49 protein-coding genes and 1 riboswitch (1 of these 50 only partly in view) are annotated in these 57,546 nt (G+C 70.1%); of the genes, 35 read left to right on the top strand and 14 right to left on the bottom strand.

Annotation, left to right across the window (positions count from 1 at the left end; all coding sequences use genetic code 11):
- Positions 1–828, top strand: partial view of a citrate synthase gene (locus ACIBAE_RS21715; RefSeq protein ID WP_399287965.1) — the 3' portion only. The gene continues 336 nt to the left of window position 1, outside the view; only the last 828 of its 1,164 coding nucleotides appear in the window; its start codon lies off the left edge, out of view; the stop codon is at positions 826–828.
- Positions 829–881: 53 nt separating this feature from the next.
- Here the strand turns inward: ACIBAE_RS21715 and ACIBAE_RS21710 are convergent, their stop codons facing one another.
- Entirely contained in the window at positions 882–3,332 is a 2,451-nt protein-coding gene (locus tag ACIBAE_RS21710) for a DNA topoisomerase (ATP-hydrolyzing) subunit A (RefSeq protein WP_399287962.1), read from the bottom strand.
- Positions 3,333–3,523: 191 nt separating this feature from the next.
- Between ACIBAE_RS21710 and ACIBAE_RS21705 the strand changes: the two genes are divergently transcribed.
- From ACIBAE_RS21705 to ACIBAE_RS21690, 4 genes are all read left to right on the top strand, one after another.
- Positions 3,524–4,894 (top strand): M16 family metallopeptidase, encoded by a 1,371-nt coding sequence (locus tag ACIBAE_RS21705; protein WP_399288166.1) that lies wholly within the window; start codon positions 3,524–3,526, stop codon positions 4,892–4,894.
- Between the two features lie 17 nt (positions 4,895–4,911).
- Complete coding sequence (locus ACIBAE_RS21700; RefSeq protein ID WP_399288164.1) at positions 4,912–6,294, top strand: M16 family metallopeptidase; 1,383 nt, start codon at positions 4,912–4,914, stop codon at positions 6,292–6,294.
- A 233-nt stretch (positions 6,295–6,527) separates the two neighbouring features.
- Positions 6,528–6,698: riboswitch (cyclic di-AMP (ydaO/yuaA leader) on the top strand.
- Positions 6,699–6,711: 13 nt separating this feature from the next.
- Positions 6,712–7,473 (top strand): M23 family metallopeptidase, encoded by a 762-nt coding sequence (locus ACIBAE_RS21695; protein WP_399287960.1) that lies wholly within the window; start codon positions 6,712–6,714, stop codon positions 7,471–7,473.
- A gap of 176 nt (positions 7,474–7,649) precedes the next feature.
- Positions 7,650–8,339 carry a GntR family transcriptional regulator gene (locus ACIBAE_RS21690; RefSeq protein WP_399287958.1) on the top strand — a complete coding sequence of 230 codons (690 nt, stop codon included), beginning with the start codon at positions 7,650–7,652 and terminating at the stop codon, positions 8,337–8,339.
- A 152-nt stretch (positions 8,340–8,491) separates the two neighbouring features.
- Here the strand turns inward: ACIBAE_RS21690 and ACIBAE_RS21685 are convergent, their stop codons facing one another.
- Positions 8,492–8,773 carry an HPr family phosphocarrier protein gene (locus ACIBAE_RS21685; protein ID WP_399287955.1) on the bottom strand — a complete coding sequence of 94 codons (282 nt, stop codon included), beginning with the start codon at positions 8,771–8,773 and terminating at the stop codon, positions 8,492–8,494.
- 102 nt (positions 8,774–8,875) lie between these two features.
- Between ACIBAE_RS21685 and ACIBAE_RS21680 the strand changes: the two genes are divergently transcribed.
- The 4 genes from ACIBAE_RS21680 to ACIBAE_RS21665 all read left to right on the top strand — a co-directional run bounded on the left by ACIBAE_RS21680 (position 8,876) and on the right by ACIBAE_RS21665 (position 14,409).
- Positions 8,876–11,737 carry a GNAT family N-acetyltransferase gene (locus ACIBAE_RS21680; RefSeq protein WP_399287951.1) on the top strand — a complete coding sequence of 954 codons (2,862 nt, stop codon included), beginning with the start codon at positions 8,876–8,878 and terminating at the stop codon, positions 11,735–11,737.
- 60 nt (positions 11,738–11,797) lie between these two features.
- On the top strand, positions 11,798–12,394 hold the full coding sequence (locus tag ACIBAE_RS21675; protein WP_399287949.1) for a DUF5998 family protein: 597 nt from the start codon (positions 11,798–11,800) through the stop codon (positions 12,392–12,394).
- Positions 12,394–13,590 carry an alkaline phosphatase family protein gene (locus tag ACIBAE_RS21670; protein WP_399287948.1) on the top strand — a complete coding sequence of 399 codons (1,197 nt, stop codon included), beginning with the start codon at positions 12,394–12,396 and terminating at the stop codon, positions 13,588–13,590. The genes ACIBAE_RS21675 and ACIBAE_RS21670 overlap by 1 nt, the downstream gene beginning before the upstream one ends.
- A 111-nt stretch (positions 13,591–13,701) precedes the next feature.
- Positions 13,702–14,409, top strand: a complete 708-nt coding sequence (locus ACIBAE_RS21665) for a thymidine kinase (protein WP_399287945.1) — start codon at positions 13,702–13,704, stop codon at positions 14,407–14,409.
- Here ACIBAE_RS21665 and ACIBAE_RS21660 read toward each other — a convergent pair.
- Positions 14,381–15,160: a VOC family protein gene (locus ACIBAE_RS21660; RefSeq protein ID WP_399287942.1), complete on the bottom strand. Its 780-nt coding sequence runs from the start codon at positions 15,158–15,160 to the stop codon at positions 14,381–14,383. The genes ACIBAE_RS21665 and ACIBAE_RS21660 overlap by 29 nt on opposite strands.
- 220 nt (positions 15,161–15,380) lie before the next feature.
- On the opposite strand from ACIBAE_RS21660, the gene ACIBAE_RS21655 reads away from it, so the two are divergent.
- Positions 15,381–16,205 (top strand): sulfurtransferase, encoded by an 825-nt coding sequence (locus ACIBAE_RS21655; protein ID WP_399287940.1) that lies wholly within the window; start codon positions 15,381–15,383, stop codon positions 16,203–16,205.
- Between the two features lie 92 nt (positions 16,206–16,297).
- Here the strand turns inward: ACIBAE_RS21655 and sepH are convergent, their stop codons facing one another.
- Positions 16,298–17,326, bottom strand: a complete 1,029-nt coding sequence (gene sepH / locus ACIBAE_RS21650) for a septation protein SepH (protein ID WP_399287937.1) — start codon at positions 17,324–17,326, stop codon at positions 16,298–16,300.
- 490 nt (positions 17,327–17,816) lie between these two features.
- Between sepH and ACIBAE_RS21645 the strand changes: the two genes are divergently transcribed.
- A complete protein-coding gene (locus ACIBAE_RS21645) occupies positions 17,817–18,740 on the top strand; it encodes a hypothetical protein (protein ID WP_399287935.1) in 924 nt (307 codons plus the stop codon).
- A gap of 45 nt (positions 18,741–18,785) precedes the next feature.
- On the opposite strand, the gene ACIBAE_RS21640 is transcribed toward ACIBAE_RS21645, so the two are convergent.
- Positions 18,786–20,051 (bottom strand): D-arabinono-1,4-lactone oxidase, encoded by a 1,266-nt coding sequence (locus ACIBAE_RS21640; protein WP_399287933.1) that lies wholly within the window; start codon positions 20,049–20,051, stop codon positions 18,786–18,788.
- Positions 20,005–21,402, bottom strand: coding sequence for an MFS transporter (locus ACIBAE_RS21635; RefSeq protein ID WP_399287931.1), 1,398 nt, complete (start codon positions 21,400–21,402; stop codon positions 20,005–20,007). The genes ACIBAE_RS21640 and ACIBAE_RS21635 overlap by 47 nt, the downstream gene beginning before the upstream one ends.
- A gap of 106 nt (positions 21,403–21,508) precedes the next feature.
- On the opposite strand from ACIBAE_RS21635, the gene ACIBAE_RS21630 reads away from it, so the two are divergent.
- Together ACIBAE_RS21630 and ACIBAE_RS21625 are read left to right on the top strand one after the other, a co-directional pair.
- On the top strand, positions 21,509–22,636 hold the full coding sequence (locus tag ACIBAE_RS21630; RefSeq protein WP_399287928.1) for a ferrochelatase: 1,128 nt from the start codon (positions 21,509–21,511) through the stop codon (positions 22,634–22,636).
- 50 nt (positions 22,637–22,686) lie between these two features.
- Complete coding sequence (locus tag ACIBAE_RS21625; RefSeq protein ID WP_399288162.1) at positions 22,687–23,523, top strand: inositol monophosphatase family protein; 837 nt, start codon at positions 22,687–22,689, stop codon at positions 23,521–23,523.
- A gap of 171 nt (positions 23,524–23,694) precedes the next feature.
- On the opposite strand, the gene ACIBAE_RS21620 is transcribed toward ACIBAE_RS21625, so the two are convergent.
- The gene (locus ACIBAE_RS21620; protein ID WP_399287925.1) at positions 23,695–23,868 is read right to left on the bottom strand and encodes a hypothetical protein; all 174 of its coding nucleotides are present in this window, start codon (positions 23,866–23,868) and stop codon (positions 23,695–23,697) included.
- A 379-nt stretch (positions 23,869–24,247) separates the two neighbouring features.
- On the opposite strand from ACIBAE_RS21620, the gene ACIBAE_RS21615 reads away from it, so the two are divergent.
- From ACIBAE_RS21615 to ACIBAE_RS21600, 4 genes are all read left to right on the top strand, one after another.
- Positions 24,248–24,901: a response regulator transcription factor gene (locus tag ACIBAE_RS21615; protein WP_399287923.1), complete on the top strand. Its 654-nt coding sequence runs from the start codon at positions 24,248–24,250 to the stop codon at positions 24,899–24,901.
- A gap of 5 nt (positions 24,902–24,906) precedes the next feature.
- Positions 24,907–26,139, top strand: coding sequence for a sensor histidine kinase (locus ACIBAE_RS21610; protein WP_399287920.1), 1,233 nt, complete (start codon positions 24,907–24,909; stop codon positions 26,137–26,139).
- 404 nt (positions 26,140–26,543) lie between these two features.
- A complete protein-coding gene (locus tag ACIBAE_RS21605; protein WP_114662768.1) occupies positions 26,544–26,840 on the top strand; it encodes a DUF4193 domain-containing protein in 297 nt (98 codons plus the stop codon).
- A 13-nt stretch (positions 26,841–26,853) separates the two neighbouring features.
- The gene (locus tag ACIBAE_RS21600; RefSeq protein WP_399287917.1) at positions 26,854–27,768 is read left to right on the top strand and encodes a hypothetical protein; all 915 of its coding nucleotides are present in this window, start codon (positions 26,854–26,856) and stop codon (positions 27,766–27,768) included.
- 96 nt (positions 27,769–27,864) lie between these two features.
- On the opposite strand, the gene ACIBAE_RS21595 is transcribed toward ACIBAE_RS21600, so the two are convergent.
- The gene (locus ACIBAE_RS21595) at positions 27,865–28,329 is read right to left on the bottom strand and encodes a DUF3093 domain-containing protein (RefSeq protein ID WP_399287915.1); all 465 of its coding nucleotides are present in this window, start codon (positions 28,327–28,329) and stop codon (positions 27,865–27,867) included.
- 58 nt (positions 28,330–28,387) lie between these two features.
- On the opposite strand from ACIBAE_RS21595, the gene ACIBAE_RS21590 reads away from it, so the two are divergent.
- The 7 genes from ACIBAE_RS21590 to ACIBAE_RS21560 all read left to right on the top strand — a co-directional run bounded on the left by ACIBAE_RS21590 (position 28,388) and on the right by ACIBAE_RS21560 (position 35,341).
- Positions 28,388–29,008 carry a PaaI family thioesterase gene (locus ACIBAE_RS21590; protein ID WP_399287913.1) on the top strand — a complete coding sequence of 207 codons (621 nt, stop codon included), beginning with the start codon at positions 28,388–28,390 and terminating at the stop codon, positions 29,006–29,008.
- Positions 29,005–29,520 carry a dUTP diphosphatase gene (gene dut / locus ACIBAE_RS21585; protein WP_399287910.1) on the top strand — a complete coding sequence of 172 codons (516 nt, stop codon included), beginning with the start codon at positions 29,005–29,007 and terminating at the stop codon, positions 29,518–29,520. The genes ACIBAE_RS21590 and dut overlap by 4 nt, the downstream gene beginning before the upstream one ends.
- Position 29,521: 1 nt before the next feature.
- Positions 29,522–30,304, top strand: a complete 783-nt coding sequence (locus tag ACIBAE_RS21580) for a DUF3710 domain-containing protein (RefSeq protein ID WP_399287907.1) — start codon at positions 29,522–29,524, stop codon at positions 30,302–30,304.
- Between the two features lie 440 nt (positions 30,305–30,744).
- The gene (locus ACIBAE_RS21575) at positions 30,745–33,303 is read left to right on the top strand and encodes an ATP-binding protein (protein ID WP_399287905.1); all 2,559 of its coding nucleotides are present in this window, start codon (positions 30,745–30,747) and stop codon (positions 33,301–33,303) included.
- Positions 33,304–33,344: 41 nt separating this feature from the next.
- On the top strand, positions 33,345–34,034 hold the full coding sequence (locus ACIBAE_RS21570; RefSeq protein ID WP_399287902.1) for a response regulator: 690 nt from the start codon (positions 33,345–33,347) through the stop codon (positions 34,032–34,034).
- 83 nt (positions 34,035–34,117) lie between these two features.
- Positions 34,118–34,504 carry an OB-fold nucleic acid binding domain-containing protein gene (locus tag ACIBAE_RS21565; RefSeq protein ID WP_399287899.1) on the top strand — a complete coding sequence of 129 codons (387 nt, stop codon included), beginning with the start codon at positions 34,118–34,120 and terminating at the stop codon, positions 34,502–34,504.
- A gap of 3 nt (positions 34,505–34,507) precedes the next feature.
- The gene (locus ACIBAE_RS21560) at positions 34,508–35,341 is read left to right on the top strand and encodes a DUF3159 domain-containing protein (protein WP_399287897.1); all 834 of its coding nucleotides are present in this window, start codon (positions 34,508–34,510) and stop codon (positions 35,339–35,341) included.
- A gap of 143 nt (positions 35,342–35,484) precedes the next feature.
- Here ACIBAE_RS21560 and ACIBAE_RS21555 read toward each other — a convergent pair whose 3' ends face one another.
- Both ACIBAE_RS21555 and ACIBAE_RS21550 read right to left on the bottom strand, forming a co-directional pair.
- Positions 35,485–36,168 (bottom strand): potassium channel family protein, encoded by a 684-nt coding sequence (locus ACIBAE_RS21555; protein WP_399287894.1) that lies wholly within the window; start codon positions 36,166–36,168, stop codon positions 35,485–35,487.
- Positions 36,168–36,836 (bottom strand): potassium channel family protein, encoded by a 669-nt coding sequence (locus ACIBAE_RS21550; protein ID WP_399287892.1) that lies wholly within the window; start codon positions 36,834–36,836, stop codon positions 36,168–36,170. Before ACIBAE_RS21550 ends, ACIBAE_RS21555 begins: the two co-directional genes overlap by 1 nt.
- Positions 36,837–37,073: 237 nt before the next feature.
- Here ACIBAE_RS21550 and ACIBAE_RS21545 point away from each other — a divergent pair, with 237 nt between their 5' ends.
- Positions 37,074–39,158, top strand: coding sequence for an APC family permease (locus ACIBAE_RS21545; protein ID WP_399287889.1), 2,085 nt, complete (start codon positions 37,074–37,076; stop codon positions 39,156–39,158).
- Between the two features lie 95 nt (positions 39,159–39,253).
- Positions 39,254–40,582, top strand: coding sequence for a class I SAM-dependent RNA methyltransferase (locus ACIBAE_RS21540; protein WP_399287887.1), 1,329 nt, complete (start codon positions 39,254–39,256; stop codon positions 40,580–40,582).
- 226 nt (positions 40,583–40,808) lie between these two features.
- Here the strand turns inward: ACIBAE_RS21540 and ACIBAE_RS21535 are convergent, their stop codons facing one another.
- The 3 genes from ACIBAE_RS21535 to ACIBAE_RS21525 all read right to left on the bottom strand — a co-directional run bounded on the left by ACIBAE_RS21535 (position 40,809) and on the right by ACIBAE_RS21525 (position 43,364).
- Positions 40,809–42,197, bottom strand: a complete 1,389-nt coding sequence (locus tag ACIBAE_RS21535; protein WP_399287885.1) for a hypothetical protein — start codon at positions 42,195–42,197, stop codon at positions 40,809–40,811.
- Positions 42,198–42,468: 271 nt separating this feature from the next.
- Positions 42,469–42,951, bottom strand: a complete 483-nt coding sequence (locus ACIBAE_RS21530) for a hypothetical protein (RefSeq protein WP_399287882.1) — start codon at positions 42,949–42,951, stop codon at positions 42,469–42,471.
- Between the two features lie 83 nt (positions 42,952–43,034).
- Complete coding sequence (locus ACIBAE_RS21525; RefSeq protein ID WP_399287879.1) at positions 43,035–43,364, bottom strand: PadR family transcriptional regulator; 330 nt, start codon at positions 43,362–43,364, stop codon at positions 43,035–43,037.
- Between the two features lie 144 nt (positions 43,365–43,508).
- Between ACIBAE_RS21525 and ACIBAE_RS21520 the strand changes: the two genes are divergently transcribed.
- Entirely contained in the window at positions 43,509–43,718 is a 210-nt protein-coding gene (locus ACIBAE_RS21520) for a hypothetical protein (protein WP_399287876.1), read from the top strand.
- Positions 43,719–44,205: 487 nt separating this feature from the next.
- Here ACIBAE_RS21520 and ACIBAE_RS21515 read toward each other — a convergent pair whose 3' ends face one another.
- Positions 44,206–44,331, bottom strand: a complete 126-nt coding sequence (locus ACIBAE_RS21515; protein WP_399287873.1) for a hypothetical protein — start codon at positions 44,329–44,331, stop codon at positions 44,206–44,208.
- A gap of 325 nt (positions 44,332–44,656) precedes the next feature.
- On the opposite strand from ACIBAE_RS21515, the gene ACIBAE_RS21510 reads away from it, so the two are divergent.
- The 8 genes from ACIBAE_RS21510 to ACIBAE_RS21475 all read left to right on the top strand — a co-directional run bounded on the left by ACIBAE_RS21510 (position 44,657) and on the right by ACIBAE_RS21475 (position 56,674).
- Positions 44,657–46,717, top strand: a complete 2,061-nt coding sequence (locus ACIBAE_RS21510) for a GNAT family N-acetyltransferase (protein WP_399287871.1) — start codon at positions 44,657–44,659, stop codon at positions 46,715–46,717.
- Positions 46,714–47,193, top strand: coding sequence for an ASCH domain-containing protein (locus ACIBAE_RS21505; RefSeq protein ID WP_346011158.1), 480 nt, complete (start codon positions 46,714–46,716; stop codon positions 47,191–47,193). The genes ACIBAE_RS21510 and ACIBAE_RS21505 overlap by 4 nt, the downstream gene beginning before the upstream one ends.
- 99 nt (positions 47,194–47,292) lie before the next feature.
- Complete coding sequence (locus ACIBAE_RS21500) at positions 47,293–47,622, top strand: trypco2 family protein (protein WP_069169202.1); 330 nt, start codon at positions 47,293–47,295, stop codon at positions 47,620–47,622.
- 209 nt (positions 47,623–47,831) lie between these two features.
- Positions 47,832–50,618 carry a hypothetical protein gene (locus ACIBAE_RS21495; RefSeq protein WP_399287866.1) on the top strand — a complete coding sequence of 929 codons (2,787 nt, stop codon included), beginning with the start codon at positions 47,832–47,834 and terminating at the stop codon, positions 50,616–50,618.
- A gap of 16 nt (positions 50,619–50,634) precedes the next feature.
- The gene (locus tag ACIBAE_RS21490) at positions 50,635–50,937 is read left to right on the top strand and encodes a hypothetical protein (RefSeq protein ID WP_399287863.1); all 303 of its coding nucleotides are present in this window, start codon (positions 50,635–50,637) and stop codon (positions 50,935–50,937) included.
- 9 nt (positions 50,938–50,946) lie between these two features.
- Entirely contained in the window at positions 50,947–52,206 is a 1,260-nt protein-coding gene (locus tag ACIBAE_RS21485; protein WP_399287860.1) for a hypothetical protein, read from the top strand.
- A gap of 618 nt (positions 52,207–52,824) precedes the next feature.
- A complete protein-coding gene (locus tag ACIBAE_RS21480; protein WP_399287857.1) occupies positions 52,825–54,882 on the top strand; it encodes an ATP-dependent nuclease in 2,058 nt (685 codons plus the stop codon).
- On the top strand, positions 54,770–56,674 hold the full coding sequence (locus ACIBAE_RS21475) for a UvrD-helicase domain-containing protein (RefSeq protein ID WP_399287854.1): 1,905 nt from the start codon (positions 54,770–54,772) through the stop codon (positions 56,672–56,674). The genes ACIBAE_RS21480 and ACIBAE_RS21475 overlap by 113 nt, the downstream gene beginning before the upstream one ends.
- Positions 56,675–57,546: the final 872 nt, after the last annotated feature.

The raw sequence follows: 57,546 nt of genomic DNA, 5'->3' as shown, positions 1-57,546 counted from the left end.
TCCCTCTTCGGCGCCTCGGCCGGGCTGAGCCCGCTGTACGACATCGGCGCCGACCGCCGCCTCGCGGACGCCCTCGCCGCCTGCGCGGCCGTACCGACCCTGCTGACCGCGCTGTACCGCCTCGGCCAGGGCCTGGAACCGATCGCGCCGCGTGACGACCTGCCCCATGCCGCCAACTACCTGTACATGCTGACCGGCACGGAACCCGATCCCGACCGGGCGCGGGCGGTCGAGCGGTATCTCATCTCCACCGTCGACCACGGCTTCAACGCGTCGACCTTCACCGCCCGCGTGATCGCCTCGACCGGCGCCGATCTGGCCGCCTGCCTGGTCGGCGCGGTGGGGGCGCTCTCCGGACCACTGCACGGCGGGGCGCCGAGCCGGGCCCTCGACACGCTCGACGCGATCGGCACCGTGGACCGCATCGACCCCTGGGTCAGGGAACGGGTCATGGCGGGGGAGCGGATCATGGGCTTCGGGCACCCCGTCTACCGCACCGAGGACCCGCGCTCCCGCATGCTCCGGGAGATCGCCGAAGGATTCGGCGGCCCGCTGGTGGACTTCGCCGTCCAGGTCGAGTCACGCGTCGAGGCGATCCTCGCCGAGCTGAAGCCCGGCCGCGAGCTGCACACCAACGTGGAGTTCTACGCGGGCGTGGTCATGGAGCTCTGCGGGCTGCCGCGCGAGATGTTCACCCCGACCTTCGCGGCGGCCCGGGTGGTGGGCTGGAGCGCCAACATCCTGGAGCAGGCGGCCGACTCCAAGATCATCCGCCCGGCGGCCCGCTACACCGGACCGCCTCCGCCCCAGCCGGTGCCGGCCGCCTGAGAGCCTGTCGGGTGACCTCTGAGTGGCACGGCACCGGCGGGAGCGCGGGCGGGTCAGTGCGCCGGGCCGGCCAGGGTCTCGACCGGTGACGTGAACGGCGTACCCGAACCGTCCCGGCGCGGGTCGGGCTCCGGCAGCTCCACCGGTGTGCCGTCCTTGCGCGCCGCGCGCGCGGGGCTCGCCCCCGCCCAGGCCAGGACCAGCATGTCCTCACCCTTCAGGAAGCGCTGGCAGCGCACCCCGCCGGTGGCCCTGCCCTTGCGCGGATACTGGTCGAACGGTGTGAGCTTCGCCGTACGCACCGAGTCGTCCAGCGTGCCGTGCGAGCCGCTGACCGTGAACACCACGGCGTCCACCGCCGGATCCACCGCCGTGAAGGAGATCACCGCGGCGCCCTCGGTCACCTTGATGCCCGTCATGCCGCCCGCGGCCCGGCCCTGCGGCCGTACCTGCGCCGCCTGATAACGCAGCAGTTGGGCGTCGGAGGTGATGAAGACCAGGTCCTCCTCGCCGGTCCGCAACTCCGCGCCGCCGACGATCCGGTCGCCGTCCCTGAGCGAGATGACCTCCAACTCGTCCTTGTTGGACGGGTAGTCGGGGACGACCCGCTTGACGACGCCCTGGAGCGTGCCCAGCGCGAGCCCGGGCGAGGACTCGTCGAGCGTGGTCAGGCAGACCAGCGTCTCATCGCCTTCCAGCGCCAGGAATTCGGTGGCCGGCGCCCCGCCCGACAGATTCGGCGCCGAGGCCGTGTCCGGCAGTTGCGGCAGATCGATCACCGCGACCCGCAGGAGGCGTCCGGCCGAGGTGACAGCGCCGATATCGCCGCGCGCCGTCGCCGGCACCGCCGAGACGATCACGTCGTGCTTGACGCGCCTGCCGTCGCCGCCCTCCAGCGGCGCCCCGTTGGCCGTGCGGGCCAGCAGTCCGGTCGAGGAGAGCAGCACCCGGCACGGATCGTCCGCGACCTCCAGCGGCACCGATGCCACCGCGGAGCCCGCGGACTCCAGCAGCACCGTGCGACGCGGGGTGCCGAACTTCTTCGCCACCGCGGCCAGTTCGCCGGAGACCAGCTTGCGCAGCTCCGAGTCCGAGTCCAGGATGCCGGTCAGCTCGTCGATCTCGCCGTTGAGCCGGTCACGCTCGCTCTCCAGCTCGATCCGGTCGAAGCGGGTGAGCCGGCGCAGCGGCGTGTCCAGGATGTACTGCGTCTGGATCTCGCTCAGCGAGAAGCGCTCGATCAGCCGCTCCTTGGCCTGCGCGGAGTTGTCGCTCGACCTGATCAGCTGGATGACCTCGTCGATGTCGAGGAGCGCGACGAGCAGCCCCTCGACGAGATGCAGCCGGTCACGGCGCTTGGTCCGCCGGAACTCACTGCGCCGGCGCACCACCGTGAACCGGTGGTCCAGATAGACCTCCAGCAGCTCCTTCAGACCGAGCGTGAGCGGCTGGCCGTCCACCAGCGCCACATTGTTGATGCCGAAGGACTCCTCCATCGGCGTCAGCTTGTAGAGCTGCTCCAGCACCGCTTCCGGCACGAAGCCGTTCTTGATCTCGATGACGAGCCGCAGGCCGTGCGAGCGGTCCGTGAGGTCCTTCACGTCCGCGATGCCCTGGAGCTTCTTGGCGGAGACCAGGTCCTTGATCTTCGCGATCACCTTCTCCGGGCCGACCGTGAACGGCAGCTCCGTGACGACCAGGCCCTTGCGGCGGGGGGTGACGTCCTCGATCGTCGCCGTGGCCCGGATCTTGAAGGTGCCACGGCCCTTCTCGTACGCGTCCTTGATGCCGGTCAGCCCGACGATCCGGCCACCGGTGGGCAGATCGGGACCCGGCACGAAACGCATCAGCGTCTCCAGGTCGGCGGACGGGTGCCTGATCAGGTGGCGGGCGGCCGCCACGACCTCGCCCAGGTTGTGCGGCGGCATGTTCGTCGCCATGCCGACCGCGATCCCGGAGGCCCCGTTGACGAGCAGATTCGGATACGCGGCCGGAAGCGTGACCGGTTCCCGCTCCTGGCCGTCGTAATTCGGCTCGAAATCGACGGTGTCCTCGTCGATCGACTCCGTCATCAGTGACGTGGCGTCGGCCATCCGGCACTCGGTGTAACGCATCGCGGCCGGCGGATCGTCGTTACCGAGCGAGCCGAAGTTGCCGTGGCCGTCGACCAGGGGCAGCCGCATCGAGAACGGCTGCGCCATCCTGACCAGCGCGTCGTAGATCGACGCGTCGCCGTGCGGGTGCAGCTTGCCCATCACCTCGCCGACGACGCGCGCGCACTTCACATAGCCGCGGTCGGGGCGCAGGCCCATCTCGTTCATCTGGTACACGATGCGGCGGTGCACCGGCTTCATACCGTCACGGGCGTCCGGCAGGGCCCGGGAGTAGATCACCGAGTACGCGTACTCGAGGAAGGAGCCCTGCATTTCATCGACCACGTCGATGTCGAGGATCTTCTCCTCGAAGTCCTCCGGCGGCGGGGTCTTCGTGCTGCGGCGGGCCATCGCGGCTGCGGCTCCTTCACAGATGTCTGAGCGGCGGTTTCTTCAACTGACGCGGACCATTGTGGACCGAGCCACTGACAGCGCCGACCTCGACCCGTCGTTGAGCGCGCGCGGCACGGGAACTTCGCCAGGCGTCAGCGCGCTTGCATACAGTGGCAGGACTTCTCCATATCGCGATCGAAGGGACGTACATGCCCATGGGTCACACGGCCACAGCGCAGGCCGGTTCCGGCGGCCTGACAGCGACTGAGCACCGGCTGGCCAACGGCCTGCGCGTGGTGCTCTCCGAGGACCATCTGACCCCGGTCGCCGCGGTCTGCCTCTGGTACGACGTCGGCTCGCGCCACGAAGTCAAGGGCCGTACGGGACTCGCCCACCTCTTCGAGCACCTGATGTTCCAGGGCTCGGCGCAGGTGAGCGGGAACGGCCACTTCGAACTGGTGCAGGGGGCCGGCGGCTCCCTGAACGGCACCACCAGCTTCGAGCGCACCAACTATTTCGAGACGATGCCCACCCACCAGGTGGAGCTGGCGCTGTGGCTGGAAGCCGACCGGATGGGCTCCCTGCTCGCCGCGCTCGACGACGAGTCCATGGAGAACCAGCGGGACGTCGTCAAGAACGAGCGGCGACAGCGGTACGACAATGTGCCCTACGGCACGGCCTTCGAACGGCTGACCGCTCTCGCCTACCCCGAGGGCCACCCGTACCACCACACCCCGATCGGCTCGATGGCCGACCTGGACGCCGCCACCCTGGAGGACGCCCGCGCGTTCTTCCGGACGAACTACGCGCCGAACAACGCGGTGCTGTCGGTCGTCGGCGACATCGACCCCGAGCAGACGCTCGCCTGGGTCGAGAAGTACTTCGGGTCCATCCCGTCCCACGACGGCAAGCAGCCGCCGCGCGACGGATCGCTCCCCGACGTCATCGGCGGGGAACTCCGCGAGGTGATCCACGAGGAGGTCCCGGCGCGCGCGCTGATGGCCGCCTACCGGCTGCCGCACGACGGCACCCGTGAGTGCGACGCCGCCGACCTGGCCCTCACCGTCCTCGGCGGCGGCGAGTCGTCCCGGCTCCACAACCGTCTGGTGCGCCGCGACCGGACCGCGGTCGCCGCGGGCTTCGGGCTGCTGCGCCTGGCGGGCGCCCCCTCGCTCGGCTGGCTGGACGTCAAGACGTCCGGTGGTGTCGAGGTTCCGGAGATCGAGGCCGCGGTCGACGAGGAGCTGGCCCGCCTCGCCACCGAGGGCCCGACCGAGGAGGAGATGGAGCGCGCCCACGCCCAGCTGGAGCGCGAGTGGCTGGACCGGCTCGGTACCGTCGCGGGCCGCGCCGACGAACTGTGCAGGTACGCCGTGCTGTTCGGCGACCCGCAGCTGGCGCTGACCGCGGTGACACGGGTGCTGGACATCACCGCGGACGAGGTGCGGGCCGTCGCCGCGGCGCGGCTGCGCCCGGACAACAGGGCGGTGCTGGTGTACGAACCGCTCACCGCCGATGAGAGCGCCGCCGACGAGGGCGCCGCCGCCGAGACCGACGAGCACGAGGGGGCGGACCAGTGACCGACGCTGCCGTGACCATGGACTTCCACCCGCAGCCGACGGCCGGCGAAGCCAGGCCCTGGGCCTTCCCGGCTCCCGAGCGCGGCACCCTCGGCAACGGGCTGACCGTACTGCGCAGTCACCGCCCCGGACAGCAGGTGGTGGCGGTCGAGATCAACCTCGACGCCCCGCTGGACGCCGAGCCCGAAGGGCTCGACGGCATCGCCACGATCATGGCGCGGGCGCTCTCCGAGGGCACCGACAAGCACAGCGCCGAGGAGTTCGCCGCCGAGCTGGAGCGCTGCGGCGCCACGCTCGACGCGCACGCGGACCACCCGGGCGTACGGATCTCCCTGGAGGTCCCCGTCTCCCGGCTGCCCAAGGCGCTCGGCCTGCTCGCCGAGGCGCTGCGCGCCCCCGCCTTCGCGGACAGCGAGGTCGAGCGGCTCGTCCGCAACCGCCTCGACGAGATCCCGCACGAGACCGCCAACCCGGGCCGGCGCGCCGCCAAGCAGCTCTCCAAGGAGCTGTTCCCGGCCTCCCTGCGCATGTCCCGGCCGCGCCAGGGCACCGAGGAGACGGTGGAGCGGATCGACGCGGCGGGCGTCCGCGCCTTCTACGAGGCGCACGTGCGCCCGGCCACGGCCACCGCCGTGGTCGTCGGTGACCTCACCGGGGTCGACCTGGACGAGGTGCTCGCCGACACCCTCGGCGCCTGGACCGGCGACACCGCCGCGCCCCGCCCCGCGCCGCCCATCACCGCCGACGACACCGGCCGTGTGGTGATCGTGGACCGCCCCGGGGCCGTACAGACCCAGCTGCTGATCGGCCGCATCGGCGCCGACCGGCACGACCGCGTCTGGCCGGCCCAGGTGCTGGGCACGTACTGCCTGGGCGGCACCCTCACCTCCCGGCTCGACCGGGTGCTGCGTGAGGAGAAGGGCTACACCTACGGCGTACGGGCCTTCGGCCAGGTCCTGCGCTCCTCGGCGCCCACCGCGCCGGGCGGGGCGACCGGCGCCGCGATGCTCGCCATCAGCGGCTCGGTGGACACCGCGTCCACCGGCCCGGCGCTGGAGGACCTCTGGAAGGTGCTGCGCACGCTCGCCGCCGAGGGGCTCACCGACGCGGAGCGCGACGTGGCCGTCCAGAATCTGGTCGGGGTGGCGCCGTTGAAGTACGAGACCGCCGCCTCCGTCGCGGGCACACTGGCCGACCAGGTCGAGCAGCATCTCCCTGACGACTTCCAGGCGCAGATGTACGCGCGGCTGGCCGAGACCGGCACCGTCGAGGCGACCGCCGCGGCTGTCAACGCCTTTCCGGTGGACCGGCTCGTCACCGTGCTCGTCGGGGACGCCGCGCGGATCAAGGAGCCGGTGACGGCTCTCGGTATCGGTGAAGTGACTGTGATCGCGGGCTGATCCGGCGCTGATCCGGGGCCGCTCTTCGGCCTGTCCGGTGCATCAGGAGACTCCGGCGATGGCCTGTCGCCGGAGTCTCCTGGCATACACCCCATATGCACCATTTGGCGTGCTGGTTCCGTGTCTGCCCTGTGGTGTGCGCTACAAAACGCCCTGCCCGTTTGGTGATCGAATGATGATCCGCCTAGCGTCGGTCCGGCTGTCCGCCAGTACCCCGCCGCAGCCGCGGCACCGGGCAGCCATCGCCGAGTCCCCGTCAGGCGCGAGCCCGGGGAGCCGGGGACCCACACGCAGTCCCCGGGGTGAATCGGACGCCTTCGCGCTCACCCGCGCGAAAGGGGCCCGTAGGAGACCTTCCTGCTCCGAACCCGTCAGCTGACCCGGTAGGCGAGAAGGAAGGAAAGGACCAGCCACTTCATGGCGTTCACCCGTGTCACCGGTAAACACCGCGCCCGCCGCCGCACGACACGTCGCGGCGCGGGTCTCGCCGGCGCCGCGACACTCACCGCCACCGGTGTCATCGGCGCCCTCGCGTCCCCGGCGCTCGCCGCCGGCGCGGACGCTCCGGGCGCTGTCCGGCACACCGGGCTGGGCCAGGCCTTCGCCATGAGCGACACCCTCGCCGACCGGATCGACGCGCAGGCCGACGCCCAGCGCCACGCGGCCGAGCGGGCCGCGAAGGCGGCGGCGCGGCGCGAGGCGCAGGCCCGCGCCCGGGAGCTCCGCGCCGCCGGGGAACGCGCCGCCCGCGCCGCCGAGCGCGAACGCCTCGGCTCCTTCCGGCTCCCCGTCGCCGGCTCGTACGTCACCACCGGCTACCGGTCCGGCGGCTCGTTCTGGTCCTCCGGCAGCCACTCGGGCGTCGACTTCCGGGCCGCGTCCGGCAGTTCGGTCGTCGCTGTCGGCGCGGGCACCGTCGTCGAGGCCGGCTGGGGCGGCTCGTACGGCAACAACATCGTTCTGCGGATGGACGACGGCACGTACACGCAGTACGGCCACCTCTCCTCCATCAGCGTCTTCGTCGGCCGGTCCGTCACCCCGGGCCTGCCGATCGGGCTGTCCGGCGCGACCGGCAACGCCACCGGTCCGCACCTCCACTTCGAGGCCAGGACGGGCCAGGAGTACGGCTCCGACATCGACCCCGTCGCGTATCTGCGCGCCCACGGAGTGCGCGTCTGACCGTTCGGACCTCGGAAGGCCCCGGTTCCCCGCCGGGGCCTTCCGTGTGCGCCGCGCTGGCCAAAAGATATCCATCGATTCCGGGCACCCATCGGAAATTCGCGTTGATTGCAATAGAGTCACGGATCAGGTGGCCATCGGCAGTGTTTCGCGCGGATTAAGGCGGAGGTTCGGACATGCGCATTCCCGCGCACTCGGTTTGCACGGCGGTCCGTGACGACATCGTCTCCGGCGTATTCGAACGGGGTAGCCGGCTCACCGAGGAGCAACTGGCGCGGCGCTACGGCGTCTCCCGCGTCCCGGTCCGCGAAGCGCTGCGCACCCTGGAGGCGGAGGGCTTCGTGACCACCCGCCGCCATGTCGGCGCGTGCGTGGCCGAGCCCACCGAGCAGGAGGCGGCCGACCTCCTCGACGTGCGTCTGCTGCTGGAGCCGCTGGGCGCGGCCCGCGCGGCCCAGCGCCGTACGGAAGCCCATCTGAAGGTGCTCCGCGGCCTGGTCAGGCTGGGGCAGGAGCGGGCCCGCCGGGGGCAGGGCGAGGACCTGCGCTCGCTCGGCGCCTGGTTCCACGAGACGCTCGCCCAGGCGTCCGGCAGCCCCGCGCTCACCGCCCCGCTCACCCAGCTGCGACACAAGATCGCCTGGATGTACACCGTGGAACAGCCCGCCCACCCCGTGGAGTCCTGGGCGGAGCACGGCGCGATCGTGGACGCGGTGGCACGGGGCGACGCGGAGCGCGCGCGGGCGCTCACGGCGCTGCACGCGGAGCGCACCGTGGCCGTGCACCGGTTGCGGCGGGCGGAGCGCGGCCGGGAAAAGGCGAAGGTTCCGCAACGTGCCGTAAACACCGCGAGTGCCCGCTCTTAACAATCGCGCCGTATACAAAGAAGAGAAATGAGCGGGACTTGTTTTGTGCTGCCCGCACATGGCGTGAAGCCTGTCGATCGAAAAGGAGTTCCCGGTGCGCTGAATTCAGCGCACCGGGAACTCCTTTTCTGGAATTCTGCGTACGAACCGGGTCAGACGGTCTCGGGAAGCTCGTCGAGCCCCTCGGCGACCAGCTTCGCCAGCCGGTCCAGGGCGGCCTCGGCGCCGTCCGCCTCGGAAGCCAGCACGACCTCCTCGCCGCCCTGTGCGCCCAGGCCGAGCACCGCGAGCATGGAGGCGGCGTTCACCGGATTGCCCTCGGCCTTGGCGATCGTCACGGGGACGCCGGTGGCCGTGGTGGCACGGACGAAGATGGAGGCGGGGCGGGCGTGCAGGCCCTCGGCCCAACCGACATTGACGCGACGCTCTGCCATGGTGTTGCCCTTCAAGTCTTCAAAGATGTTGTCTAGACCAGTGTGCCACGTGTCCCGGCGCATCCTCCGTCGTGGCTCCTCCGTGCGCCGTAGGCTTTGGTCATGGAGACGCCGTCGGACCATGCCTACCCCTCTCACTGGGAAGCAGACGTGGTGCTGCGGGACGGAGGCACCGCCCGGATCCGGCCCATCACCACCGACGACGCGGAGCGGCTGGTCAGCTTCTACGAACAGGTCTCCGACGAATCCAAGTACTACCGTTTCTTCGCCCCCTACCCCCGGCTCTCCGACAAGGACGTGCACCGCTTCACCCACCACGACTACGTGGACCGGGTGGGGCTCGCGGTGACGGTGGGCGGCGAGTTCATCGCGACCGTCCGCTACGACCGCATCGACGAGCGGGGCATGCCGGCCTCCGCGCCGGCCGACGAGGCCGAGGTCGCGTTCCTCGTCCAGGACGCCCACCAGGGCCGCGGCGTCGCCTCCGCCCTCCTCGAACACATCGCCGCCGTCGCCCGCGAGCGGGGCATCCGGCGCTTCGCCGCCGAGGTGCTGCCCGCCAACAACAAGATGATCAAGGTGTTCCGGGACGCCGGCTACACCCAGAAGCGCAGCTTCGAGGACGGCTCCGTCCACCTCACCCTGGACCTCGAACCCACCGTCGAATCCCTCGCCGTGCAGCGCGGCCGCGAGCAGCGCGCCGAAGCACGCTCCGTGCAGCGGCTCCTCACCCCGCGCTCGGTCGCCGTCGTCGGCACCGGCCGTGCGCCCGGCGGAGTCGGCCGCACCGTCCTCGCCAACCTGCGCGCCGGAGGCTTCACCGGCCTGATGTACGCGGTGAACCACGCCTTCGCCCCGGACCTCCGCGAGATCGACGGCGTTCCCGCCTTCCGGTCCGTCGCGGAGATCGGCGTCCCCATCGACCTCGCCGTCCTCGCCATCCCGGCGGAGCGGGTGCCGGAAGCGGTCGCCGAGTGCGGCGAACACGGCGTCCAGGGCCTGGTGGTCGTCTCGGCCGGGTACGCGGAGACCGGCGCCGAAGGGCGGGAGCGCCAGCGGGAACTGGTCCGCCAGGCCCGCTCGTACGGCATGCGCATCATCGGACCCAACGCCTTCGGGCTCATCAACACCGCCGACGCCGTCCGGCTGAACGCCTCCCTCGCCCCCGCACCGCCAGGACAGGGCCGTATCGGCCTCTTCACCCAGTCGGGCGCGATCGGCATCGCCCTGCTCTCCGGACTCCACCGGCGCGGCGCGGGCCTCTCGTCCTTCATCTCGGCGGGCAACCGCGCGGACGTCTCCGGGAACGACTTCCTCCAGTACTGGTACGACGACCCGGACACCGACGTCGTGCTCCTCTACCTCGAATCGATCGGCAACCCGAGGAAGTTCACCCGGCTCGCCCGGCGCACGGCGGCGGTCAAACCGGTCGTCGTCGTCAAGGGCGCGCGCCACAGCGGCAGCGCGCCGCCCGGCCACGCGGTCCCGGTCAGCCGCATCCCGGACGCGACCGTCTCGGCGCTCCTGCGGCAGGCGGGCGTCATCCGCGTCGACACGGTCACCGAACTGGTCGACGCGGGCGTGCTGCTCGCGTCCCAGCCCCTGCCGGCCGGCCCCCGCGTCGCGATCCTCGGCAACTCCGAGTCCCTCGGCCTCCTCACGTACGACGCCTGCCTCGCCGAGGGCCTCGACCCGCTCCGGCCCCGCGACCTCACGACCTCGGCGACCCCCGCCGACTTCCACGCCGCCCTCGCGGCCGCCCTGTCGGACCCGGCAGCCGACGCGGTGGTGGTGACCGCCATCCCCCGGGTCGGCGAGACCGGCACGTCCGACCCCGCGGGCGACACCCTGGCCGCGGCCCTGCGCGGCGCGGCGGCCTCCGGACCGGCCAAACCGGTCATGGTGGTCCACGTCGAGATCGGCGGCCTGGCGGAGGCACTGGCGGTGGTGGAGAACACCGCCGCCGGCGCCGGATCAGGCGATGACCACGCGTCCGCCGGTGCGGGCCCGGGGCCCGGTGATGCCGGGACCCCGCGCCCGGGCGATCCCGGCACCCTCGGGTGGATTCCCGCCTACCCCGCCGCCGAGCGGGCCGTCCGGGCGCTCGCCGAGGCCGTCACGTACGCACGGTGGCGGCGGCAGGCGGCCGAGCCCGGCAGAGGGCCCACGCACACCGAGTACGCCGAATACCCCGAGCACCCCGAGGACGACGACATCGACGAGGCGGGCGCCGCCAAGCTGATCGACGGACTGCTCGGCGCGGCGCCCGAACCGCGCAGCGTGCCCCTCGCCCCCACCGACGCACACGCGCTCCTCGCCCGCTACGGCATCTCGGTACGCCCGACCCTGCCCGCCCCCGGACCCGACGAGGCCGCCGTCGCGGCGGCCTCACTCGGATATCCCGTCGCGCTCAAGACGACCGCGCCCCACCTCCGGCACCGCGCCGACCTCGGCGGCGTACGCCTCGATCTCGCCGACGAGGCGCAACTGCGCCTCGCGTACCGCGAGCTGACCGAAAATCTCGGTGCCCCCGCCGAGCTGCGGCCCGTCGTCCAGGCCATGGCGCCGCGCGGGGTGGACACCGTCGTACGGGCGGCCCTCGACGCCGGAGCCGGAGCCGTCCTCTCCTTCGGGCTCGCGGGCGCCGCCTCCGAGCTGCTCGGTGACCTCGCCCACCGGCTCGTCCCCGCCACCGACCGCGACGCCGCCGAGCTGATCCGGTCGATCCGGGCGGCCCCCCTCCTCTTCGGCTGGCGCGGCTCCGCGACCGTCGACACCCCCGCCCTGGAGGACCTGCTGCTGCGGGTGTCCCGGCTGGTCGACAACCATCCCGAGATCGTCTCGGTCGACCTGGAGCCCGTGGTCGTCGCCACCCGCGGTCTCTCCGTCCTCGGCGCGAGCGTCCGCCTCGCGCCGCCCCCCGCCCGCGACGATCTCGGACCGCGCCGCCTCCCCAGTTACTGAGCCGGTGGGTACCCCACGGAGCGTCCTCGGCAGCCATCCGGCCACCGTAGGATGGAGCCCATGGCGAAGAGCGGTACGACGACCCAGGGGCTGCGCACGGCGATCGAGCGCAGCGGCTACTACCCGGCTCTCGTGGCCGAAGCGGTGGAAGCCGCTGTCGGTGGCGAGCAGATCGCGTCGTACCTGGTGCACCAGGAAACAACCTTCGACGCCAACGAGGTCCGCCGGCACGTCACCGTCCTCGTTCTGACGGCCCACCGCTTCATCGTCAGTCACACCGACGAGCAGGCCGCCGACTCCAGCTCCCCGACCCCGTACGCGACGACCTCCACCGAGTCGGTCAAGCTCGACCGGATCTCCTCGGTCGTGCTCAGCCGCGTCGTCGCCAACCCGGAGTCGTACACCCCCGGGACCCTGCCGCGTGAGGTCGTCCTCACCATCGGCTGGGGCGCCGTCTCCCGGATCGATCTGGAGCCCGCCGCCTGCGGCGATCCCAACTGTGAGGCGGACCACGGCTACACCGGCAGCTCGACGGCCGACGATCTGAGCCTGCGGGTCAGCGAGGCCGGTGACGGCCCGGACGCCGTCCGTCAGACGCTCGCGTTCGCCCAGGCCCTCTCCGAAGCGACCGCGGCCACCGCGGCGACCGGCCGCTGATGGCCGCCGAACCGCTCTGGCCGGACCCCGTCCCGCTCGCCCTCGACACCGCGCCGCTGCCCGAGTACGGCAGCGGTTCGCTCGCCGACCTGCTGCCCACCCTCGCGGCCGGCCAGGGCGTACCGGATCTGACCCCGGCCATCGCGGAGCTGACCCCCGCCGACCGGAACTGCGTCTTCCTGATCGACGGCCTCGGCTGGGAACAGATCAAGGCCCACCCGGACGAAGCGCCGTACCTGACCTCGCTGCTCGGCACCTCGCGCGGCAACACCGGCCGCCCGCTGACCGCCGGCTTCCCCGCCACCACCGCGACCTCCCTCGCCTCGGTCGGTACGGGGCTGCCGCCCTCGGCGCACGGCCTGCCCGGCTACACCGTCCGCGACCCCGCGACCGGCGCGCTGATGAACCAGCTCCGCTGGAAGCCCTGGACCGACCCGCACGTCTGGCAGCCGTACCCCACGGTCTTCCAGCTCGCCGACGCGGCGGGCGTCCACACGGCCCAGGTGTCCGCCCCGACCTTCCAGCACACCCCGCTCACCAAGGTCGCGCTCAGCGGCGGCACGTTCCACGGCCGGCTCACCGGCGAGGACCGGATGGACCTGGCCGCCCGGCAACTCGGCGCGGGCGACCGGTCGCTGGTCTACACGTACTACAGCGAGGTCGACGGCAAGGGCCACCGCTTCGGCGTCGACTCCGACGCCTGGCGCGGCCAGCTCATGTACGTCGACCGGCTCGTGCAGCGTCTCGCCGAACAGCTCCCGCCCCGCTCCGCGCTCTATGTGACCGCCGACCACGGCATGATCGACATCCCGTTCGACGAGGAGTCGCGCATCGACTTCGACGAGGACTGGGAGCTGCGCGCGGGTGTCGCCCTGCTCGGCGGCGAGGGCCGGGCCCGTCATGTCTACGCCGTACCGGGTGCGCGGACCGACGTCCTCACCGTCTGGCGTGAGGTGCTCGGCGAGCGCTTCTGGGTGGCGAGCCGGGACGAGGCGATCGCGGCCGGCTGGTTCGGTCCACCCGGGACGATGGACGAGCGGGTGTACGGACGGATCGGCGACGTCGTCGCCGCCGCCCACGACGACGTGGTGATCACCGCCTCCGTCCAGGAGCCGCACGAGTCGGCGATGGTCGGGATGCACGGCTCGATGACCCCCGTCGAGCAGCTCGTCCCGCTGCTCGAAGTACGCTCGTAGGTCCCGAGCGACCCTGAGGCCCGACCGTTCTCCGTACCCGGCGCGGCAGCGCCATGACACCGCGCAGCCACGACGCCGCACAGCCACGACTCGAAAGGCCGTCACCCCCTCATGCCAGAGCTGGTGTTCTTCTCCGGAACGATGGACTGCGGAAAGAGCACCCTCGCTCTGCAGATCGAGCACAACCGCTCCGCGCGCGGACTCCAGGGCATGATCTTCACCCGTGACGACCGGGCCGGCAAGGGCAAGCTCTCCTCCCGCCTCGGCCTGGTCACCGACGCCGTCGAGGCCGCCGGGGACTTCGACTTCTACGCGTATCTCGTCGACCGGCTCTCCCAGGGCGGCCGCTGCGACTACGTCATCGCCGACGAGGCGCAGTTCCTCGCCCCGGGCCAGGTCGACCAGCTCGCCCGGGTCGTGGACGACCTGGACCTGGACGTCTTCGCCTTCGGTATCACCACGGACTTCCGCTCCAAGCTCTTCCCCGGTTCCCAGCGCCTGGTGGAGCTGGCCGACCGGGTCGAGGTCCTCCAGGTCGAGGCGCTCTGCTGGTGCGGTGCCCGGGCCACGCACAACGCCCGGACGGTCGGCGGCGCCATGGTGGTCGAGGGCGCGCAGGTCGTGGTCGGGGACGTACACCACTCCGGGGACGAGATCGGTTACGAGGTGCTGTGCCGGCGCCATCACCGGCGGCGTATGACGGCCGCCTCCGCCCGTGCGGCCGTGCTGTCGCCGGACGTGCTCCCCGTCGAGGTCGGTGACCGTGCGGGAGCCGGTGACCGTGCCGGGGTCAGTGAGCGGCCGACCGTACGACCGTGAAGACCGCGCCCTCCGGGTCCGCGACCACGGCCAGCCGGCCGTGCGGGCTCTCCCGGGGCAGCTGGACCACCTGCCCGCCCAGCTCGGTCACCTGCCGCGCGGCCGCGTCCGTGTCGTCCACCTCGAAGTACGTCATCCAGTGCGGCCCCCGGTCGCGGGGCAGCGCCCCGCCCACCCCGTGCAGGGCGGCGACCGGGCGGCCCGCCAGGCTCAGGGTCAGGAAGTCGAACTCGGCGGGGTCGACCGCTTCCTCCATGGCATAGCCGAACAGCGACTCGTAGAACTTGCTCACGTAGGACGTCTCGCGCGTGATCAGCTCGTTCCAGACCGGCGTGCCATGGGCTCCGGCCACCGCCGTGCCGGTGTGCGCCTCGGCCTGCCAGATCCCGAAGACCGCGCCCGTCGGGTCCGAGGCTATGGCCATCCGGCCGGCCTCCGCCGCGTCCAGCGGTCCGACGCCGACCGTGCCGCCACGGCTCCTGATCGTCTCCGCGGTCGCGTCCGCGTCGTCCGACGCCAGATAGGTCATCCATGCGATCGGCAGATCCCGGTCGGGGGGCAGCTGGCCGATGCCCGCGATCTCCTTGCCGTCGAGCAGACCGCGGACGTACGGCCCGAGCTGCTGCGGTCCGGGCTGGAACTCCCAGCCGAACAGGGCTCCGTAGAACTCCTGGGTCGCGCCAAGGCCGTGCACCATCAGACTCACCCAGCAGGGCGTGCCGGGCGTGCGCCGGATCGCTGCCTCGGTCATCGTCACTTCTCCTCGGACCATTCGTGGTGGTCGTGCGGGACGGGGAGCCCGGTCGTACGGGTGACGGCCGTGCGCCCGAGCAGATGCTCGCACCCGGTGGCGGGCGACACGCCCCGGACAGGCCGCTTTTGGCGGGATCCGGATTCGGTGTTTACCGCCTGTTTCCGCGCGGAGCCGGCGTGGCTACGGGCGGGGCGTGCCGTACGCGAAGATGACGTCCATGACAGCCATCATCACAGCGGCCGAACTCGCGGGCGAGTCGGCCGGGACACGTCCGCCCGTGCTGCTCGACGTCCGCTGGCAGCTGGGCGGACCGCCGGGACGCCCGGACTACGCGGCCGGGCATCTGCCGGGCGCCGTCTACGTCGATCTCGATACCGAACTGGCGGGTCCGCCCGGCGCGGGCGGCCGGCACCCGCTGCCCGACGTGGCGGCCTTCGGCGCCGTGATGCGCCGCGCCGGGGTCTCCCGGGGGACACCGGTGGTGGTGTACGACGGCGGACAGGGCTGGGCCGCGGCCCGCGCCTGGTGGCTGCTGCGCTGGACGGGTCATCCGGACGTGCGGGTCCTGGACGGCGGTCTCGCCGGCTGGACCGGACCGCTCTCCGGCGAGATCCCGGCCCCCGTGGCGGGCGATTTCCGTCCGGTCCCGGGCGCGCTCCCCTTGCTGGACGCGGACGGTGCGGCGGCCCTGGCCCGGGACGGACTGCTGCTGGACGCCCGTGCGGCGGAGCGTTATCGGGGCGATGTCGAGCCGATCGACCGGATCGGGGGGCACATTCCCGGTGCGGTCTCGGCCCCCACCACGGAAAACATGGCCGAAAACGGTGCCTTTCTCCCGGCCCCCGCTCTCGCGGCCCGCTTCGGGGCGCTGGGCGCCACCGGCACCGAGGTGGGCGTCTACTGCGGCTCGGGGGTCTCCGGCGCCCATGAGGTGCTGGCCCTGGAGATCGCGGGCATCCCGGCGGCGCTGTACGCGGGCTCCTGGTCCGAGTGGTCCGCCGACGAGAACCGCCCGGTCGCCAAGGGTCCGGATCCCCGGTGAGGACACCTGAGGTAGACGCGTGAAGGGCCCGTGCGCACCTGGCGCACGGGCCCTTCCGCTCCGCCCCCGCAGGTCAGTTGGTGTCCTGCCGGTCAATCCTGTTTCTTGCGGCGCGTACCGAACACGATCTCGTCCCAGCTCGGCACCGCCGCCCGCCGGCCCGGACGCACCCCGTCGGCCTCGGCCTGGCGGTCCGTGGTGCCGGTGAGCCGGTCGCGGTGGCCCGCCACCGAGCGGGGCATCAGGACATCCGCGTACGCGGAACCAGCGCCCGCCGAGGCGGCCGGAGCGATCGGCTCCTCCGCGTCCGGCTCCTCCTCCGCGTCGCTGACCTGCGGCTCCGGTGGTGCGGGCACCACCATGTCGCCCCGGAAGCTCGGTACCGCCTCCAGCAGGCTGGTCAGGGAGTCCCGCTCGCTGTTCTCGTCCGGCTCCGGCGCGGCGGGCCGCTCCATGGGCCGGTCGAGAGAACGGTCCAGCGGCCGGTCGCGCGGCAGCCGCGCGATCCTCGGGACGAACGGGAAGCTCGGCTCGTGCGAGGCGACCGTGTCGTCGGTGTCGCCGATCAGCGCGCGGGCCTCGTCGTCGACGGCCTGGACAAGCCGCCGCGGCGGGTCGTACGTCCAGCTCGCCGAGTGCGGCTCACCGGCGACCAGGTAGACGAGCAGCACCTCCCAGGTGCCGTCGTCACGCCGCCAGGAGTCCCACTGCACGGTCTCCTTCTCGGCGCCGCGCAGCGTCAGCCGTTCCTGGACCGCCTCGCCGAGCTGGGGTCCGGCGTTCTCCCCGGGGCGGCGTACGGCGGTCTTCCTGGCCCGCTCGGCCATGAAGGCGCGCTCCGCGAGCACCGGCCCCTCGAAGCGGCGGACCCGGTCGACGGGGATTCCGGCGAACTGGGCGACCTCTTCGGCGGAGGCGCCTGCCCTTATCCGCGCCTGGATGTCACGCGGTCTGAGGTGGCTCTCCACCTCGATCTCGATCTGGCCGAGGCGGGCGCGGTCGTTGCGCACGGCGGCGCGCAGCCGCTCGTCGATCGGAAGCGTGTATTCCGTACTGTCCGCAGCTTTGAGCACCAGTCGTGTGCCGTCGTTGGAGACGGCCACGACACGCAGTTCGGGCATGGGGACCTCCCGGGTGGTGCCTGCCGACGTCACGTGCGTCGCTGCTTCCGCTAGTCGAGTGTGGCCTGCCCGGGTGCAGCCTGCCACAACCTTGCCGTGCCGCCCGGCGTGTCGGGCGTGAGCCCTGGATCGCCGTTATGGCACGGTTACCTGTTTGCGACGGAGAGTGACGAACCTGGTCACTCCGTGCTGCGGGCGCCCGTACGGTGCCGCGGCTCCGCCGGATCGAGTGCCACGTTCGGCCCCCTCTCCGTAGGTCCCGGACACCCCGTCAGGGAGTCCGGCCCCAGGGCTCGCCACAGTACTCCATTCGGGCCATGTGGGTGGACCGGCGCGCCGCCCAAGTTCTCCCTGGGCAGGGGAGTTGGTATCCGCGGAGGGTTCTGGACGGGTGTCGTGCTTCACAGAATCCACAAAATCGGAACTATCGGCTTCGCTCGGCGGTCCCTCTCTGTGCAGGGTGGGACAGATGGGTAAGCAGGGGCCGGAGATGGATCAGAAGCGTGACAGCGGTACGGAACAGGAAGAAAGCGGGGCGAAGGGGCGGGGGAAGGGACCGGGGCAGCGGCTCGAACTGAGCGTGCCGCAGGTGGCGGGCAGCGCGCTCGCGGCCGTCACGGCGGCGGTGCTCGCCTCCCAGCTCGGGGTGTACGGCACGATCATCGGTGCGGGCGTGGTCAGCGTGGTCGCCACCGCCGGCGGGTCGGTCTTCCAGCACCTGTTCCGGCGTACCGGCGAGCAGCTGCGTGAGGTCACGGTCCAGTCGAGGCCGGCCGGCTCCCCGGCGTCGTCCCATCAGGTACCTGCTCACCGGCCGACCGCCCTCCGGCCGACGGCCGTACGGGAGGGTCCTGCGGACGGGCCCCCGGAGGGGGAGTTCGGCGAGGCCACCACGCACGGCACCCGGATGCGGGGCTGGAAGCGCCCGGTGCTCGCGGCGGGCGTCGTCTTCGGCGTGACGATGATCGGCATCACCGGATTCGAACTGATCTCTGGTCAGGATCTCAGTGGCGGCAAGGGCACGACCGTCGGCTCCGTCGTACGCGGCGGCGACCGCTCCGCGTCTCCCGGCGGGCCCGCGGGTACCCCGGACCCCGGCGGTGAGCAGGGCGGAACGCCGGAGAGCGGGACGCCGGCCGGCGGCGGTGGCGCCGGCGTCACGGACCCGAGCTCCTCGCCCGACGCCGGACCGGGCGCGGGCCCGGGCGGTGCCGGTCCGTCGCACGTCCCCTCCCCGGCCCCCTCGCACTCCGAAGGCGGCCAGGCCCCGTCGGCGCCCGGTCCGGCGCCCTCCCCGTCGACCGGGACCGGCGATCCGGGGACAGGCTCCGCGGACGGCGGCGTCAGCGGCGTCGGTGGTGCCGAGGCCGGCGCGGCCGGTCAGGGAACCGGGCCCGTCGCACCGGGGCGGTGAGCCGGTCGTCCGTGGGGCGGGTATCCGTGGGTGATCCATCGGCGGTCAGTCCCCGAGGACCCGCCGCAGATAGTCGTTGCCGAACAGCCGGTCCGGGTCGAGCCGGTCCCGTACCGCCGTGAACGCGCCGAACCGCGGGTACACCCCGGACAGATACGCCGCGTCCCGGGTGTGGATCTTGCCCCAGTGCGGCCGGCCGCCGTGCGCGGTCATGATCCGCTCCACCGCCGTGAAGTACGCGCGGTGCGGCGTTCCCCGGTAGAGATGCACCGCGATGTACGCGCTGTCCCGGCCCGAGGCGGTCGAGAGCGCGATGTCGTCGGCGGGGGCCGTCCGTATCTCCACCGGAAAACTCACCCGGAGCGGTGAGCGATCGACCATCGCCTTGACCTCGCGCAGCGCCCCGACGGCGGCCTCCCGTTCCAGCGCGTACTCCATCTCCACGAAGCGCACCCGGCGCGGGGACGTGAAGACCTTGTAGGCGATGTCCGTGTACGTACGGCCGGCGAGGGCGCGGCTGGAGACCCTGGCGACGGCGGGGATGGTCGCGGGAACGGCCCGGCCGAGTGAACAGGCCACCTGGAAAACGCCGTTGGAGAGGAGTTCGTCGTCGATCCAGCCACGGAGCCGACCCGGCGGGGCCACCGGCCCCGTGCTGCGGTTGTTGCGCTTGGTGGTGCAGTTGCCGGTGTGCGGGAACCAGTAAAATTCGAAGTGCTCGTTCTCCGCGACGTGTTCGTCGAACTCGGCCGTCACCCGGTCGAAGGCCATCGGCTCCTCACAGGCCGTCAGCAGGAACAGCGGCTCCACGGCGAAGGTGACCGTGGTGATCACACCCAGCGCGCCGAGCCCGATCCGGGCGGCGGCGAAGACCTCCGGATTCTCCCCGGCCGAGCAGCGCAGCAGCGACCCGTCCGCCGTGACGAGTTCCAGGGCGCGGATCTGGGCGGCGATCGAGGCCGAGTCGCGGCCGGTGCCGTGGGTGCCGGTGGAGACCGCCCCGGCGACGGTCTGCTCCATGATGTCGCCCATGTTGGTGAGCGACAGGCCCGCCCCGGCGAGCGCCGCGTTCAGCCGTTTCAGCGGGGTACCGGCCGCCACGGTGACGGTTCTGGCGGCCCGGTCGATCTCCCGGATGCCGGTGAGCCGGTCGGGCCGTATCAGCACACCGTCCGTGGCGGCGGTGGCGGTGAAGGAGTGGCCCGTACCGACGGGCTTGACCCTCAGACCGTCCCGCGCCGCCCGGCGAACCGTTTCCGCCACCTCATCGACGGAGGCCGGGAAGGCGACGCGGGCGGGGCGGGCGGACACGTTCCCCGCCCAGTTGCGCCACGCCCGCGGGGTCGCGCTGTGGGTTCTGCTGTTGAGGGTCCTGCTGTTGTGGCTCCTGCTCATCCGCGCCGCGCCCTCCTTGACCGATGACTGGCTGTGCGATGACCGACGGGGCGACGGCCGGCCGGCCGGTGACCGGCCGAGCGGTGACCGGCTCGTCCAGTCGGCGATGTCCCAGGAACGCCACCACGGCCGCGGCCGCGCCCGCCGCGACGGGCACCAGGTACCCCGCCTCGGCGCCGGCCGCGTCGACCACCCAGCCGGCGGCCGACGAGCCGAGCGCCACGCCGACCGCGAGCCCGGTACTGGTCCAGGTCATGCCCTCGGTCAGCTTGGTGCGCGGTACGTGCGCTTCGACGAGGGCCATCGTGGTCACCATCGTCGGTGCGACGGAGAGGCCCGCGACAAAGAGCGCCACGGCCAGGAACGCCAGGTTTCCGGCCAGTAGGAGGGGGATCATACTCACGGACATCCCGAGCACTCCCACCAGCCACCGCCGGGAGGCCGGTCCCGTGAGCCGCAGCAGCCCGAACACCACCCCGGCGACGCCGGATCCCAGCGCGTAGACCGCCAGCACCAGACTCGCCGCTGCCTTGTGACCCAGCTGCTCGGCGAAGGCCACGGTCACCACGTCGACCGAGCCGAATATCGCCCCCGTGGCCACGAACGTCGCCACCAGCACCCGCAGCCCGGGGGAGCGCAGAGCCGACTCCCCGGTGTGCTCCTCACGCGGCCGGGGTACGGGCTCGGTGTCGCGCTGCGCCGTGAGCCAGAGGACGCCGGTGGCCAGGAAGCCGGACGCGAGCAGCGGGCCCGCTTCCGGGAACCAGGTGGTCGAGAGCCCGATGGAGAGAATGGGGCCGAAGATGAAGCACACCTCGTCGACGATCGACTCCCAGGAGTACGCGGTGTGCAACTGGCCTGGTGAGCCCCGGTAGACGGCCGCCCAGCGGGCCCGCACCATGGAGCCCACACTCGGTACGCAGCCCACGCCGGCGGCGAAGAGGAACAGGGTCCAGTCGGGGGCGCCCTGCTGGGCGCAGAGCAGCAGACCGGCCACGGCCGCCAGCGCGATCAGTGTCGCCGGGCGCAGTACGCGCGCCTGGCCGTGCCGGTCGACGAGCCGTGAGATCCGGGGGCCCAGTACGGCGGCCGACATCGCCATGGTCGCGGAGAGCGCTCCCGCCAGCCCGTAGCGGCCGGTGAGTTGGGAGATCATGGTCACGACGCCTATGCCCAGCATGGCGAGCGGCATCCGGCCGATGAGACCGGCCGCGCTGAATTGCCTGGAACCGCGGACTGTGAAGATCGCTTGATAGGTACTGGGCAACGGACGCTCCGATGAACAGTGATTCAGGCCGCAACAGCTTACGTCCGCATATGCCCCCAGCACGCCACGTTTTCCGGCGGAGAGGGGCGGATGGCAGGATCGGACCATGTCCCGAGAGCCTGCGACTTCCCCCTACGACGCCCTGCTGTTGCTGTCCTTCGGCGGCCCGGAAGGCCCTGACGAGGTAGTTCCGTTCCTGGAGAACGTGACCCGCGGCCGGGGCATCCCCAAGGAGCGGCTCAAGGAGGTGGGCAAGCATTACTACCTGTTCGGCGGAGTCAGCCCGATCAACGAACAGAACCGCGCCCTCCTGGACGCGCTCCGCGAGGACTTCGCCGAGCACGGCGTGGAGCTCCCGGTCTACTGGGGCAACCGCAACTGGACGCCGTATCTGACCGACACCCTGCGCGAGATGATCGCCGACGGCCGGCGCCGCATCGCCGTCCTCGCGACCAGCGCGTACGCGTCCTACTCGGGGTGCCGGCAGTACCGCGAGAACCTCGCCGACGCGCTCGCCACCCTGGCCGGCGAAGGGCTGGAGGTGCCGCGCGTGGACAAACTGCGGCACTACTTCAACCACCCCGGCTTCGTGCGTCCCATGGCCGAGAGCGTGCTCGCCTCGCTCGCCGGCCTGCCGCAGGACCTCCGGGCGGGCGCGCATCTCGCCTTCACCACCCACTCCATCCCGGTCGCCGCGGCCGACACCTCGGGCCCGGCCGAGGAGCACGGCGAGGGCGGCGCCTATGTGACCCAGCATCTCGACACCGCCCGGCAGATCGTCGAGGCGGTGCGCGAGCGGACCGGTGTGGAACACCCCTGGCGGCTCGTCTACCAGTCGCGCAGCGGCGCCCCGCACATCCCCTGGCTGGAGCCGGACATCTGCGACCACCTGGAGACGCTGCACGGCGAGGGTGTTCCGGCGGTCGTCATGGTCCCCATCGGTTTCGTCTCCGACCACATGGAGGTCCTGTACGACCTCGACACCGAGGCCACCGCCAAGGCCGCCGAGCTGAATCTGCCGGTCCGCCGCTCGTCGACCGTGGGCGCGGACCCGCGCTTCGCCGCCGCTGTGCGCGACCTCGTGCTGGAGCGCGCCGCCACCGAGCGCGGGCGCGCGCCGGAGCGCTGCGCCCTGGGCGCGCTCGGTCCGAGCCATGACCTCTGCCCGGCCGGCTGCTGTCCGGCCCGTACCCCCAGGCCCGCCGCCGCGGGCGCCGACAGCCCGTACGCCTGAAGGAGCCCAGCGTGACCCACGCCCGGAACGACGACATCCCGAACGACGACATCCCGAATCACGGCACCCCGAATCACGGCACCCCGGCCGACACCGCCCTGACCGCCGAACTGCTCGCCCTCGCGCTGGAGGCCGCGCGGCGGGCCGGCGCGCTGCTGCGCGACGGCCGCCCCGACGATCTGGCCGTCGCCGCCACGAAGTCCAGCCCCATCGACGTCGTCACCGAGATGGACATCGCCGCCGAGAAGCTGATCACCGGCTATCTCGCCGAGCACCGCCCCGACGACGGCTTCCTCGGCGAGGAGGGCGCCAGCACGGCGGGCAGCAGCGGTATCCGCTGGGTCATCGACCCGCTGGACGGCACCGTGAACTACCTCTACGGGCTGCCGACCTGGTCCGTCTCCATCGCGGCCGAGCGGGACGGCGAGCGGATCGTCGGGGTCGTCGAGATCCCGATGCGCCGGGAGACCTTCCGCGCCGTGCTGGGCGGCGGCGCCTTCCTGAACGACCGTCCGGTCCACTGCCGCCCCGCCCCGCCGCTGGAACGGGCTCTGGTGTCGACCGGCTTCAACTACGTCACCACCGTCAAGACCCACCAGGCGCGGATCGCCGCCAGGATGATCCCGCAGGTACGGGACATCCGGCGCGGCGGCTCGGCCGCCGTCGACCTCTGCGATGTCGCGGCCGGCCGGCTGGAGGGCTACTACGAGCGGGGCCTGCACCCCTGGGACCTCGCGGCCGGCGATCTCATCGCCCGCGAGGCCGGCGCGCTCACCGGCGGCCGCCCCGGCACCCGGCCCGACCGGGACCTGACCGTGGCGGCCACCCCGGGCGTCTTCGAGCCTCTCCAGGCGCTGCTGGAGGAGTACGGAGCCTGGCACGACTAGGACGGGGGACCGGGGCCCCGGCAGCCTCAGGGCCCCGCGGAAGGCTCACAGAAGGGCCCCGGCGCCTTCCCCTCGGCGCCGGGGCCCTTCCGTGTCTGCAGTGAATGTCACTGGGTGACTGTGTGTGTCGGTACGGCTCGGTAGGTGCTTGTAGGGTCCCTGGCGGGCGGGTCAGACGCTTGCGGCGCCGACCTCCACACCATGCTCGGCGGCGAGCCGGCGGAGATCCTCCAGCTCTTCCTGCTCGACGTCCGCGAGGAAGTCGTCGCCCGTCTCACGGGCTCGTGTCAGGTCTGTTTCCGTGGCCTTTATGCGCTGGAGAAGCCCTGCGGTGAATGCGTCCATTGCGCCCCCTCGTCGTGGGTCAGTGGCACGGGGGTGTGCCGGCGTCCTGGTCGGTGGCACGGGGGTGTGCCGACGGGGTGGATCACGCGCCACTGTCTTCTGGGGGACAGATGGGGTGTGGCATGCCTCATACAGGGCGTGATCTCGGGTGTGAAGTCGTCTTCCCCAGCCTTTGACTTCGAGAAACCTCAACTTGTCAAAGAAACCGGTCTATTCCCGGATGTGCCAGGTCGTCCCGCATCGTCTTACCGCCGGTTTATGGGCGCTACGGGCAGGATGGAGCCGCACAGCCAGTGCCATCACCCGTACCGCCCTGACCAGGGCGGCACGGCGGACTGCCCTGATCACCGATGACGGGCCCAGAGGAAGGAACAGCGACGTGCGCGTACTCGTCGTCGAGGACGAGCAACTGCTCGCCGATGCGGTGGCCACCGGACTGCGCCGGGAGGCCATGGCCGTCGACGTCGTGTACGACGGTGCGGCCGCGCTGGAGCGCGTCGGCGTCAACGACTACGACGTGGTGGTGCTGGACCGCGACCTGCCCCTGATCCACGGCGACGACGTCTGCCGCAGGATCGTCGAGATGGGGATCCCCACCCGGGTCCTCATGCTCACGGCGTCCGGCGATGTCAGCGACCGGGTCGAGGGCCTCGAACTGGGCGCGGACGACTATCTGCCCAAGCCTTTCGCGTTCAGCGAGCTCACCGCCCGGGTGAGGGCGCTGGGCCGTCGTACGACGGTGCCGCTGCCCCCCGTCCTGGAGCGTTCCGGGATCAAGCTCGACCCGAACCGCCGTGAGGTCTTCCGGGACGGCAAGGAGATTCAGCTGGCCCCCAAGGAGTTCGCGGTGCTGGAGGTCCTGATGCGCAGCGAAGGCGCGGTTGTCTCGGCCGAGCAACTGCTGGAAAAGGCGTGGGACGAGCACACCGACCCGTTCACCAATGTCGTCCGGGTGACCGTGATGACACTGCGCCGCAAACTAGGAGAGCCGCCCGTGATCGTCACGGTGCCCGGCTCCGGTTACCGGATCTGATGCCCGTGGCAACCACCCCGGCGCCCCCAGGGGCGCCCCCGAAACCCACCTGGGACCCGAGGCGGCCGGAACAGGCGCTCCCCTGGGTGCGCCCGACCATCCGGATACGTCTGACGCTGCTGTACGGCGGGATGTTCCTGATCGCCGGCATCCTGCTGCTCTCGATCATCTATCTGCTGGCCGCCCAGGCCCTGCATGTGGGCAGTGAGCTGCCCTTCAAGATCGTGACCGGCAAGGTGAGCAGCGAGGTCTGCAACTTCCCGGACCAGGCGCCGCCCGAGCAGTTCAACGCGGCCATGAACAGCTGCGTCAACCACCAGCGCAAGCAGGCGCTCGACGATCTGCTGACCCGCTCGCTGTTCGCCCTGGTCGGGCTCAGCATCATCGCCTTCGCCTTCGGGTACGCGATGGCGGGCCGGGTCCTGTCGCCGCTGGGCCGGATCACCCGCACCGCGCGCCGCGTGGTCGGTTCCGACCTGTCGCGGCGGATCGAGCTGGACGGTCCCGACGACGAGCTCAAGGAGCTCGCCGACACCTTCGACGAGATGCTGGAGCGGCTGGAGCGGGCCTTCACGGCGCAGCAGCGCTTCGTCGCGAACGCGTCGCACGAGCTGCGTACCCCGCTCGCGATCAATCGCACCCTGCTGGAGGTCCATCTCTCCGATCCGGGAGCGCCCACCGAGCTGCAACAGCTCGGCAAGACCCTGCTGGCCACCAACGAGCGCAGTGAACAGCTCGTGGAGGGTCTGCTGCTGCTGGCCCGCAGCGACAACCAGATCGTGGAGCGCAAGCCGGTCGATCTCGCCGAGGTCGCCACCCGCGCGGTGGACCAGGCCCTCGGTGAGGCGGAGGCGAAGGGCGTGGAGATCCGCGGTGAGCGGGCGCCGGCCGTCGTGCAGGGGAACGGAGTCCTGCTGGAGCGGATCGCCCTGAACCTGGTACAGAACGCCGTCCGGTACAACGTGCCGGAGGGCGGCTGGGTGGAGGTCACCACCGAGACGCAGCCGGGCCAGGCGGTCCTGGTGGTGTCGAACACCGGCCCCGTCGTCCCCGCCTACGAGATCGACAATCTCTTCGAACCGTTCCGCCGGCTGCGCACGGAGCGGACGGGCAGCGACAAGGGCGTGGGGCTCGGTCTGTCGATCGCCCGGTCCGTCGCGCGTGCCCACGGCGGCCGTATCCTCGCCGAGCCGCGCGAGGGTGGCGGTCTCGTGATGCGCGTCACTCTGCCGGTATGAGAGGGCATTGGCGGACGCCGGAGCAGAGATTATTTTGTTCGCTTTGCGCGGAATTTTCGGCACGAGTTTCCGACGGACCTCTGTGTGATCGATCACAGGGTCGAATTCGCGCCGGTCAACTCTCCGTGATCAGGACTTCCTCGGAAAGCCGGTAAAGTCCGGGTTTCCCGGGGCCGGTATTACGGGAAGTACACGGGGTGGCGCCCGTGGAGTACGACCACCGGACCGTGTACGGTCCCCTTCGCCACCCGAAGCCGGACGCTCAGCGAGAGTGCGGTTGGGTGTCGATTGAGTAACAGACCTTGATGTGAGGCAAAATCTCCGCCTCAGGTCGGGCACAAGTCCGGCCTCTCACGCGTTACGTGCGCTGAAGACACCACAGATACCCAGAGGGGGAGAGCGACATGGCAACGGATTACGACACCCCACGCAAGACCGATGACGACGTCGATTCGGACAGCCTTGAAGAGCTGAAGGCCCGTCGGAACGACAAGTCGACGTCGGCCGTAGACGTCGACGAGTTCGAACAGGCGGAGGGCCTGGAACTGCCCGGCGCGGATCTCTCCAACGAGGAGCTGTCCGTCCGGGTCCTGCCCCGGCAGGCCGACGAGTTCACCTGCATGAGCTGCTTCCTGGTGCATCACCGCAGCCAGCTGGCCAGGGAGAAGAACGGCCAGCCCATCTGCCGCGACTGCGACTGAGGTCAGGCCGGCCGTGGCAGGTGACACACCGTCCCGGAAACGGCGCTTCCGGCGGAAGGGTTCACCGGAGGCGCCCGAGGGCGGCACGGGCCCGGCAGAAGGCGTCTCGCCGCCTGCCGAGCACTCCGCCCTCCTGCCCCTTCCCGGCATGAGCGACGACGAGCGGGGCCCGACGGCCTCGCTCGAAGCGCACCAGGACGACCACGACGGCCCCGTGACCGGGGGCCGGCGCCTGGACGCTGTCAAACGGGGTTTTCGCAGGGGAAGCCAGGGCGCCAAAGCGGCGCTGGTCCACATCGCCGACCGGATCATCGAGAACGCTCCTCGGGTCCCGGTCCGCGATCTGGCGACCCTGCGCAAGCAGTTCCCGGGCCTCGGCCCCGAGGAGCTGGCTGACAAGCTGGTCGCGGGCGCCGCGAACAGCAGTTCGACGGTCGGCGCGGGCATCGGCGCTGCCGCGATGATGCCCGTACCGCCCGCGATGCCGGCCGAGCTGGCAGCCGAGATCACGGCCGTCGCGGCCATCGAGCTGAAGCTCATCGCCGAGTTGCACGAGGTCTACGGACTGCGGCCGCCCGGCACGCTCAAGGAGCGCAGCGCCGCCTATCTCATGTCCTGGACGGAGGAGCGCGGGGTCGATGTCACCAGACCGGCGACCATCCCCGTCGCGCTGAGCGGCGGGATGAAGCGCGAGCTGCGGCAGCAGATCATGAAGCGCACCGTCCGCAGCCTGCCGAACCTGGTCCCGTTCATGATCGGAGCGGCCGTCGGCGCGATGATGAACCGGCGGGACACCAAGAGGGTCGCCGACCGCATCCGCGAGGACCTGCGCACCCGCCAGATCCCCTGGGACGCGCTCCCGGAACTGCCCGCGCTGGAGCGGCCGCGGGAGCTTCCGCCCGAGCTCCCCGGAGAGCTGGGGCGTTAGGGCCTGTCGCGAAGTCCCGCCTGGCTCGCGACGCCTGGCACGCACAGTCCTGTCCGGGCGGGGCGCTTCCCGCCCGGCGGGGTCAGCCCGGCGGGGTCAGCCCGTCCGGTCGGATCCGGCGGACAGCGCCGCCGCGAGCGCCCGCGGGTTCCGGGTCGACAGGTAGACGTACGGCGTCGGGTCGTCCGGGTCCGTGATCACCACGCGCAGCGCCGTCGGCACATAGCTGCGCAGCAGCATGAAGGCTCGGGGGTCGGCCTTGTGCAGCCGCCAGGCGCGCGCCTCCTCACTGTCCAGCACCTCGGCCTCACCGAGTGCCGAGACCGGGATCCTGGCGTCACCCGCGACCAGCGAGTCCGCCACCACCCGGATCCGCGCGGAGCCGTACGAACTCACTCCGGCCGCCGCCAGCGCACCCGCGCCGATCACCCCGCCGAGCAGCGGCAGCGGCCCCAGCGGCAGCAGTATCAGGCCCCCCGCCACGGCGATGAGGGCGGCGATCCCCCACCAGGAACGGGGGGCGGTGAGGCGTTCGTCGTAGTGCGTGGCGGCTGGCTCCATGGGGGCAAGCTTGGCATGGTGCGGTCCGCGGGCGACCGCGCGGGTAAGGTCTGCGCCTGTGAGTAATGTGCCATCCCCGGGGACGCCCCCCGGATCCCCCGCAGGGCCCGGGTCCCTGACCCCGCCGGCCGACGCCGTACCGCCGGTGAGGCACCCCGACGCCCCGGCCCCCGGTGAGCTGCTCGGAGCGCACTACGAGCACTGCTTCGGCTGCGGCGAGGCACAGCCGCACGGACTGCGGGTACAGGCGCGCGCCGGTGAGGGCGTGACCATCACCGCCGAATTCACGGTCAAGCCCGCCCATCAGGGCGCTCCCGGTCTCGCGCACGGCGGCGTGCTCGCCACCGCGCTGGACGAGACGCTCGGCTCGCTGAACTGGCTGCTGCGGGTGATCGCGGTGACCGGACGGCTGCAGACCGACTTCGTACGGCCCGTACCGGTCGGTGCGCTGCTGTATCTGGAGGCCGAGGTCACCGCCGTCCACGGGCGGAAGATCTACTGCACCGCCACCGGCCGGCTCGGCGGCCCCGAAGGCCCCGTCGCCGTCCGTGCCGACGCTCTCTTCATCGAGGTCAGGGTCGACCACTTCGTCGACCACGGCCGCCAGGAGGAGATCCGGGCGGCGATGGCCGACCCGGACCAGATCAAGCGCGTCCGCGCCTTCGAGGTGAACCCATGAGCCGACCCCCTGTCGATGTACTGATCCGCCTGATCGACCCGGAGACACCGCTTCCGTCGTACGGACACCCGGGCGACGCCGGCGCCGACCTGGTCACCACGCAGGCCGCGGAGCTCGCTCCCGGTGAGCGGGCCGTCCTGCCCACGGGGGTGTCCATCGCCCTGCCCGACGGGTACGCGGCCTTTGTGCACCCGCGCTCCGGGCTCGCCGCACGCTGCGGTGTCGCTCTGGTGAATGCCCCGGGCACGGTGGATGCCGGGTACCGTGGAGAGATCAAGGTGATCGTGGTCAATCTGGACCCGCGCGAGAGCGTGCGGTTCGAGCGGTTCGACCGGATCGCCCAACTCGTCGTCCAGCAGGTCGAGAAGGTGCGCTTCCACGAGGTGGCGGAGCTTCCCGGGTCCGCGCGGGCCGAGGGGGGTTTCGGGTCCACAGGCGGTCATGCCGCCGTGGGCGGCGTGCAGGGTGGGAATCGATACGCTTCGGTCGTATCCGACCGGGAAGGACAGTGACGTGTTCGGACGTCGCAAGAAGAGTGGTTCCGCAGAGGACGCGGCGGACGCAGCGGGCGAGGCCGAGCAGTTCGTCGACGGCGACGCCGGCAACGACGGCGGCCGTGAGGCCGGGACGACGTCCCGCCGGATGAACCTTCCGCCGGCCCCCAGGCCCGACGGACCCTGGGACCTCTCCGAGGTCTCCAAGCCCGACGAGGGCCGGGTCGACCTGGGCGGCATCTTCGTCCCCGGGGTCGAGGGCATGGAGCTGCGCGTCGAGGTCGCCGGTGACGCGATCGTCGCCGCCACGGTCGTCGTGCGGGACAGCGCCGTACAGCTCCAGGCGTTCGCCGCGCCCAAGAAGGAAGGCATCTGGGGCGAGGTCCGCGAGGAGATCGCCTCGGGCATCACCCAGCAGGGCGGCATCATCGACGAGGTCGAGGGGCCGCTGGGCTGGGAGCTGCGCGCGCAGGTTCCCGTACAGCTGCCGGACGGCACCGGAGGCGTACAGCTCGTGCGCTTCATCGGGGTCGACGGCCCGCGCTGGTTCCTGCGCGGTGTGATCTCCGGACAGGGCGCGGTGCAGCCGCAGGCCGCCGGGCTGCTGGAGCAGATCTTCCGGGACACCGTCGTCGTGCGCGGGGAGGGCCCGATGGCGCCCCGCGACCCGATCGTCCTCAAGCTGCCGGACGACGCGCAGATGGTGGCCGAGGGCGTTCAGCAGGACGAGCAGGAGGGCTCCCGCTTCTCCGGTGGGATGGGACAGCTGCAGCGCGGTCCCGAGATCACCGAGGTGCGCTGACCGTACGCGGCCGACCCGTACGCGGGAGACGCGCGAGCAGAGCTGTGGCCGGTGGGCCGTACCCCGTCAAGGGGTGCGGCCCACCGGCTTTTCCACCGTTCGCCGTTCGCCGTTCGCCGCTCGTCACCCGGCTCCCGGCACGCCGGGCGGCGGAGCGGAGCCGCCCTCCCCGTCCAGGAGGGGAGAAACCGGTCGATGACCGCACCGAACCGCGCCCTCGGCTCCGTCGGCGAACCCGGGCCGATGTCCTGACTCTCGACATCGGCCCGCGCACCGCGCCCGGGAAGCGCCCGGGAGGCCGGTGCGGCCCGGGCCGCATCAGAATCGCGTCAAGACGGACCCCGCCGCCGGTGCCCGCCCCTTTTGTCACCGGCCCCGGCGGTAACTTCGAGACAGCCGCCGCGTCGGACGCGGCGGTCCTTCTGGAAGACAATGGGGCCATGGGACGCGGCAAACTTCGGATCTACCTGGGTGCGGCACCGGGCGTCGGCAAGACCTACGCGATGCTCTCCGAGGCACACCGCCGGGTGGAGCGGGGCACCGACTGCGTCGTCGCCTTCGTCGAACACCACGACCGGCCGCGTACGGAAGTGCTGCTGCACGGGCTGGAGGAGATCGGCCGACGCGAGCTGGAGTACCGCGGCGGCCTCTTCACCGAGATGGACGTGGACGCGGTCCTGGAGCGCCGTCCCGCCGTCGCCCTCGTCGACGAGCTCGCGCACACCAACGTCCCCGGCTCGCGCAACGCCAAGCGCTGGCAGGACGTCGAGGAACTGCTCCAGGCCGGTATCGACGTCGTCAGCACCGTCAACATCCAGCACCTGGAATCACTCGGTGACGTCGTGGAGTCGATAACAGGCGTACGGCAGCGGGAGACCGTCCCCGACGAGGTGGTCCGGCGGGCCGACCAGATCGAGCTGGTGGACATGTCGCCCCAGGCGCTGCGCCGCCGGATGGCGCACGGCAACGTCTACAAGCCCGACAAGGTCGACGCGGCGCTCTCGCACTACTTCCGCCCCGGCAACCTCACGGCCCTGCGCGAGCTCGCGCTGCTCTGGGTCGCCGACCGGGTGGACGAATACCTCCAGCAGTACCGCGGCGAGCACAACATCCGCACCACCTGGCAGGCCCGCGAGCGCATCGTCGTCGGCCTCACCGGCGGCCCCGAGGGACGTACGCTCATCCGCCGCGCGGCCCGCATGGCCGCCAAGGGCTCCGGCGGTGAGATCCTCGCCGTCTACATCGCGCGCAGCGACGGCCTGACCGCCGCCTCGCCGAAGGAGCTCGCGGTCCAGCGCAAGCTGGTCGAGGACCTCGGCGGCACCTTCCACCACGTCATCGGCGACGACATCCCCTCCGCGCTGCTCGAATTCGCGCGGGGCGTCAACGCCACCCAGATCGTGCTGGGCTCCAGCCGCCGCAAGACCTGGCAGTACATCTTCGGGCCCGGCGTCGGCGTCACCGTCGCCCGCGAGTCCACCCCCGACCTGGACGTGCACATCGTCACGCACGGGGAGGTGGCCAAGGGCCGAGGGCTGCCGGTGGCGCGCGGGGCCAGGCTCGGCCGCTCCCGGATCATCTGGGGCTGGCTGGCCGGAGTCGTCGCGCCTGTCCTGCTGTCGCTGCTGCTCACCGCGTTGAACGACACCCTCGGGCTCGCCAACGACGTGCTGCTGTTCCTCTTCCTGAACGTGCTGGCGGCCCTGCTCGGCGGGCTGCGGCCCGCCCTCGCCTCCGCCGCCGTGGGCTCGCTGCTGCTCAACTTCTACTTCACCCCGCCCGACCACACCCTGGACATCCAGGATCCCAAGAACCTCGTCGCCATCGTGATCTTCTTCGCGGTGGCCGTGTCGGTGGCCTCCGTGGTCGATCTGGCCGCGCGCCGGACCCATCAGGCCGCCCGGCTGCGCGCCGAATCCGAGATCCTCTCCTTCCTCGCGGGCAGTGTGCTGCGCGGGGAGACCACCCTGGACGCCCTGCTGGAGCGGGTCCGCGAGACCTTCTCCATGGAGTCCGTCGCCCTCCTCGAACGTAAGAGCGACGTCGATCCCTGGACCCGCGCGGGCAGCGTGGGGCCCCAGCCCGTCGACCGCCCCGAGGCCGCGGACGTGGACATGCCGGTCGGCGACCATATGGCGATGGCGCTCTCCGGCCGGGTCCTGCCCGCCGAGGACCGCCGGGTACTGGCCGCCTTCGCCGCCCAGGCGGCCGTCGTCCTCGACCGCCAGCGCCTCGTCGGCGAGGCCGAGCAGGCCCGTGAGCTGGCCGAGGGCAACCGCATCCGGACCGCCCTGCTCGCGGCCGTCAGCCACGACCTGCGCACCCCGCTGGCCGGCATCAAGGCCGCGGTGACCTCCCTGCGCTCCGACGACGTCGAATGGTCCGAGGAGGACCAGGCCGAACTGCTCGAAGGGATCGAGCACGGCGCCGACCGCCTCGACCATCTGGTGGGCAATCTCCTCGACATGTCCCGGCTCCAGACCGGCACCGTCACCCCGCTGATCCGCGAGATCGACCTCGACGAGGTGGTGCCGATGGCGCTCGGCGGCGTACCGGAGGACAGCGTGGAGCTGGACATCCCCGAATCGCTGCCCATGGTCGCCGTCGACCCCGGCCTGCTGGAGCGCGCGGTCGCCAACATCGTCGAGAACGCCGTCAAGTACAGCCCCGGAGGACGGCGCGTCAACGTCGCGGCCAGCGCGCTCGGCGAGCGGGTCGAGGTACGGGTCGTGGACCGAGGACCCGGCGTCCCCGACGACGCCAAGGAGCGCATCTTCGAGCCCTTCCAGCGCCACGGCGACGCCCCGCGCGGAGCCGGGGTCGGCCTCGGACTCGCCGTCGCGCGCGGTTTCGTGGACGCCATGGGCGGCACCCTCGCCGCCGAGGACACCCCCGGCGGCGGCATGACCATGGTCCTCACCCTCCGGGCGGCGTCCGGACTCGTGTCCGTACGCCCCGAATCCGTACGCCCCGAACTCCGCGCCCGGGTCAGCTCATGACACCTCATGACAGGGCCCGGACAGCAGAAAGGCAGGCCCCCATGACCCGGGTGCTCGTGGTCGACGACGAGCCGCAGATCGTACGCGCCCTCGTGATCAACCTGAAGGCGCGCAAGTACGAGGTGGACGCGGCCGCCGACGGCGCGAGCGCCCTGGAACTGGCGGCGGCCCGGCACCCCGATGTCGTCGTGCTCGACCTCGGGCTGCCCGACATGGACGGCGTCGAGGTGATCAAGAGCCTGCGCGGCTGGACCCGCGTCCCGATCCTGGTGCTCTCCGCCCGCCACACCTCCGACGAGAAGGTCGAGGCACTGGACGCCGGCGCCGACGACTACGTCACCAAACCCTTCGGCATGGACGAACTGCTGGCCCGGCTGCGCGCGGCGGTCCGGCGGGCCGAGCCGGTCGGCGGGGAGGGCGACGACGCGACCGCGGTCGTCGAGACCGGCGGCTTCACCGTCGACCTGGCCGCCAAGAAGGTCCACCGGGAGGGCAGGGACGTACGGCTCACCCCGACCGAGTGGCATCTGCTGGAGGTGCTCGTCCGCAACACGGGCCGGCTGGTCAGCCAGAAGCAGCTCCTGCAGGAGGTCTGGGGGCCCTCGTACGGCACCGAGACCAACTATCTGCGGGTCTACATGGCCCAGCTGCGGCGCAAGCTGGAGGCCGATCCCTCGCACCCCAGACATTTCGTCACCGAGCCGGGCATGGGCTACCGCTTCGAGCGCTGATCCCGCACATCGCTCCGTGCGTTGATCCGGCGCATGGCTCCGTGCGTTGATCCGGCACCCGCCCGCCCCGGTACGCTTCACGTATGAGTGCTGAGAAGCCGTCCGGCCGCTTCCGCCGGATGCTCGACCGGCTGTCCAGCTCCCAGGAGGATCTGGAGTGCGAAGAGCTGCGGGTGGACGCCCAGGCGTCCGGGTGCACGCGGATCTCCGACTGCGACGACCGCCAGATAGTCCGGGTGACTGGTACGTTGCGGACGGTCACGCTGCGTCCTCGGGCCGGCGTGCCCGCGCTGGAGGCGGAGCTGTTCGACGGCACCGCGCCGCTGGACGTGGTGTGGCTGGGCCGGCGCTCCATCACGGGCATAGAACCCGGCCGCAGACTGATCGCCTCCGGCCGGATCTCCTTGAGCCACGGCCGCCGGGTGCTGTTCAATCCCAAATACGAACTCCGACCGCTCGGACAGGAATAGCCGGTGACGTCACCCGACAAGCCCGTCGTCTCGACCGCATCACCCGCCTCGCCGCCCCCCGCCGCCGAGGCGACCCGGGCCCAGCAGGACAGTGAGGCGAAAGCCGTCACCGAGGCGGCCCTTTTCGAGGCGTTCGGCGGCCTGCGCGGCATGGTGGAGACAGTCCTCCCCGGCCTGCTCTTCGTCACGATCTTCACGATCAACAAGGACCTGCACACCTCGGCGATCGCGGCCCTGGCCGTCTCGCTGCTCCTCGTGGTGGTCCGGCTGATCCGCCGGGACACCGTCAAGCACGCCTTCAGCGGGGTCTTCGGGGTCGCCTTCGGTGTCGTCTTCGCGATGATGACGGGCAACGCCAAGGACTTCTATCTGCCCGGCATGGTCTACACGCTGGGGCTCGCGGTCGCCTATCTCGTCACGACGATGGCGGGTGTGCCGCTGATCGGCCTGATCCTCGGCCCGGTCTTCAAGGAGAACCTCTCCTGGCGCACCCGTAACCCCGGCCGCAAGAAGGCGTACGCCAAGTCCAGCTGGGCCTGGGGGCTGATCCTCCTCGCCAAGTGCGCGATCCTCTTCCCGCTCTACTGGTGGGCCGACACCGCGCAGCTCGGGTGGGTGCTGATCGCGCTCAAGATCCCGCCGTTCCTGCTGGCCGTCTATCTGACGTGGGTCTTCCTGGCGAAGGCGCCGCCGCCGATCGACGTCTTCGCCGAGATGGAGGCGGAGGAGCAGGCCGAGAAGGACCGCAAGGCCGCCGCCTCGGCCGCGACCGCCGTCCCCGTCGAGCCGGGGGAGGCCGGGGACCGGCCGGCGCCCCGCCACCGCCGGGAGGCGTGAGGCCTCCCCGTACGGGAAGGCGTGAGGCCTCCCCGTACGGGAAGTACGCGCGGACCTACGAACACGGTTCGTTACGTGGTGGGGCCCGGCACCTCCGAGGTGCCGGGCCCCACCACGTACCGCCCCGGCTGACGCTCAGCCGCTCAGCCCAGCGTGTCCGCGTCCCCGCGGCGCACCGACAGCAGGTCCTCCAGCTGTTCCTCGCGCGCCTGGGCCGCCACGAACAGCAGCTCGTCGCCCGCCTCCAGCGTCTCCTCCGCGTGCGGCGTGAGCACGCGCGTGCCACGGATGATCGTGACCAGCGAGGTGTCCTCGGGCCAGGTCACATCGCCGACCTGCGTACCGGCCACGGCCGACTCGGGCGGCAGCGTCAGCTCGACCAGGTTGGCGTCGCCATGGCTGAAGCGCAGCAGCCGGACGAGATCGCCCACGCTCACCGCCTCCTCGACCAGCGCCGACATCAGACGCGGCGTGGAGACCGCGACATCGACGCCCCAGGACTCGTTGAACAGCCACTCGTTCTTGGGATTGTTGACCCGGGCCACCACGCGCGGAACGCCGTACTCGGTCTTGGCGAGCAGCGAGACGACCAGATTGACCTTGTCGTCACCGGTCGCGGCGATCACGACGTTGCAGCGCTGGAGCGCCGCCTCGTCGAGCGAGGTGATCTCACAGGCGTCGGCCAGCAGCCACTCGGCCCGCGGGACCCGCTCCACCGAGATCGCCGTCGGCGCCTTGTCGACCAGCAGGACCTCGTGCCCGTTCTCCAGCAGCTCGCCCGCGATGGAGCGGCCCACCGCACCCGCCCCGGCAATCGCGACACGCATCAGTTCCCGCCTCCGTCCGGGCCCTCGGCGAATGCCGCCTCGACCTTCTCGATGTCGTCCGTACGCATCATCACGTGGACGAGGTCGCCCTCCTGCAGCACCGTCTGGGACGTCGGCAGTACGGCCTCGCCCAGCCGGGTCAGGAACGCGACGCGGACGCCCGTCTCCTCCTGCAGCGTGCTGATCTTGTGGCCGATCCAGCTCTCCGAGGTGTGCACCTCGGCCAGCTGCACCCCACCGCTCGGGTCCCGCCACAGCGGTTCGGCGCCGGACGGCAGCAGCCGGCGCATCATCTGGTCGGCGGTCCAGCGGACCGTGGCCACGGTCGGGATGCCCAGACGCTGGTAGACCTCGGCACGGCGCGGGTCGTAGATACGGGCCGCGACGTTCTCGACACCGAACATCTCACGGGCCACCCGGGCCGCGATGATGTTGGAGTTGTCGCCGCTGCTGACCGCCGCGAAGGCCCCGGCCTCCTCGATCCCCGCCTCACGGAGGGTGTCCTGGTCGAACCCGACACCGTTGACGCGGCGACCGCCGAATCCCGAACCGAGCCGGCGGAACGCCGTCGGGTCCTGGTCGATGACGGCGACGGTGTGCCCCTTCTGTTCCAGGTTCTGCGCGAGTGCGGCTCCCACGCGGCCGCAGCCCATGATGACGATGTGCACGCCGCTTACCCCGCACTCCTGGTCGCCAAGCTGACCTGCGAAAACACGTGTTCACTCTTCCTTCTCGACGGGCCGGGCACCAAGCGGGACACCGTCTGCGGCCGTCCCCTGGGTCGAGCTTATGCGGCAAGGGTCCTGATGCCGTCATCCCCTCGGGCGTATGGGATCCGTATGACTCCGGGCCGACGGGGGCGGTTGGCCGGGTCGCCCACTGTCCGTAGGCATACGATCCTCTCCGTGTCCAAACTGACCGATGTGCCCAAGCGGATCCTGATCGGAAGGGCGCTGCGCAGCGACAGGCTGGGGGAGACCCTCCTCCCCAAGCGCGTCGCGCTGCCCGTCTTCGCCTCCGACCCGCTGTCCTCGGTCGCGTACGCGCCGGGAGAAGTCCTCCTGGTGCTGTCCATCGCGGGGGTCTCGGCCTACCACTTCAGCCCGTGGATCGCCCTCGCCGTCGTCGTCCTGATGTTCACGGTCGTCGCGTCCTACCGGCAGAACGTGCACGCCTACCCGAGCGGCGGCGGCGACTACGAGGTCGCCACCACCAACCTCGGGCCCAGGGCCGGCCTCACCGTCGCCAGCGCGCTGCTCGTCGACTACATCCTGACCGTGGCCGTGTCGATCTCCTCGGGGGTGGAGAACCTCGGCTCGGCGATCCCGTTCGTCATCGAGAACAAGGTTCTCTGCGCCATCGCGATCATCGTCCTGCTGACGGTGATGAACCTGCGCGGCGTACGGGAGTCGGGCAAGCTCTTCGCGATCCCGACGTACGTCTTCGTCAGCGGGGTCTTCATCATGATCGCCTGGGGCGCGTTCCGCGGACTCGTCCTCGGGGAGACCATGAGAGCCCCGACGGCCGACTTCCACATCAAGGCCGAGCACCAGGGCCTGGCCGGCTTCGCGCTGATCTTCCTGCTGCTGCGGGCGTTCTCCTCCGGCTGCGCCGCGCTGACCGGGGTCGAGGCGATCAGCAACGGTGTCCCCGCCTTCCGCAAGCCGAAGAGCAAGAACGCCGCGACGACGCTCGCCCTGATGGGCGGCCTCGCCGTCGTCATGTTCTGCGGCATCGTCGGCCTCGCGCTGGCCACCAAGGTGCGGATGGCCGAGAACCCGCCCGTCGACCTGATCCACAACGGCGCCCCGGTCGGCTCCGGCTACGTCCAGAACCCGGTGATCTCGCAGGTCGCGGCCGCCGTCTTCGGCTCCGGCACCTTCTTCTTCGTACTCCTCGCCGCGGCCACCGCGCTCGTCCTGTTCCTCGCCGCGAACACCGCGTACAACGGCTTCCCGCTGCTCGGCTCGATCCTCGCCCAGGACCGCTACCTGCCACGCCAGCTGCACACCCGCGGCGACCGGCTGGCCTTCTCCAACGGCATCGTGCTGCTGGCCGGCGCCGCCGCGCTGCTGGTCGGGGTGTACGGCGCGGACTCCACCCGGCTGATCCAGCTCTACATCGTCGGGGTCTTCGTCTCCTTCACACTCAGCCAGACCGGCATGGTCCGGCACTGGAACCGCCACCTGCGGACCGAGAGGAACGTGGCCAAGCGCCGCCACATGATGCGCTCCCGGGCCATCAACGCCTTCGGCGCCTTCTTCACGGGCCTGGTCCTGGTCGTCGTCCTGGCCACCAAGTTCAGCCACGGCGCCTGGGTGGCCCTGCTCGGCATGCTGATCTTCTACGTGACGATGACCGCGATCCGGGGGCACTACGACCGGGTCGCCGAGGAGATCGCCGCGGCGGAAGGCCCGTCCGACGAAAGCCTCCGGCCCTCCCGCGTGCACTCCATCGTGCTCGTCTCCAAACTCCACAAGCCCACCATGCGCGCCCTCGGGTACGCCAAGCTGATGCGCTCCGACACCCTGGAGGCGCTCTCCATCAGCGTCGACCCCGTCGAGACGAAGCAACTGCGGGACGAGTGGGAGGAGCGCGGCATCAACGTGCCGCTGAAGATCCTCGACTCGCCGTACCGCGAGATCACCCGGCCGATCATCGAGTACGTACGCGGCCTGCGCACCGAGAATCCGCGCGACGTGATCAGCGTCTACATCCCCGAATACGTGGTCGGCCGCTGGTACGAGCACCTGCTGCACAACCAGAGCGCCCTGCGGCTCAAGGGGCGGCTGCTCTTCACACCGGGTGTGATGGTGACCTCGGTGCCGTACCAGCTGCGCTCCTCCGAGCTGGCGCGCAAGCGGGCCAGGTACCGCCCCGCCTACAACGCCCCCGGGGCGGTACGGCGCGGCCCCGTCGACGCACGGCCCGCCCGGCCCCAGCCGCCCGTACAGCCACCGCGGCCCAAGGATCCGGGCGCCGGCGACTGAGCGGCACACGAGGTGGCGGCCGGACGGGTGACGCGCACGTAGACTGGTGGGCTGCACCCCGGCCGTACCCTTTGATCTTTTGGAGCCACCCCCTCATGCACACAGAACCGCAGGCTTCACTGATCGGGGAGGAGTACGAGGTCGAGGTCGGGCCCGTCGCACACGGCGGGCACTGCGTCGCCCGTACCGACGGGGGCCGGGTGCTCTTCGTACGGCACGCGCTGCCCGGCGAGAAGGTACGCGTCCGGGTGACCGAGGGCGACGAGGACTCCCGCTACCTCCGCGCCGACGCGATCGAGATCCTCGACGCGTCGAAGGACCGCGTCGAGGCGCCCTGCGCGTTCGCGGGCCCCGGCAAGTGCGGCGGCTGCGACTGGCAGCACGCCAAGCCCGGCGCCCAGCGCCGCCTCAAGGGCGAGGTCATCGCCGAGCAGCTCCAGCGGCTCGCGGGCCTCACGCCCGAGGAGGCCGGCTGGGACGGCACCGTCATCCCCGCCCCCGGCGACAAGCTCCCGGCGGGCGAGGTCCCGGCCTGGCGCACCCGCGTCCAGTACGCGGTCGACGAGAACGGCCGGGCCGGACTGCGCCGCCACCGCTCGCACGACATCGAGCCCGTCGACCACTGCATGATCGCCTCCGAAGGCGTCAGCGAACTGGGCGTGGAGCGCCGCGAGTGGCCGCAGATCGCCACGGTCGAAGCCATCGCCGCGTCGGGCTCCGGCGACCGCCAGGTGGTCCTGACCCCGCGCGCCGGCGGCCGGCTCCCGCTGGTCGAGCTGGACAAGCCGGTCTCCGTCCTGCGGGTGGAGGAGCACGACGGGGGAGTCCACCGCGTGCACGGCCGCGCCTTCGTCCGCGAGCGCGCCGACGGCCGCACGTACCGCGTCGGCATGGGCGGCTTCTGGCAGGTACACCCCACGGCCCCCCAACTGCTGGTCGAGACCGTGATGCAGGGCCTGATGCCGAGGAAGGGCGAGACCGCGCTCGACCTCTACTGCGGAGTCGGCCTGTTCGCCGGGGCGATCGCCGAGCGCGTCGGCGAGACCGGCGCGGTGCTGGGCATCGAGTCCGGAAAGCGCGCCGTCGAGGACGCCCGCCACAACCTGCAGGACATGCCCCGTGTCCGCGTCGAACAGGGCAAGGTCGACCAGGTGCTGCCGCGCACCCACATCACCGAGACCGACCTGATCGTCCTGGACCCGCCCCGCGCTGGCGCCGGCAAGCAGGTCGTCAAGCACCTCGCGAGCCTCGGCGCCCGCCGCATCGCGTACGTCGCCTGCGACCCGGCGGCCCTGGCCCGGGACCTGGCGTACTTCCGCGAGGGCGGCTACAAGCCGCGCACGCTGCGGGCCTTCGACCTGTTCCCGATGACGCACCACGTGGAGTGCGTCGCGATCCTGGAGCCTGCCGCAAAGGGCGTCTGACCTGCGGTTTCGCCGAGTGTGCGTTATGTGCGCTGTGGGCGTTACGGGCGATATCTTGACGCATGTTCGACGCACGTGACGCACGCCTGACGCACGTTTGACGCACGTCCTGATGAGGCGTCAGGTAATAATTACTGCAGGTGACGGTGTGTCGAGTACGGCTTGAGGGGGCTCCCTCTTTACCGCCTCTTGGTGAATCCGTGCTCGATATCGCCTGCTTTAAGGCTCAGTAGGAACGGGGTCCGTAAGGGCTCCAGTGGCCGAGGAAAGGCTTGAGGTCGTCGCCGCTGGGCTTGGGTGGGGTGGGCAGCTTCGGCGCTGCGGTGGACTCGGTGAGGTGCTGGAGCCGGGCGTTCGTGAAGGCGAGCCACGCCTCGATCTCTGTTCTTTCCTGTCCGGGTGGCAGCGATGTGGCGTGGTCGCGTACTGCTGTGACGTATTCGGTCAGGCGCTTGGTCTGGTGCCAGGCGTCTGCTTGTTCTTCGAGGTGCTTGACGCGATAGGCGTAGACGTATGCGGTGCGCGCTTCCTCCATGGCGGTTTCCCAGCGCCTCTGCTGGGCTTCCCTGGCCTGCTGGTCTGCAAGGCGTTTGTGTTCTGCGGCTTTGCCGCGGAGGTCGACTTCTTGTGCGATTTCGGCGAGTTGGTCTTCTAGTGGCCGGTCGGGGGCATCGGCCCATTCGCTCGCACGGTGCGGGCTGCCGCCGCGGAGGATGAAGCGCAGGCGGTTTGAGGGGGTGTAGTCGAAGCGGGCGATGCGCATCCATGAGTGCTTCTTGGTGTCGGCGAGTTCCTTGCCGGTGGGGATGTGTTCGCTGCGGTCCTGTTCTTGAAGGACGAGGAATCCGACGCTTTCGCCTTGGGCGGTGATGGTGAAGTGCGGTGGTGCGCTGCGGCGACGATGGGGTGGGGGAGCGCCTTGCGTGGTTCCGAGTGCTGCCTTATGGCCTTGTGACTCGGTGGCGATGATGAGGGCCTGGATGATGCGCAGGGCTCGGCCTTGGATGGAGTTGGTGAGCCCCATGGGCTGCGGCCGTTGTTGGAGGGCGGCCACGAGGGAGTGGGGTTTGGTGAGTCTGGCCGGAACGGGGAGCGGGGTGAGTTCGGCGAGGCGCCAGGCGGGGATGTCGACGAGTCTGATTTCGTAGCCGCGGTGGGTGCGGTAGGCGTAGAGCTCTTGTGTGCGCGGGATCTTGCCGGACTTGCGGGCGGTGTTCACCCGTGATGTCCAATTCACTGCGTGCGGTCCGGTTTCGATGGGCTTGATGAGGCAGCCGTCGTTCGCGGCCAGTTCTTCGAGGAGTTGGTCTGTGTAGTTCGTACGGGCCCTGGGCGCGTTCCTGGGGCGTGGCGGTGCCGGCTCGCGGCTGGGCTGCGCGGGTGGTGCAGCGTTCTGCTCGACGGGGCAGATGCCGCGGTCGGTGAGATGCTGCCGCCCTCTGCCGGTGAGGTTGGCACTCCAATGACCCCGGCGTTTGGTGATTCTGATGAGTCCGCGACTCTGCAGTGCCTGAGCGCTGACCTTGAAAGTGCTGTCCGGCCAGACTCCGTCGGGACACCCCTGGCCCACCCAATCGAGCACGGTCTGCTGCCGCTCGTTGAGGTCCCCGTGCACGTCGTCCTCCCGCGGTTCCCCGGGCATGCTGCCTCAGAGGAAACGCCCCTCGCTTCCGCAGAAATTCCGGGGATCATGAGAGGATCTTCGTTCGAATGAGACGTGCCGCACCGCTGCTTACAGCGACGTGCACACGGTCACAAATCAGGACCAGCCGCAAGAGAACGGTCAGGGATTCGCGGCTGGGCACGGCGCGATCTTTGCTTGTCCAAGTGTGAGGAGCCCGTTCCCAGGCGCTGGATAATTCCGCTTGCGTCCCCGGCTACCCGACTTAGGCCACCAGCTTGCCGAAAAGCTCACGAAGACGGAGAAACGCACCGGACTTGACGGCCGCGCGCATCACCTCGCGAGCAAACCGGTTAGCCTCCGCCGGCGCCATGGCCGCCATCTCTGCCGCCCACTCCTGTCGATAGCGCTCCCGCTCCCCCCGAGGTACAAAGTGGAGCGCAAAGTTGACATAGCGCTGCGCAACTCGAAGGGCCTGAAACTCCGCGGATCGCCGCCGATCGGCCGTGCGTATCGACGCAGTCATGTCGAGCATTCTGCACCTCATGAGCCAGTCGAAGCCCTCGGAGCTGAGCCCAGGAAGGCGAAGACGGTCTAGCTCGTCGCGGGTCTCGGCGGCCGTGGGCTGCCGACCATGGCGCTTCGAGGCGTCATTTAACGCCTCATCGAAGTAGGCGAAGATCAACCGCGCGGACGGGCCTTTGGCGATATCCTTCTTCTCCCTCGCCGCCTGCTCAACGATGCCCACGGCAGTTCCGGGGCGGCCGCGGCCGCGCGGGCTACGGCGCTCACCGTGACCGACCAGGTAATCCCTAGCACCAGGCATGTTCGTCACGCGAGCCCGCCCTCGGGTCGCAGGGTTGCGCTGGCCGACCGCCTGCGACCCTGCGCTTTCGCGAGCGCTAGAGGCACGTCCTGCGCCCCTTTCTCACTCAGCCGGTAATAGCGGCGCGGCGGGCGCCCCTCGGCATGCTTGTCGATGTCTTCCCAGCGACTCTCCAGCCACCCGTACTGCTCCAAGCGGATCAGGATCGGATAGATGGAACCCGGGGCCAGCCCTGCGGCCTCGCTCACTTCCAGCCCATAGTGCTCGTCCGCCGGCCTCGCCATGAACGCCGCAAGAACCGCCCGGGTGGGCATCGTCATCCTCGGTTCACCCATACCGCAACTCTACATAGGTATGCAAAGAAAGACCTACCCCTATGTAGAGATAGACACAGCCCCCTATGAGTAGTAAGACTATGTGGCACGGCCGTTCGGTGCGCCGCCAGGGTGGCTGCGACCCCTGCCGGGATTGGGTAGGTCATGACCGTCTGGTCGATCGTCCTTCTGGTTTGCGCCGTCGGCGTGCTGATTTCACTCATCGTGGGCGGCGTCGCCGCCGCGCTGCCGGACGCCTCCGTGAACCACTGGTCGGACCGGTGCCGCCGAGGGTTCCGGGCGTTTGTCACCACGATGACGCTCTACATCGCGTTCGTGCTGATGGTGGTGGCGGTCCGCGCGGCGCTCGTCTGATCGCAGGAAGTCCCCCTCGGTGTATCCGACAGAGGCTTTTGCGGCCGGGCGAGCTCGGCTACCCCTGCCAGCAGGCCGCTGCTGCGACCGGCGGCGACGTCTCGGCCTTCTTGATGATGTCCGCCAGGACAGGCCGGCCTTGAAGCGGTGCCCGATCCGTTCCTCCAAGGCGGCCAACCGGGCGGCTGGCGCCGGTTGGAGCTGGGCGGCGCGGACGAGCGCCGACCGGGACGCCAACACGTAGAACCCGCAGGAGAGGTTCGGCATCCCGGCGGCGTAGGCGGGGTGGATGCGTAGCCCGGAGGGCCGTACGGCCGCCCATGCGTCGGCGGTCGACCAGGTGTGGACCGGCAGCCAGGTGTCGACGTGGCGCAGCGTGTTCGACGCGCCCCACCCGGTCTTCGCGTGCTTCGGGACGGGCAGGGCCGCGCGCTTGGTGGTCGTCGGTGATGGCCCGGCGCGGCGGGCAGTACGAGCAGGGGCAGGTTTACTCGATGTCGTGGGCGAAGGCGAGGAGCCGCCTACGGGCCGGGGACTCGTCCGCGCGCAGGCCCATGACGTTCAGGATGTGCACCCGGACCTGGTGCCCTTCGGCGTGCACGTCCGACTTCAAGCGGGGCCCGGTCCGGCGATTCTGCCCATGGCGACCGCCGGGGTGCGCGTGGCGTACGTTCCGAGGCCATCCGCGTTGGCTCGCGTGGTGCGGAGGCGATGGCCGCTCTGTAGCAAGTCATGGGCTGCCGTGACGAGTAACCGACGGTCCCGGTCAAGCCGCCGCCAGGCACACCCCCAACACCGCCGCCCATCCACTCGAACGAAACAAGAGCAGACAGATTCCCGCCAGTCAGCCAGTTTTGATCAATCAGTGGCTCGCCACCAATGCTGTTGGGCAGTATGCCGTCCTGGGGCATTGTCGGTTGAAGGACCGGAGGGGGAACATGGCGATCAGAGTGTTGCCGGTGTCTGCGGAGCAGTCGGAGCTGCTGGACGCGATCATCGCTTTGGGCGACCGCTACACGAAGTACCTGGGGCTGCTGACGCCGCCTGCCTACCGTAAGCACGCCGAGGACGACGGCCTGCTGGTGGCCCTGGATGGCGAGGAGGTGGTCGGCTACGCGCTCTTCGGGCTTCCCAAGCGGAGTCTGCATGTGCGGCTGGCTCACTTGTGCGTTGCAGAGGAACACCGAGGCAAGGGTGTCGCCCGTGAGCTGATCGAGGCGATCCGCGCGCGGCACGCCCATAGACTCGGTATCCGTGCGAAGTGCCGGCGCGACTACGGGCTCAGCAGCATGTGGACGGCGCTGGGCTTTGTCCCCAGAGGAGAGAGCCTGGGGCGGGGCAAGGATCAGGAAACGCTAGACACTTGGTGGCTCGACCTGGGGCACGAGGACCTGTTCACCGAGGCCCAGAGCGATGCGCTGCTGGTGGTGACCGTGGACCACGGCGTGTTCGCCGGGCTGCGCGGTACGGGGACGGAACGCGCTGTTGAGGAGTCGCGTGCTCTCGAAGCGGGATGGCTTGCCGACTTGATCGAGCTCGCTTTCACTCCGCAGCTTCTGCACGACGTGCGTGATGTCGAGGAGCGTGAGGCGCGTACCCATCAGCGTGCGGGGCTTGCGGAGCTGCGCTCCCTGTCTCCTGACAGTGCTGCCGTGACCATCCGCTTGGAGGAGCTGGTTGCGGCAGCGGGGAAGGAGATGCCTGGTGTTCCTCTCGATGGTCGGCAGCGTGCCCGCTTGCGCTACGTGGCCGAAACGTCGTGTGCCGGACTCCAGGTACTGGTGACACGCGATCCTGCACTGGCGGCTCTGGCAGACATCGCCTTGGACATCGCAGGAGTCAAGGTCGTCTCCCCGGCGGTGGTCACGCTGCATGTGGACGAACTGCGCCAGGCCCAGGTGTACCGTCCAGCCGATCTCATGGGCACTACCTTCTCCGCCGAGGAGATTGCGCCGGGCGGTGAAGGAGAGTTGGTCGGCTTCTTCGAGCAGGCCGAAGGTGACCGTGGAACGGCCTTCGCGGAACGGCTGAAGAGTCTCGCCGATGACGGGGTGGTGTGGCGCAGGGAGCTGCTCCGGGACGGAGTGGGGCATCCGGTAGCCCTCTACGTCTGGGCCATGGACGGCCGCACGCTCAACGTCGCGTTCCTCCGCACGGCATCGCACCGGCTGGAGGAGACTCTTGCACGGCAACTGCTGTTCATGCTCAAGCGGCTCGGCCGAGAACGAGGGGCGCAGGCGATCCGCATCACCGATCCGTTTCTGTCGCCGGCAGCGGTGTTGGCGGCCGGTGCCGACGGCTTCACCGAGGACGAGAGCGGCTTCACCGTACTGCTGGTCGACGTCTGCGGATCTGTCGAGGCCGTGTCGCGGAAGGCGGCGGAGATCGCGGGACGCATGAGACGGTCGGCTCCTCGGCTGGATGAAAGCGTGTCGCCGGAGGTCGCGAGCATGGCCGAGCGGGTGTGGTGGCCGGCCAAGCTGATCAACACCGCCCTGCCCTCCTTCATCGCGCCCATCAAGCCGCGATGGTCTGCGGAGCTCTTCGACGTTCCGGCCATGCTTGTTCCCCGGGACGACGTCCTGGGCATCAGCCGCGAGCACGTCTACTACCGTTCGTCCGGTCGTCGGGGAGAGAGCGTTCCCGCCAGGATCCTCTGGTACGTCAGTGAAGGGACTGCCGGGCAGCAGGGCAAGATGATCATCGGCTGCTCGCGCCTCGACGAGGTGGTCATCGACGACCCCGAGACCCTCTTCTCGCGATTCGAACACCTGGGCGTATATGGTCATGCCGAAGTGCGTGACGCAGCCGACGGGTCCGGGAAGGCCATGGCGTTGAGATTTTCGGACACGGAGATCTTTCCCGTCCAGGTGACGCATGCACGAATGACCGCGTTGGCCAAGGGGCTGGGACTACGGTGGGTACCGCCGATGCAGCTGTCGAAGATCAGCAACACACTGTTCCAGGCCATGTACGAAGAGGGGCACCGAAAGACGTGAGTGATCCGGAGCGCGCGATGCTGCTGTCTGTCCACCCTCGGTTTGCCACGGCGATCCTGGCTGGGACCAAGACGGTCGAGGTTCGCCGGCAGCGCGTCGCCGCCTCACCGGGAACTCCTGTGCTCCTGTATGCGACCGCGCCCACGATGGCCATTGTGGGCATGGCGCGGATCTCTTCCGTGCAGGTGGCCTCGCCGCGGGAAGTCTGGTCGGCCAACCGCAGGAGCGCTGGGATCAGTCGGCGTGAGTACGACGAGTACATGAGTGGAGCGACCCAGGCCAGCGGTCTGTCACTCGAAGAACCGATCACCTTCGAGGCCCCGGTACCGCTGGCCGCGCTGCGAGCCTCGGGATCGTTCCATCCGCCCCAGAGCTACCGGTACTTGACCGGTGAAGACCTCCGGAAGGTCGCTCAGGCGGCACCCGTGACCGGTGCGGCCCTTCAAGGTGCACTGAACGACCTGACACCGGCCTAGGTGAGGAACCAGGTGCTTTCAACAGGCTGACCCTGTACTTCCGCTGCCGGACACTGCCCGGCAAACTAGCTCTCCGTAACGGAGAACCTAGGGGGAATCATGGAGTTGGAGCCCACCGAACTGTCCGATGCGATCAAGGCGGTGCGTGGGGGCCTGGCCGCCGCGCAACAGGATGGGGACGGGTCACCGGTCCGGTTCACGGTCAAGGAGATCGTGCTGGACCTGGGAATCGAGCTGCGGCACACCGCGTCGGCCAGCGGCGGAGTAAAGGCGTTCGTGGTCTCCGCAGACGCCAAGGGAGAGCGGGCGAAGACAGCCACGCACCGCATGACGGTCACTTTGGCGGTGACTCCTGATGGCGATGGCAGCGATCTGCTGATCGGTGACCTGGGCGGAGGCCGCGGCGGACCGGTGGACGGTCTGCGGTAGGGGGCGGCGTGAGGGCGGGGGCAGCGGCTCGGCGGACCGTTGAAGTCACCAACTATGACAAGGACTCCTATGGGACCGGCTGCCTGATCGCGCCGGGCCTGGTTCTCACCGCCTACCACGTAGCCTGGCCCGGGGAGGGCGCTGTCGGCGTTCGGGACACCGCGAGCTCTGACTTCACCGAGGCGGTGGTGGTGTGGGAGGACACCGAGTTGGACGCGGTGCTGCTGACGGCGGACAGTGCACTGGTTGGAGCGAACCTGGGTGTCGTGCGCTGGGGCGAGCTGGTCTGTGACTACCCGGAGCGTCGCCCCGTGTGCTCGATGTCGGGGTTCCCCAAGGCGATGCGCCGTCGGGCCTCCTCTGGCGCCTCCAAGCAGTACATCGACGACCTGAAGACGGTGGAGGGCATCATCGCTCCCCACACCGGATCCCGCTCAAGGCTGTACGGTCTCGAAGTCGACGGCACTCTGCCGACCGAGGTGAAAAACTGGCAGGGACTGTCCGGCGCCGGGGTCTTTTGTAACAGTGTGCTGATCGGCCTCGTCCGCCTCGTCGACCGGCAGTGGGACCGGACCCTCATGGTGGTGCCCCTCTCGCATCTGCTGGCCGCCGACGGCTTCATCCCTGCAGTCGCTGCCCACACCGGCATGACCCCGAGCCTCCAGCCCGCCGACCTCCGGCCTCTGATGGACAACGCCCCCGATCCTCAGCTGTCCTCCACCTACCTGCTCGATCCACGCTCCCAGGTCACCGAACTCACCGGCGTCAATGGACTTGTCCGGCAGATCGAGCAGTGGTGCAAAGGCCCGGACCACCTTGACGTCGCCGCCGTGACCGGGTTGGGAGGCACGGGAAAATCCCGGCTTCTCATCGAGGTCCTGCACCGGCTTACCACAGGTGCAGGCGATCAGCGGCCGTGGAGTGGAGGGTTCCTCGCCGATCACCCCAGCCACACGGACTACCAGGTTCTTGCCGCGGCCAACTACCCGCTGCTCCTGGCCGTCGACCTTGCAGAGGCCCGCCTGCCTCAGATCCGCGATCTCATGGCGGCCTTGGCTGTCTCCCACGACGGTGCCGCAGTCAGGGTTCTGCTACTGGCCCGTGCACACGACACCTGGTGGCCGGCGCTGCGTCGGCACCTGCGCACCCGGAGCGTCGGCCCCATCGGACATGCCTTCACCCTTACACCCGACAATGCGCTGGACGGCCACACGGCGGAGGACATCTACGTAGAGGCGAAGGCGGCCTTCGCTCGCCGGATCCGTCTGCTCCGGAAGGCCGGACACGGCGACGGCACTTGGCCGGACCGTGTCGTCGCCGACGCACCGCGCTGCTACGGAGCCGACGTCGAGCACAGTACCCGGCAACCGGTCATCTACCTCCACATCGCCGCACTCGCCGACGTGCTGGCCCACGCCAACCCCGAGTTCGCCCTTAGCGATCACCCCATGGAGGTTCTGCTCGCCAACGAGGTGGAGTACGTACGGCGCGTCGCCGAAGCCCGCCTTCCTGCAGGTACCGCCGACGACAAACTGCTTCGCTCCCTGATCACCGCCCAGTTCCTCGCCGGAGCACGAACCGCGCAAGAGGGCCGCGCCGCCATCCGGGCCGGCTTCGACACCCACCACCGCGGCTACGGGGCCACCGCCCCTCCCGATGCCCGCCAGCTGGCCGCACTCGACGACGTCCTGACCGCCGCCTACCCGGCCACCGACGGAGCCCACTGGGGAGCCGTCGGTGAACCGCTCGCCGCCGCCTGGCTCGCCGAAGTCGAGGCCGACAGCGGCGAGGAGTTCATCGAAGCCTTCCTCCAGCACGACGCCCTGGCGATCGGCCAACGCCACCAGACACTCAGCACCGTCGCCCGCACCGCCAAGGACCAGCCCGGGCTCTCTGCCGGTGCCCACCGGGCCGTCGCCGCCGACCTCGAACGTCTCCTGCCGCTCGCTGTCCAGACCGTCACCACTGAACTCAGCACCGGCCACGCCCGCCAGTGGCTCAGCGACCTCGAACACGCCGTCGCCGACCGGGCTGCCGATCCGGATTGCGACCCCGACATCAACCAGTGGGCCACCAGCCTTATCAGCGAGGCCCAAGCCTGTACCGCCGACGACAGGGACCTGCAGGAACTGATCGGCGCCCCTCTCCCCCCGGAGGACGACGCCCCGCAACAGCCGACCCCGGACACGCCCGCCAGTGATGCCCACCCTGTCCTCGTCAAACCACAGGTCGGCCGACTCACCCGGATCGTCATCACTTTGCTGGGCCTCTGCCACCTGGTACTTGTCGCGGCCGTCCCCTCCGCCGTCGCTCTCACCACCAGCACCGAGGAGGACGGTTGGGTGATGTGGCTCCTGGTTCCCTTCAACGTGGGGATGCACCTGACCATCGCGAGCGTCTTCGGCAGCCGCCGACCTGGAACCTCTGCGATCTCCTGGACCGCACCGCTGTTCACGATCGCGTCGACGACCCTCTCTGGCCTCATGCTCAGCCAAAGCTGGACCCCGGGCTGGTTCCTGTGGCCGGTCCTTTTCGCCCTCGGCCTGACATCCCTGACCTACGCCTGGCGCATCTCGTTCGGCCAGCTTCAGAACATCACACAGCCGACCACACCACGTGCGGACAAGTTCACCACCTCGCCCGGTGAGCCCTCGATGCCGTCGGCGCCGGAGGCGCTGGGCCGCATGAACATGCGCTGGGAGTTGCTGCGACGCCGGGTCTACGGAGACGGCCGCGGCCTCCCCGGCACGGTCCCAGTGCCGTGGCGGACCTACGCCGCGCTCACCGGCGGGCCGTTGGACGGGCTGCTTCTGGACATCACGGACTGGACGAAGGACGAGATCGACAATGGCGCGGCCCTGGTTGCCGAACGCGGGCGATTCCCCGGCGGCCGCACACTGTATGCCCCCGACCCCGAGGGACCACGAGCACCGGCCCCCGGCGTGACGTGCTGCTTCCACCACACCGGTGATACGCCCCCTGAACAGGGCCCGTGAGATCGCCCGCGACGAGATGAACCTCGAGCAGCTGTACCTCGCTGCCCGGGCAGGGTCGGGCTCGAAGACTTCTACGGCCGTCTCGGCTGGAAGGAGATCGGACGATGGCTCGACGCCCTTCGGCTCGCGCGACTGGCGGAGTCAGGTGGTCAACAGTTGCCAGCAGATGGTTGGGCCGTTGCCGCCGTCGGGGCAAGTCCGTACGCAGTACGGCACGGTCACGCACATCAAGGATGAGGCGGTGCTCGCTGTGGTCATCACCCTCGTTGGCGGCGGCTTTCATCGAAAGAGCTTGGCCGCCCTGGTTCGGGACGTCTAGCTTGGCACCATGATCTCCCGCTACTACCTCAAGTGCCCCGGATGTGCAGAGGTGTTCGACGCCCGCCTCGGTGTGGAGCCGACCCGCGGAACGCGCTTCTACCTGCCGTGCCCGCACTGCGGACTATCGATCCGGGGCTCGATGTCGGGCACTGAGCTCGAAAACCACCGTATCGCCATCGAGTGCGAGGTGCTGAGCGACTCCGCGCCAGAGTCGCCTGATAGACGCGTAGTGACCATCAATCCGTTCGTGCCGTCGCGCTACGACGCCGACACGTTCACGCCGATGGGGTCTTTCCCGACGGTGACGCTCCTCCAAGCCCTCGGCGACCACGCCCTCGCGGAGTTCCAGTCCGAACGCCATTCGGCGCTCGAAGCAGGCCGCGATCAATGGCCCACGGTCCGCATGTTGTTCCAGTACTACCTCCAGGGCAACACTGCGATGTTCGTTCGCATCGCGCAGCAGCAGCTCGGACTCGCATGGGAACCGAGCACGAGCCATGAGCGGACGACCGTCGCTTACCAGGCTATGGGCGCAGTGACGACGGTCATCACAGGGACCACGGGGACCAGCAGCGCCAACGTGATCGGCCGTTTCTCGCGCAAGCACTTCGCAGCGATGAAACGACACAAGGATCACCTCGCAACCTTCCGGCGTCGAGGACAGTCCTCGGCGGCTCTGGAACGAGATGTCTTCACCGAGCTCAACCGTTTCGTAGAACATCACGAGACCTGGGAGATGGGGCTCCTGGGGAGGTTCTTCGGCCCGGGCGGCAAGAATGCCTTCGACGACCTTGTCCTCTACCGCGACGAGTTCTCGATGGTAAGGGATCTTTACCAGCACGGATTCGAGCTCGCGTGCAAGTGCCTGTGGCCGCTTGTTGCAGCACAGAACACGGTGAAGCGCGGAAGCCCGGACGACTTCGGAGCCGCCCACCCCGACCGCGTACCCCAGAACAAGCGCCCCAGGAACCTCGACAAGTTCGACAAGCTGCCGAATGCCTTCAAGATCGCATATGTGGCACAGGTGCCGGGTTGGGAGCCATTCGAGAGCTTGCTCAACAACCGTCGCCGGAACACGATCGGGCACGCGACAGCACATCACGACCTCCAGACAGGCCGCGTCGTCAGCGATGAGAGCCCCTCAGGGATGACGTATCTCGAGTTCCTCGGCGAGGTCCTCGGTGTCTTCGAAGCGCTCTCGACCCTTGCCCAGGTGCTCAGGGCCAGTCGTGTTGCCTCCTCGCCGGACTTCGGCCCTTTCGAATGACGACACCGAGATACACGGGCACGTGCGACAGATGGCCGGGCACCGTCTCAGCCAGCGAGCCGGTTCCTCCCCCGGGCGCAACGGGCGGGCCCCGAGACGCTCGAGGCGGCGGACGACCCCGCTGCTGCCCGCCTCCCGGCCGGTGATCTTGGCCTTCGACCGATCGGGAGCGCGCGAGTTCGCCGATTCCTGGATGCGGTCGTGCTCCAACCCGCGCGCAGATGGCAGCATTGGCAGGCCCCGCACGTGAGTTCGCCGCTCTGGCATGATGCAGCCGGCCGGCGTGCCCTCCATCGCCCTGACCCGCTGCGACCGGGACTTCCTGTTCAGCCAGCTGCGCTTGACCACCGCCGTACTCGACTACCTCTGCCGAGCCGCGAAGGAACCGGCCATCCCGCATGGTGAGGAACGGGTCCGATACTACGAACTCGCCGCGACCGACGCCGACGCCCCGCCCGACTGCCTCGCGCTGGGTGGTCGACGTACCGCCGGGTCTCCGCGAGCTACGTTGTCGTCGCCGGAGGTGCACTCATGTCATCGGCGCCCACCGCTCTGCCGGAATCCTTCTGGGCGGGGCCAGCGGAGAGCGTAGGATTCCGGGAATATTGATCAAGGGTCGTGCCGCCTGGGGGCTCCGTCTCGGAGAAAAGGGTACCGCGGCCCCTGCCGGCGGGGGACTGTGTGTACTTGGCGCATCTGCGGGTCGAGAACTTCCGGGTCTTCGGACCCGCAGCGCAGGGCGATGGCGAGCGGGGTGATGCGCTGAGCCTTTCCTTCACGGCCGGGACGAATGTGCTCGTGGGGGAGAATGACAGCGGGAAGACGGCGATCGTCGACGCGATCCGGCTGTGCCTGCAGTCCGCAGCATCGGATTACTACCGGGTCTCCCAGGACGACTTCCACCTCGGGAAGGACGGGAGGGCGGAGACCTTCACCATCGGGTGCGCCTTTACCGACCTGTCGACCGAGGAGCAGGCGGTCTTCCTGGAACTGCTCACCCACGACCGCGACGGCACCGCCTGGTTGTGTGTCACGTTCAAGGCCCAGCGGATGGATCCGCTGCGCAACCGGGTCTCGGTCACCACCCGGACCGGACCGGACGGCAATGGCCCCGCCCTGGACGGCGCTGCTCGCGAACTCCTGCGCGCCACCTACCTGCGCCCCCTTCGCGATGCAGAGGCGGAACTGCGCTCGGGCCGCGGGTCGCGGCTGTCCCAGATCCTCGCCGGCTACCCGGCGATGAAGGACCAGGACGTCGACGACTTCGACCCGACCGGTGATGAACCCCCGTCGACTCTGCGGGGAATTCTGCGGCGGGCTGAGTGCGATATCCGCGACAACAAGGCTGTCGCGGAGGTGAGTGAGGACATCAACTCGGCTTACTTGCAGCGGTTCGCGATCGGTGACGACGTCTTGCGCGCCAAGATCAGCGTTGCCACGGACGCGACGCTGGTCCGCGCGCTGGAGCGGCTGGAACTGAATCTCTTCACAGCATCCGACGAGTGGACGCGCCGCGGACTCGGTTACAACAACGCCCTATTCATGGCCGCGGAGCTGCTCCTGCTGGGCAAGAACGAACTGGCTCCCCTGCTGCTGATCGAGGAGCCCGAGGCGCACCTCCACCCCCAGCTGCAGACCCGGATCATGGACCTGCTGCGGGACAAGGCGCGGAGGCCGCAGGAAGGTGACAGGGCGCCTGTGCAGGTCATCCTCACCACCCACAGCCCCAACCTCGCCTCCTCGACGCCGGTCGAGTGTCTGACCCTGGTGGCCCGGGGACGTACGTTTCCGCTCCGGCGCGGTATGACGCGCCTGACCGAGGAGGACTACGCGTTCCTGACCCGCTTCCTGGACGTCACCAAGGCGAACATGTTCTTCGCCCGGGGGCTGGCGATGGTCGAGGGAGACGCCGAGGCGATCTTCCTGCCCGCGCTCGCCGACGCCCTGGGCATGCCCTTCAACGAACACGGGATCAGCGTGGTCAACGTCGGCCACGTCGGCCTGTTCCGTTACAGCCGGGTCTTCCAGCGCGACGGTGAACAGATCCCGGTCCGCGTGGCCTGTATCCGCGACCGTGACCTCGTGCCCGCCAGCACTCCCAAGGATATGAGGGGCAAGCTCGCGCGCTGGACCGATATGACGGAGGAGGAGATCTCCGCGTACGTCACGAAGCTCACCACCGGCGACGACGGCCCGGTGGAGACGTTCGTGTCCGACTGGTGGACGTTGGAGTACGACCTCGCGGTCACGTCCTGGACCATGGCCAGGCTGATGTACCGCGCGGTCAAGTTGGCATCCGCGGCCGCACGGTCCTGGCCGGACGCCGACAAGACGGAGAAGGCCATCGCACGGGCCGACCGGGTTGTCGACACGTGGATAGGTCAGGGCCTTTCCCTGGAAGAGGCCGCCCTGAAGGTCTACCGGCCGCTCAAGCTGGACAACGTCAGTAAGCCGATCACTGCACAGTTCGCCGCCCAGTTGCTCGCCTCGACGCCGCTGGTTCGCAGCGACGTCCCCCCTACCTGCTTGATGCCTTCACGTACCTGTGCGGCGAGGTGGCCCCGTGACCCGCACCTACCTGCCCGATGCCTTCGCCACGGACAAGGTGGAGGCCATGGTGAAACTCCTGGGGCTGGACCCGCTCGGTGTCGAGCAGTGGGACTTTCTGCAGAGTGAGAGCACGCAGGACCTTCAGGCCGCCCCGGGGTCGGGCAAGACGACCTTGATCGGGCTCAAGCTCGCGCTGATGGCCGACGCGTGGACCTCTCCGACCCGCGGGGTGTGCGTGCTGTCGCACACCAATACGGCCAAGAACGAGATTGCCGACCGGGTGGGCCTTCTCGCCGCAGGGCGCAGCCTGCTGCGCTATCCGCACTTCATCGGCACCATCCAGTCCTTCGTGCACACCTTCCTCGGGCTGCCGGCCGTGCGGGACAGGAAAGTGGAGGTCCGGTCCGTCGACGACGCGGCGTTCGAGACCGCAGCGCTCCGGCTCCTGCAGCGCCCCGAATACTCCACCCTGCGAGGCTATGTGGGACGCCAGCACGAGGGCACCTCCATCGTCACCGGGGCGACGTTCATCTACCGGAAGGGCGAACTCGCGGTCAGAGGCGCGGTCAGGGATCTGCCCTTCGGCGCCCAGTCTCCCAGCGGAAAGCAACTGGACCACCTCAAACGGACTCTGGCACGCTGGGGCATCTTCCGTTTCCAGGACATGTATGCCATCGCCCAGGAGTATCTCGCCCGGCACCCGGGTATCGCCGCCGCGGTCGCCACGCGCTTCCCGTTCGTTCTCCTCGACGAAACGCAGGACACCAGCGCCACCCAGCACGAGCTGCTGGACCTCGTGTTCGCTTCCCCATCCACCGTCGTGCAGCGGGTGGGCGATACCAACCAGGGCATCTACAGCGACGCGGCCTCCGTAGAAGGGCCCGCCTCTCTGTTCCCGCTGCCGGGGGCCCCGGAGCTGCCGGTCAGCCGCCGCTTCGGGCCGCAGATCGCGGCCGTGGCCAGCCGCCTGGCCGTCCGGCGGCCCCAGCAGGTCCGCGGTGCCGGCCCCGACGGCCAGGTGGCGGTTCTGCTGTTCGACGAGACCACGGTGTCCGACGTCGTACCGACCTTCGAGCGCATGGCCGCTGTGACCGTCCCCGAGGACGTCCTGGTGCGGCGCCCACCGCGTGTACTGGGTGCGCGACAGAACCCGAAAACCTCACCCGCCTACCCGCAGTCGATCACTTGCTTCCTGCCCGGATACACCCCGACCAGCCGCCCGACGTCTCACCGCACCCTGATCGGAGCAGCCCGCGCGGCAAGCGCCCGGTGGAAATCAGGCCCGGAGAGCCACGAAGCGGCCACCGAGTTGTGGAACGCCGTGCGCGCGTCCGTCTCGTCGCCAACCGACGACGGGCTCCCGGCACTCGGCCGCCTGGAGAGGTCAATGGCGACAACCGGAGGCAGGGTGCGGATCCTGCTGCGTGAACTCCTCCTCAACGCGTACGAGTTCGACGGAGCGAGCTGGGGAGAGGCCACCGAGCAGCTGGCCGTCCAACTGAAGCTTCTCAACGGCTGCCAACTACGCGTGCCTGCATTGGAATTCACCACCGCTGCTACGGAAGGTGCGGCTCTCGGGCCCGCTCCCGCGGCCGTCGCCGCAGTGCCGGCGGCGCGGGCCGTACCCGGGACCATCCAGAGCGCGAAAGGCGAGACCCACGCGGCAACACTGATCCTGGAGTGCCTGGAGAAGACAGGCAAGAAGTTCGACGTAACCGAGGCGCTGCGCATAGTCGCCGAAGGGAGCGACCCGCTGCGGGAACTGAAGAGCGTCCAGGCAGCCGTGCAGCTCGTCTTCGTCGCCGCGACACGCCCTACCCACCTTCTGGTGCTCGCCGCCCACCGCGACCGCAGCAAAAAGTACGCAGACGCGATGACCGACGCTGGCTGGGATATCCGCGACCTCACCGAGCGCTGAGCCTTAGCCAACTTGAATTCGCAGGTCAAGGGGCTGCTGTGGTCGATCATCGGATGCTCGTGCTGGTCATGGGTGGGAGCCTCGTTGGAGGTCGGGTGCTGCGTGCTTTTCCGCGCCCAGTCGGGCTCCTGCCGTCGATGCGGACCAAGGCGAGGGGGTTCTCGGCGGCGGTTTGCCAGGCGTCAGCTTCCAGCACGCCGCGATCTGGTCGGTGTTGGGGCCGGTGGCGACGACGGCGCTCGCGTGGACGGAGTGGGTATCGAGCAGAACCCGGGCGTCGAGTGCGGGGCTGCGGCCTGATCCAGCTGCGTGCAGTCGTACCGGCCTGGGAAGCTGCTGCCGCCGACTTGAGCCCCAAAGGCCGCTGGAGTGCGATGAGCGGACCGGTTTCGTGAAGGACTGCCTGGCGCCTAACGTTTGAATGGCACGCCGGGTGCCTCGTGCGTCAAGAAGCCGCACGTAATGCACACAGCGCACGCAACGCACGCGAGCGTTATGTCTAAAATGTCCTTCGTTGGGCTCTGACCTGCGGTTACTTCCACGCGTTTGCGCTCCACGTGTTTCGCGATGACGCACCATGTGGAGTGTGTCGCGATCCTTGAGCCCGTTGGAAAGGGCCTCTGACCTGCAGGTTCGGGCAGTGCGCTGTGTGCGTTGTGGGCGATATCTTGACGCACGTTTGACGCACGCCGCCGTTGATGCCTGACGAGTCGTCAGGTACGGAAGGGCGCGTCCCACAGCAGATCGTGATCTTGCTCTGGGAGGTGCCCTTTCCGCTAGCCTCGCGCTTTCATGAAGCGGGGCGTCCGATGGGTGGTCAGGTAAGCGAAAAGTGCCTCTGACCAGCAAGAATGAGGATTGTCGAGGTCCTT

Source organism: Streptomyces sp. NPDC051569, assembly GCF_044454085.1.
Classification (GTDB): domain Bacteria; phylum Actinomycetota; class Actinomycetes; order Streptomycetales; family Streptomycetaceae; genus Streptomyces.
This window is presented reverse-complemented; position numbering and strand designations above follow the sequence as displayed.

Excerpts from the sequence above, each read along its gene's own strand:
- ACIBAE_RS21710 (WP_399287962.1), bottom strand. The coding sequence starts at position 3,332 with ATGGCCCGCCGCAGCACGAAGACCCCGCCGCCGGAGGACTTCGAGGAG.
- ACIBAE_RS21705 (WP_399288166.1), top strand. The coding sequence starts at position 3,524 with ATGCCCATGGGTCACACGGCCACAGCGCAGGCCGGTTCCGGCGGCCTG.
- ACIBAE_RS21700 (WP_399288164.1), top strand. The coding sequence starts at position 4,912 with ATGGACTTCCACCCGCAGCCGACGGCCGGCGAAGCCAGGCCCTGGGCC.
- ACIBAE_RS21695 (WP_399287960.1), top strand. The coding sequence starts at position 6,712 with ATGGCGTTCACCCGTGTCACCGGTAAACACCGCGCCCGCCGCCGCACG.
- ACIBAE_RS21690 (WP_399287958.1), top strand. The coding sequence starts at position 7,650 with ATGCGCATTCCCGCGCACTCGGTTTGCACGGCGGTCCGTGACGACATC.
- ACIBAE_RS21685 (WP_399287955.1), bottom strand. The coding sequence starts at position 8,773 with ATGGCAGAGCGTCGCGTCAATGTCGGTTGGGCCGAGGGCCTGCACGCC.
- ACIBAE_RS21680 (WP_399287951.1), top strand. The coding sequence starts at position 8,876 with ATGGAGACGCCGTCGGACCATGCCTACCCCTCTCACTGGGAAGCAGAC.
- ACIBAE_RS21675 (WP_399287949.1), top strand. The coding sequence starts at position 11,798 with ATGGCGAAGAGCGGTACGACGACCCAGGGGCTGCGCACGGCGATCGAG.
- ACIBAE_RS21670 (WP_399287948.1), top strand. The coding sequence starts at position 12,394 with ATGGCCGCCGAACCGCTCTGGCCGGACCCCGTCCCGCTCGCCCTCGAC.
- ACIBAE_RS21665 (WP_399287945.1), top strand. The coding sequence starts at position 13,702 with ATGCCAGAGCTGGTGTTCTTCTCCGGAACGATGGACTGCGGAAAGAGC.
- ACIBAE_RS21660 (WP_399287942.1), bottom strand. The coding sequence starts at position 15,160 with ATGACCGAGGCAGCGATCCGGCGCACGCCCGGCACGCCCTGCTGGGTG.
- ACIBAE_RS21655 (WP_399287940.1), top strand. The coding sequence starts at position 15,381 with ATGACAGCCATCATCACAGCGGCCGAACTCGCGGGCGAGTCGGCCGGG.
- sepH (WP_399287937.1), bottom strand. The coding sequence starts at position 17,326 with ATGCCCGAACTGCGTGTCGTGGCCGTCTCCAACGACGGCACACGACTG.
- ACIBAE_RS21645 (WP_399287935.1), top strand. The coding sequence starts at position 17,817 with ATGGATCAGAAGCGTGACAGCGGTACGGAACAGGAAGAAAGCGGGGCG.
- ACIBAE_RS21630 (WP_399287928.1), top strand. The coding sequence starts at position 21,509 with ATGTCCCGAGAGCCTGCGACTTCCCCCTACGACGCCCTGCTGTTGCTG.
- ACIBAE_RS21620 (WP_399287925.1), bottom strand. The coding sequence starts at position 23,868 with ATGGACGCATTCACCGCAGGGCTTCTCCAGCGCATAAAGGCCACGGAA.
- ACIBAE_RS21605 (WP_114662768.1), top strand. The coding sequence starts at position 26,544 with ATGGCAACGGATTACGACACCCCACGCAAGACCGATGACGACGTCGAT.
- ACIBAE_RS21595 (WP_399287915.1), bottom strand. The coding sequence starts at position 28,329 with ATGGAGCCAGCCGCCACGCACTACGACGAACGCCTCACCGCCCCCCGT.
- dut (WP_399287910.1), top strand. The coding sequence starts at position 29,005 with ATGAGCCGACCCCCTGTCGATGTACTGATCCGCCTGATCGACCCGGAG.
- ACIBAE_RS21575 (WP_399287905.1), top strand. The coding sequence starts at position 30,745 with ATGGGACGCGGCAAACTTCGGATCTACCTGGGTGCGGCACCGGGCGTC.
- ACIBAE_RS21570 (WP_399287902.1), top strand. The coding sequence starts at position 33,345 with ATGACCCGGGTGCTCGTGGTCGACGACGAGCCGCAGATCGTACGCGCC.
- ACIBAE_RS21565 (WP_399287899.1), top strand. The coding sequence starts at position 34,118 with ATGAGTGCTGAGAAGCCGTCCGGCCGCTTCCGCCGGATGCTCGACCGG.
- ACIBAE_RS21555 (WP_399287894.1), bottom strand. The coding sequence starts at position 36,168 with ATGCGTGTCGCGATTGCCGGGGCGGGTGCGGTGGGCCGCTCCATCGCG.
- ACIBAE_RS21540 (WP_399287887.1), top strand. The coding sequence starts at position 39,254 with ATGCACACAGAACCGCAGGCTTCACTGATCGGGGAGGAGTACGAGGTC.
- ACIBAE_RS21525 (WP_399287879.1), bottom strand. The coding sequence starts at position 43,364 with ATGGGTGAACCGAGGATGACGATGCCCACCCGGGCGGTTCTTGCGGCG.
- ACIBAE_RS21520 (WP_399287876.1), top strand. The coding sequence starts at position 43,509 with ATGACCGTCTGGTCGATCGTCCTTCTGGTTTGCGCCGTCGGCGTGCTG.
- ACIBAE_RS21510 (WP_399287871.1), top strand. The coding sequence starts at position 44,657 with ATGGCGATCAGAGTGTTGCCGGTGTCTGCGGAGCAGTCGGAGCTGCTG.
- ACIBAE_RS21500 (WP_069169202.1), top strand. The coding sequence starts at position 47,293 with ATGGAGTTGGAGCCCACCGAACTGTCCGATGCGATCAAGGCGGTGCGT.
- ACIBAE_RS21490 (WP_399287863.1), top strand. The coding sequence starts at position 50,635 with ATGAACCTCGAGCAGCTGTACCTCGCTGCCCGGGCAGGGTCGGGCTCG.
- ACIBAE_RS21485 (WP_399287860.1), top strand. The coding sequence starts at position 50,947 with ATGATCTCCCGCTACTACCTCAAGTGCCCCGGATGTGCAGAGGTGTTC.